Annotated in this window: 53 protein-coding genes and 2 riboswitches (2 of these 55 running past the window's edge); of the genes, 36 read left to right on the top strand and 17 right to left on the bottom strand. The window is 71.0% G+C overall.

Going from position 1 to position 56,757, the window contains the following annotated elements:
* The 4 genes from ACWC2T_RS26140 to ACWC2T_RS26125 all read right to left on the bottom strand — a co-directional run.
* Window positions 1-276, bottom strand: partial view of an ABC transporter transmembrane domain-containing protein gene (locus tag ACWC2T_RS26140; protein WP_450672791.1) — the beginning only. 1,431 nt of this gene lie to the left of the window's left edge; 276 of the gene's 1,707 nt are visible here — the first part of the coding sequence; it begins with the start codon at window positions 274-276; the stop codon falls past the left edge of the window.
* 163 nt (window positions 277-439) lie between these two features.
* Window positions 440-964 carry a hypothetical protein gene (locus ACWC2T_RS26135; protein ID WP_450672790.1) on the bottom strand — a complete coding sequence of 175 codons (525 nt, stop codon included), beginning with the start codon at window positions 962-964 and terminating at the stop codon, window positions 440-442.
* Window positions 965-1,223: 259 nt separating this feature from the next.
* The gene (locus ACWC2T_RS26130) at window positions 1,224-3,095 is read right to left on the bottom strand and encodes an ABC transporter ATP-binding protein (RefSeq protein WP_450672789.1); all 1,872 of its coding nucleotides are present in this window, start codon (window positions 3,093-3,095) and stop codon (window positions 1,224-1,226) included.
* Window positions 3,092-4,894: an ABC transporter ATP-binding protein gene (locus ACWC2T_RS26125; RefSeq protein WP_450672788.1), complete on the bottom strand. Its 1,803-nt coding sequence runs from the start codon at window positions 4,892-4,894 to the stop codon at window positions 3,092-3,094. The genes ACWC2T_RS26130 and ACWC2T_RS26125 overlap by 4 nt, the downstream gene beginning before the upstream one ends.
* 207 nt (window positions 4,895-5,101) lie before the next feature.
* Between ACWC2T_RS26125 and ACWC2T_RS26120 the strand changes: the two genes are divergently transcribed.
* From ACWC2T_RS26120 to ACWC2T_RS26105, 4 genes are read left to right on the top strand one after another with little or no spacing between them, the layout of a single operon-like run.
* Window positions 5,102-6,022: an ATP-binding cassette domain-containing protein gene (locus ACWC2T_RS26120; RefSeq protein WP_450672787.1), complete on the top strand. Its 921-nt coding sequence runs from the start codon at window positions 5,102-5,104 to the stop codon at window positions 6,020-6,022.
* Entirely contained in the window at window positions 6,019-6,753 is a 735-nt protein-coding gene (locus ACWC2T_RS26115; protein ID WP_450672786.1) for an ABC transporter permease, read from the top strand. Before ACWC2T_RS26120 ends, ACWC2T_RS26115 begins: the two co-directional genes overlap by 4 nt.
* A gap of 25 nt (window positions 6,754-6,778) precedes the next feature.
* Window positions 6,779-8,029 (top strand): sensor histidine kinase, encoded by a 1,251-nt coding sequence (locus ACWC2T_RS26110; protein ID WP_450672785.1) that lies wholly within the window; start codon window positions 6,779-6,781, stop codon window positions 8,027-8,029.
* Window positions 8,019-8,663, top strand: coding sequence for a response regulator (locus tag ACWC2T_RS26105; protein WP_450672784.1), 645 nt, complete (start codon window positions 8,019-8,021; stop codon window positions 8,661-8,663). The genes ACWC2T_RS26110 and ACWC2T_RS26105 overlap by 11 nt, the downstream gene beginning before the upstream one ends.
* A gap of 9 nt (window positions 8,664-8,672) precedes the next feature.
* Here ACWC2T_RS26105 and glgX read toward each other — a convergent pair whose 3' ends face one another.
* Window positions 8,673-10,934, bottom strand: a complete 2,262-nt coding sequence (glgX, locus tag ACWC2T_RS26100; protein WP_450672783.1) for a glycogen debranching protein GlgX — start codon at window positions 10,932-10,934, stop codon at window positions 8,673-8,675.
* 290 nt (window positions 10,935-11,224) lie between these two features.
* On the opposite strand from glgX, the gene ACWC2T_RS26095 reads away from it, so the two are divergent.
* The 8 genes from ACWC2T_RS26095 to ACWC2T_RS26060 all read left to right on the top strand — a co-directional run bounded on the left by ACWC2T_RS26095 (window position 11,225) and on the right by ACWC2T_RS26060 (window position 18,910).
* Complete coding sequence (locus ACWC2T_RS26095; RefSeq protein WP_450672782.1) at window positions 11,225-12,448, top strand: L,D-transpeptidase; 1,224 nt, start codon at window positions 11,225-11,227, stop codon at window positions 12,446-12,448.
* A gap of 157 nt (window positions 12,449-12,605) precedes the next feature.
* Complete coding sequence (locus ACWC2T_RS26090) at window positions 12,606-13,832, top strand: L,D-transpeptidase (protein WP_450672781.1); 1,227 nt, start codon at window positions 12,606-12,608, stop codon at window positions 13,830-13,832.
* A 140-nt stretch (window positions 13,833-13,972) separates the two neighbouring features.
* On the top strand, window positions 13,973-14,740 hold the full coding sequence (locus ACWC2T_RS26085; RefSeq protein WP_450672780.1) for an enoyl-CoA hydratase/isomerase family protein: 768 nt from the start codon (window positions 13,973-13,975) through the stop codon (window positions 14,738-14,740).
* A 299-nt stretch (window positions 14,741-15,039) separates the two neighbouring features.
* Complete coding sequence (locus ACWC2T_RS26080) at window positions 15,040-15,543, top strand: ATP-binding protein (RefSeq protein WP_450672779.1); 504 nt, start codon at window positions 15,040-15,042, stop codon at window positions 15,541-15,543.
* Window positions 15,544-15,628: 85 nt separating this feature from the next.
* Window positions 15,629-16,435: a polysaccharide deacetylase family protein gene (locus ACWC2T_RS26075; RefSeq protein WP_450672778.1), complete on the top strand. Its 807-nt coding sequence runs from the start codon at window positions 15,629-15,631 to the stop codon at window positions 16,433-16,435.
* The gene (locus tag ACWC2T_RS26070) at window positions 16,435-17,622 is read left to right on the top strand and encodes a YVTN family beta-propeller repeat protein (RefSeq protein ID WP_450672777.1); all 1,188 of its coding nucleotides are present in this window, start codon (window positions 16,435-16,437) and stop codon (window positions 17,620-17,622) included. The genes ACWC2T_RS26075 and ACWC2T_RS26070 overlap by 1 nt, the downstream gene beginning before the upstream one ends.
* A gap of 212 nt (window positions 17,623-17,834) precedes the next feature.
* Entirely contained in the window at window positions 17,835-18,047 is a 213-nt protein-coding gene (locus ACWC2T_RS26065; RefSeq protein WP_450672797.1) for an EF-hand domain-containing protein, read from the top strand.
* 200 nt (window positions 18,048-18,247) lie between these two features.
* Window positions 18,248-18,910, top strand: coding sequence for an NADPH-dependent F420 reductase (locus tag ACWC2T_RS26060; RefSeq protein ID WP_450672776.1), 663 nt, complete (start codon window positions 18,248-18,250; stop codon window positions 18,908-18,910).
* A gap of 13 nt (window positions 18,911-18,923) precedes the next feature.
* Here ACWC2T_RS26060 and ACWC2T_RS26055 read toward each other — a convergent pair whose 3' ends face one another.
* On the bottom strand, window positions 18,924-19,478 hold the full coding sequence (locus tag ACWC2T_RS26055) for a glycoside hydrolase family 25 protein (protein ID WP_450672775.1): 555 nt from the start codon (window positions 19,476-19,478) through the stop codon (window positions 18,924-18,926).
* Between the two features lie 95 nt (window positions 19,479-19,573).
* Entirely contained in the window at window positions 19,574-20,611 is a 1,038-nt protein-coding gene (locus tag ACWC2T_RS26050; RefSeq protein WP_450672774.1) for a phosphatidylinositol-specific phospholipase C domain-containing protein, read from the bottom strand.
* A 641-nt stretch (window positions 20,612-21,252) separates the two neighbouring features.
* Here ACWC2T_RS26050 and ACWC2T_RS26045 point away from each other — a divergent pair.
* The 3 genes from ACWC2T_RS26045 (at window position 21,253) to ACWC2T_RS26035 (ending at window position 26,416) form a co-directional block, all read left to right on the top strand.
* Complete coding sequence (locus ACWC2T_RS26045; protein WP_450672773.1) at window positions 21,253-21,720, top strand: hypothetical protein; 468 nt, start codon at window positions 21,253-21,255, stop codon at window positions 21,718-21,720.
* A gap of 130 nt (window positions 21,721-21,850) precedes the next feature.
* The gene (locus ACWC2T_RS26040; RefSeq protein ID WP_450672772.1) at window positions 21,851-23,599 is read left to right on the top strand and encodes a S8 family serine peptidase; all 1,749 of its coding nucleotides are present in this window, start codon (window positions 21,851-21,853) and stop codon (window positions 23,597-23,599) included.
* A 351-nt stretch (window positions 23,600-23,950) separates the two neighbouring features.
* Window positions 23,951-26,416 (top strand): N-acetylmuramoyl-L-alanine amidase, encoded by a 2,466-nt coding sequence (locus tag ACWC2T_RS26035; RefSeq protein WP_450672771.1) that lies wholly within the window; start codon window positions 23,951-23,953, stop codon window positions 26,414-26,416.
* 129 nt (window positions 26,417-26,545) lie between these two features.
* Here the strand turns inward: ACWC2T_RS26035 and ACWC2T_RS26030 are convergent, their stop codons facing one another.
* From ACWC2T_RS26030 to gcvT, 5 genes are all read right to left on the bottom strand, one after another.
* Window positions 26,546-27,040 carry a GNAT family N-acetyltransferase gene (locus ACWC2T_RS26030; RefSeq protein WP_450672770.1) on the bottom strand — a complete coding sequence of 165 codons (495 nt, stop codon included), beginning with the start codon at window positions 27,038-27,040 and terminating at the stop codon, window positions 26,546-26,548.
* Between the two features lie 312 nt (window positions 27,041-27,352).
* A complete protein-coding gene (locus tag ACWC2T_RS26025) occupies window positions 27,353-28,720 on the bottom strand; it encodes an L-serine ammonia-lyase (protein WP_450672769.1) in 1,368 nt (455 codons plus the stop codon).
* A 92-nt stretch (window positions 28,721-28,812) separates the two neighbouring features.
* Entirely contained in the window at window positions 28,813-30,081 is a 1,269-nt protein-coding gene (glyA, locus tag ACWC2T_RS26020; RefSeq protein WP_450672768.1) for a serine hydroxymethyltransferase, read from the bottom strand.
* A gap of 14 nt (window positions 30,082-30,095) precedes the next feature.
* On the bottom strand, window positions 30,096-30,473 hold the full coding sequence (gene gcvH / locus ACWC2T_RS26015) for a glycine cleavage system protein GcvH (RefSeq protein WP_450672767.1): 378 nt from the start codon (window positions 30,471-30,473) through the stop codon (window positions 30,096-30,098).
* A 108-nt stretch (window positions 30,474-30,581) separates the two neighbouring features.
* Entirely contained in the window at window positions 30,582-31,709 is a 1,128-nt protein-coding gene (gcvT, locus tag ACWC2T_RS26010) for a glycine cleavage system aminomethyltransferase GcvT (RefSeq protein ID WP_450672766.1), read from the bottom strand.
* 39 nt (window positions 31,710-31,748) lie between these two features.
* Window positions 31,749-31,861, bottom strand: a riboswitch (glycine riboswitch).
* Window positions 31,862-31,959: riboswitch (glycine riboswitch) on the bottom strand. It abuts the riboswitch before it with no gap.
* A 179-nt stretch (window positions 31,960-32,138) separates the two neighbouring features.
* Between gcvT and ACWC2T_RS26005 the strand changes: the two genes are divergently transcribed.
* From ACWC2T_RS26005 to ACWC2T_RS25960, 10 genes are all read left to right on the top strand, one after another.
* On the top strand, window positions 32,139-32,807 hold the full coding sequence (locus ACWC2T_RS26005; RefSeq protein ID WP_450672765.1) for an AAA family ATPase: 669 nt from the start codon (window positions 32,139-32,141) through the stop codon (window positions 32,805-32,807).
* A 42-nt stretch (window positions 32,808-32,849) separates the two neighbouring features.
* The gene (locus tag ACWC2T_RS26000; protein WP_450672764.1) at window positions 32,850-33,641 is read left to right on the top strand and encodes an enhanced serine sensitivity protein SseB; all 792 of its coding nucleotides are present in this window, start codon (window positions 32,850-32,852) and stop codon (window positions 33,639-33,641) included.
* A 164-nt stretch (window positions 33,642-33,805) separates the two neighbouring features.
* Window positions 33,806-34,630: an enhanced serine sensitivity protein SseB C-terminal domain-containing protein gene (locus ACWC2T_RS25995; RefSeq protein ID WP_450672763.1), complete on the top strand. Its 825-nt coding sequence runs from the start codon at window positions 33,806-33,808 to the stop codon at window positions 34,628-34,630.
* A gap of 269 nt (window positions 34,631-34,899) precedes the next feature.
* The gene (locus ACWC2T_RS25990; RefSeq protein WP_450672762.1) at window positions 34,900-35,907 is read left to right on the top strand and encodes an ABC transporter permease; all 1,008 of its coding nucleotides are present in this window, start codon (window positions 34,900-34,902) and stop codon (window positions 35,905-35,907) included.
* Window positions 35,908-35,983: 76 nt separating this feature from the next.
* On the top strand, window positions 35,984-37,771 hold the full coding sequence (locus ACWC2T_RS25985) for an ABC transporter substrate-binding protein (protein WP_450672761.1): 1,788 nt from the start codon (window positions 35,984-35,986) through the stop codon (window positions 37,769-37,771).
* Window positions 37,772-37,881: 110 nt separating this feature from the next.
* Complete coding sequence (locus ACWC2T_RS25980; RefSeq protein WP_450672760.1) at window positions 37,882-38,880, top strand: ABC transporter permease; 999 nt, start codon at window positions 37,882-37,884, stop codon at window positions 38,878-38,880.
* Window positions 38,877-39,974, top strand: a complete 1,098-nt coding sequence (locus ACWC2T_RS25975; RefSeq protein WP_450672759.1) for an ABC transporter ATP-binding protein — start codon at window positions 38,877-38,879, stop codon at window positions 39,972-39,974. Before ACWC2T_RS25980 ends, ACWC2T_RS25975 begins: the two co-directional genes overlap by 4 nt.
* A gap of 23 nt (window positions 39,975-39,997) precedes the next feature.
* Window positions 39,998-41,365 (top strand): ABC transporter ATP-binding protein, encoded by a 1,368-nt coding sequence (locus tag ACWC2T_RS25970; RefSeq protein ID WP_450672758.1) that lies wholly within the window; start codon window positions 39,998-40,000, stop codon window positions 41,363-41,365.
* Between the two features lie 100 nt (window positions 41,366-41,465).
* The gene (locus tag ACWC2T_RS25965; RefSeq protein ID WP_450672757.1) at window positions 41,466-42,857 is read left to right on the top strand and encodes a M1 family metallopeptidase; all 1,392 of its coding nucleotides are present in this window, start codon (window positions 41,466-41,468) and stop codon (window positions 42,855-42,857) included.
* A 46-nt stretch (window positions 42,858-42,903) separates the two neighbouring features.
* Window positions 42,904-43,563: a trimeric intracellular cation channel family protein gene (locus ACWC2T_RS25960; protein WP_450672756.1), complete on the top strand. Its 660-nt coding sequence runs from the start codon at window positions 42,904-42,906 to the stop codon at window positions 43,561-43,563.
* Here ACWC2T_RS25960 and ACWC2T_RS25955 read toward each other — a convergent pair.
* Window positions 43,472-44,725 carry an alpha/beta hydrolase gene (locus ACWC2T_RS25955; RefSeq protein ID WP_450672755.1) on the bottom strand — a complete coding sequence of 418 codons (1,254 nt, stop codon included), beginning with the start codon at window positions 44,723-44,725 and terminating at the stop codon, window positions 43,472-43,474. The two genes, ACWC2T_RS25960 and ACWC2T_RS25955, sit on opposite strands and share 92 nt — an antisense overlap.
* A 187-nt stretch (window positions 44,726-44,912) precedes the next feature.
* Between ACWC2T_RS25955 and ACWC2T_RS25950 the strand changes: the two genes are divergently transcribed.
* A complete protein-coding gene (locus ACWC2T_RS25950) occupies window positions 44,913-45,776 on the top strand; it encodes a thioesterase family protein (protein WP_450672754.1) in 864 nt (287 codons plus the stop codon).
* A 173-nt stretch (window positions 45,777-45,949) separates the two neighbouring features.
* Here ACWC2T_RS25950 and ACWC2T_RS25945 read toward each other — a convergent pair whose 3' ends face one another.
* Window positions 45,950-46,549, bottom strand: coding sequence for a TIGR03086 family metal-binding protein (locus ACWC2T_RS25945; RefSeq protein ID WP_450672753.1), 600 nt, complete (start codon window positions 46,547-46,549; stop codon window positions 45,950-45,952).
* A 127-nt stretch (window positions 46,550-46,676) separates the two neighbouring features.
* Between ACWC2T_RS25945 and ACWC2T_RS25940 the strand changes: the two genes are divergently transcribed.
* A complete protein-coding gene (locus ACWC2T_RS25940; protein WP_450672752.1) occupies window positions 46,677-47,645 on the top strand; it encodes a helix-turn-helix transcriptional regulator in 969 nt (322 codons plus the stop codon).
* A 106-nt stretch (window positions 47,646-47,751) separates the two neighbouring features.
* Window positions 47,752-48,114, top strand: a complete 363-nt coding sequence (locus ACWC2T_RS25935) for a hypothetical protein (protein WP_450672751.1) — start codon at window positions 47,752-47,754, stop codon at window positions 48,112-48,114.
* Window positions 48,115-48,190: 76 nt separating this feature from the next.
* Here the strand turns inward: ACWC2T_RS25935 and ACWC2T_RS25930 are convergent, their stop codons facing one another.
* Window positions 48,191-48,817, bottom strand: a complete 627-nt coding sequence (locus ACWC2T_RS25930; protein WP_450672750.1) for a TetR family transcriptional regulator — start codon at window positions 48,815-48,817, stop codon at window positions 48,191-48,193.
* A 145-nt stretch (window positions 48,818-48,962) separates the two neighbouring features.
* On the opposite strand from ACWC2T_RS25930, the gene ACWC2T_RS25925 reads away from it, so the two are divergent.
* From ACWC2T_RS25925 to mnmA, 4 genes are all read left to right on the top strand, one after another.
* Window positions 48,963-49,130 carry a hypothetical protein gene (locus ACWC2T_RS25925; RefSeq protein WP_450672749.1) on the top strand — a complete coding sequence of 56 codons (168 nt, stop codon included), beginning with the start codon at window positions 48,963-48,965 and terminating at the stop codon, window positions 49,128-49,130.
* A 32-nt stretch (window positions 49,131-49,162) separates the two neighbouring features.
* Complete coding sequence (locus ACWC2T_RS25920) at window positions 49,163-49,441, top strand: DUF4190 domain-containing protein (RefSeq protein ID WP_450672748.1); 279 nt, start codon at window positions 49,163-49,165, stop codon at window positions 49,439-49,441.
* Between the two features lie 391 nt (window positions 49,442-49,832).
* The gene (locus ACWC2T_RS25915) at window positions 49,833-51,002 is read left to right on the top strand and encodes a cysteine desulfurase family protein (protein ID WP_450672747.1); all 1,170 of its coding nucleotides are present in this window, start codon (window positions 49,833-49,835) and stop codon (window positions 51,000-51,002) included.
* A 490-nt stretch (window positions 51,003-51,492) separates the two neighbouring features.
* Window positions 51,493-52,617, top strand: a complete 1,125-nt coding sequence (gene mnmA, locus ACWC2T_RS25910; protein ID WP_450672746.1) for a tRNA 2-thiouridine(34) synthase MnmA — start codon at window positions 51,493-51,495, stop codon at window positions 52,615-52,617.
* Window positions 52,618-52,623: 6 nt separating this feature from the next.
* On the opposite strand, the gene ACWC2T_RS25905 is transcribed toward mnmA, so the two are convergent.
* Complete coding sequence (locus ACWC2T_RS25905) at window positions 52,624-53,406, bottom strand: alpha/beta fold hydrolase (RefSeq protein WP_450672745.1); 783 nt, start codon at window positions 53,404-53,406, stop codon at window positions 52,624-52,626.
* Window positions 53,407-53,443: 37 nt separating this feature from the next.
* Entirely contained in the window at window positions 53,444-53,767 is a 324-nt protein-coding gene (locus ACWC2T_RS25900) for a DUF427 domain-containing protein (protein ID WP_450672744.1), read from the bottom strand.
* A 75-nt stretch (window positions 53,768-53,842) separates the two neighbouring features.
* Between ACWC2T_RS25900 and ACWC2T_RS25895 the strand changes: the two genes are divergently transcribed.
* The 4 genes in view from ACWC2T_RS25895 to ligA are tightly spaced (at most 31 nt apart) and all read left to right on the top strand, a layout consistent with a single transcriptional unit that may run on beyond the window.
* Window positions 53,843-54,382 carry an LOG family protein gene (locus ACWC2T_RS25895; protein WP_450672743.1) on the top strand — a complete coding sequence of 180 codons (540 nt, stop codon included), beginning with the start codon at window positions 53,843-53,845 and terminating at the stop codon, window positions 54,380-54,382.
* 7 nt (window positions 54,383-54,389) lie between these two features.
* Window positions 54,390-55,088: an SDR family oxidoreductase gene (locus ACWC2T_RS25890; RefSeq protein WP_450672742.1), complete on the top strand. Its 699-nt coding sequence runs from the start codon at window positions 54,390-54,392 to the stop codon at window positions 55,086-55,088.
* Window positions 55,089-55,119: 31 nt separating this feature from the next.
* Window positions 55,120-56,127: a methionine synthase gene (locus ACWC2T_RS25885; protein ID WP_450672741.1), complete on the top strand. Its 1,008-nt coding sequence runs from the start codon at window positions 55,120-55,122 to the stop codon at window positions 56,125-56,127.
* Between the two features lie 15 nt (window positions 56,128-56,142).
* On the top strand, window positions 56,143-56,757 hold the start of the coding sequence (gene ligA / locus ACWC2T_RS25880) for an NAD-dependent DNA ligase LigA (RefSeq protein WP_450672740.1). It continues 1,578 nt past the right edge of the window; 615 of the gene's 2,193 nt are visible here — the first part of the coding sequence; the start codon lies at window positions 56,143-56,145; the stop codon falls past the right edge of the window.

Here is a 56,757-nt window from a genome sequence, read left to right as displayed (position 1 = left end):
CGTGCGGTGCCGCATGATGCTCAGCCAGGCGTTCACCGACCCGAGCACGAACATCACCCCGGTCCACGCGGCCAGCACCCCCAGCCGCCCCGGCACCAGCCCCTCGTCCACGGCCCGCGCCATCAGGTACGGCTGCGCGGCCATCAGTACCAGCCACACACTGCCCAGCAGCGCCCCGGCCGCCGACCGCCCCGGCTGACGCAGCACCAGCCACCACAGATAGCGCCAGCCGCCGCGGGTGTCCGGGGTGCCCGGATCCTCGTACGCGTCGATCATCCGTCCCCCGATCGGCTCGAACTCGCCGGAAGCCTCGAAGGTATCCAGGGTGGGGACGGGTGCTCCATCGAATAAAGAGGGCGCTCGGGGCGCCGGCGGGCACGTACGGCGCGAGGGCCGGTCCCTCCCAAGGGAGGCACCGGCCCTCGCGTGGCCTGCGGGCTCAGCTCAGGCCGAGGCTGGACAGGGCGGTCGTCCAGTCGGTGATGAGGGCGTTCTGCGCGTCGGAGAGGCTGACGTCACCGGCGCAGACGGCCTTCTTCAGCTTGTTCTCGACGGTGTCCTTGTCCGCGGAGGTCTCGTTGCCGTAGTGGGGTTCGGGCCAGAGGTTCTCCGCGCTCCTCGGGGCGCCGCCGAGTTCGAGCGGGACGAAGTGGTCCTCCTCGTAGTCCGAGGGGTTGGTGTCGGCGTAGCCGTACTCGACGATCTGCTGTTTCTTCAGCGCGGTGGTGTAGGAGCTGGGCGGCCGTACGGTCGCGGTCCAGCCGGAGACGCAGATGGTGGAGTCGATGGTGTCCTGGGTGACGTCGGGGTTGAGGGCCCCGGGCGTGCAGGCGGGGTCGGGCAGGGGGAGGTAGCCCTGGCTGCAGCTTGCGGCGTGAGCGGAGCCGGTGGTGACGGTGAGGCCCGCCGCGGCGAGGGCGAGGGAGGAGAGGGTGGTCACCAGGGGTCGCGGTATTCGGGACATGTGGGGGTCTCCCGGTGTGGTGCCCGGCAGGGATTCCGGGCGGTCGTGGGCATGACAGCACCGGGATCATCTATGCGGGTAGACCCCTTTGCCCGACCGGGAGTTGGTTTGGTTGAACGTTTATTCACGCGAGGGCGGCGCAAAACAAGGCCTTGACGCGGCCTTGACATCACGCCCGGCAGAGAGGCCCGGAGGTGCGCCGGACGGGGCGTGATGGTCCGTCAACCACGCATCATATCCCGCGTGAACACGCGCTGAACTACGCCAGACTGTCCCGCCACGCCCGGTGCAGACCCGCGAACCGGCCCGTGCCGCCGATCAGTTCCTGCGGGCGGCCGTCCTCGACGATCCGGCCGTGCTCCATCACCAGCACCCGGTCCGCGATCTCCACGGTCGACAGCCGGTGCGCGATCACCACCGCCGTACGGCCCCGCAGCACCGTCGACATCGCCCGCTGCACGGCCCGCTCGCCCGGGATGTCCAGCGAACTGGTCGCCTCGTCCAGGATCAGCACCGCCGGATCGGCGAGCAACGCACGGGCGAACGCCACCAGTTGGCGCTGTCCCGCCGAGATGCGCCCGCCGCGCTTGCGGACGTCGGTGTCGTAGCCGTCGGGCAGGGCGCTGATGAACTCGTGCGCGCCGATCGCCTTCGCCGCCCGCTCGATCTCCTCACGGGTCGCGTCGGGCCGGCCGATGGCGATGTTGTCGGCGACCGTGCCGGAGAACAGGAACGCCTCCTGGGTCACCATGACGACCCCGCGCCGCAGTTCCGGCACGGGCAGCTCACGCAGGTCCACGCCGTCCAGCAGCACGCGGCCGTCGGAGGGGTCGTAGAAGCGGGCGAGCAGTTTGGCGAGCGTGGACTTGCCGGCGCCCGTCGAGCCGACCACGGCGACCGTCTGCCCGGCCGGCAGGGTCAGATCGAAGCGGGGCAGCACCTCGCCGCCGGTGCGGTAGCCGAACCGGACCCCGTCGAAGACGACCTCGCGACCGGGGAAGTCGCCCTTCAGTGGCGGGAGTTCACGCGGGTGTGCCGGCTCCGGCACGGACGGGGTCTGGGCCAGCAGCCCGGCGACCTTCTCCAGGGAGGCGGCGGCCGACTGGTAGGAGTTGAGGAACATCCCCAGCCGGTCGATCGGGTCGTACAGCCGGCGCAGATACAGCACCGCCGCCGCCAGCACACCCAGCTCCAGCGAGCCGGACGCCACCCGGTAGGCGCCCCACAGCACGATCCCCGCGACCGCGGTGTTCGCCACCAGCCGGGAGCCGACCACATAGCGGGCCATCTCCAGCAGCGCGTCCCCGTTCGTCCGCTCGTGCCGCCGGTTGAGCACGGCGAACTCGGCGTCGTTGACCGCCTCCCGGCGGAAGGCGCGCACCGGGCGGATGCCGTTCACCGTCTCCACGAACTTCACGATCACCGCCGCGATCGCCGTCGACCGCGCCCGGTACACCCGTCCCGCCCGCCGCTGGTAGAGCCGGACGAGCAGGTACAGCGGCACGAACGAGGCCACCGCGACCGCGCCGAGGCCGAGGTCCAGCCACAGCAGCATCGCCGAGATGTAGACGAAGGACAGCACGACGGTCGCCAGCTCCTGCAGGCCGTCGTTCAGGAGTTCGCGGAGCGACTCGACGTCGGTGGTGGAGCGGGAGATCAGCCGTCCGGACGTGTAGCGCTCGTGGAAGTCGATGCTCAGCGCCTGCGCGTGCCGGAAGATCCGGCCCCGCAGATCCAGCAGCACGTCCTGGCTGACCCGCACGGAGGCCTCGACGAACGCGAACTGCAGCAGGCCGGAGGCGAGGGCGCACAGCAGATAGCCGGCGCCGACCGCGATCAGCGGACCGTGCCGGTGGTCCCGGAACGCCGGTACGGCGGTGTCGATGGCGTACGCCACCAGCAGCGGGCCCACCTGCACCGCCGCCTGCTGGAGCAGCAGGAGGAGGGCGGTCAGGGCGGCCCTGCCCTTCAGGGGCGCGAGCAGGGAGCGCAGCAGGGCGGCCGTGGCGCCGGGCGGGGCGGGCAGGACGTCCCGGTCGAAGACGTCGCCGTCACTGCCGTCGCTCTTCGGGCGCGGGCCGGGGAGTTCGTCGTCCTCGGCGGTGGGAGTGGAGGCGGTCGTGGTGGTCAACGGGAGTCCTCCGTGTCCCCGGAGTGTGCGGATGCTCCGGACATCAGGTGCGCGTACTCGGCGTTGGTGCGCAGCAGTTCCTGATGGGTGCCGACGGCGGCGATCCGGCCGCCCGAGAGCAGCGCGACCCGGTCGGCGAGCAGCACCGTCGACGGGCGGTGGGCCACGATCAGCGCGGTGGTGTCGGCGAGGACCTGCCGCAGTGCGGCCTCCACGGCGGCCTCCGTGTGCACGTCCAGGGCGGACAGCGGGTCGTCCAGCACCAGGAACTCCGGTCTGCCGACCACCGCGCGGGCCAGCGCGAGGCGCTGGCGCTGGCCGCCGGAGAGGCTGAGGCCCTGCTCGCCGACGCGGGTGTCCGTGCCCTGCGGGAGGGCGTGCGCGAAGTCGGCCTGCGCGACGGCGAGCGCCCGGTCGAGGTCCGCTCTCCCGGCGCCGTCCGGGGCGCCCATCAGGACGTTGTCGCCGACGCTCGTGGAGAACAGCGTGGGTTCCTCGAAGGCCACGGCCACCTTCGCGCGCAGTTCCTCGCGGGGCATGGCGGCGATGTCGACGCCGTTGAGGGTGATGCGGCCCGAGGTGACCTCGTGCAGGCGGGGGACGAGGGCGGTGAGGGTGGTCTTGCCACTGCCGGTGGCGCCGACGAGGGCCATGGACTCGCCGGGGCGGATGTGCAGGTCGATGTGAGTGAGGAGGGGCGGGGAGTCCTCGGGTGCGTCGGGGTAGCGGAACCGGACGTTCTCGAAGCGGAGTCCGGTCGCGGTCGTCGTCGCCCGCCCACGCTCCCGGGGCGCCGTCGGCTCCTCCGGCGCCTCGTCCATCACCTCGAAGTAGCGTTCCGTGGCCGTCGCCGCCTCCTGGCCCATCGCCAGCAGGAAGCCGATCGAGTCCACGGGCCAGCGCAGCGCGAGTGCCGTACTGAGAAAGGCGACCAGCGTGCCCGCCGACAGGCCGCCGTCGGCCACCCGGACCGCGCCCAGCACCAGCGCCGCCCCGATCGCCAGTTCCGGAAGCGTCACGATGACCCCCCAGATCATGGCGAGCAGCCGCGCCTTGCGCAGCTCGGTGCCGCGCAGGGTGACCGCCAGCTCGCTGAACGCCCGTGCCTGGCTGCGGTGGCGGCCGAAGCCCTTGATGATGCGGATGCCGAGCACGCTCTCCTCGACCAGCGTCGTCAGGTCGCCGACCTGGTCCTGCGCGCGCCGCGCCACCAGGGCATAGCGCCGCTCGAAGACCGCGCAGGTCCACATCACGGGGACGGCGGGACCGAGGATGACCAGGCCCAGCACCCAGTCCTGCATCAGCATGATCACCACGCCGACGAGGATCGTGACCCCGTTGACCAGCAGGAACGTCAGCGGGAAGGCGAGAAACTGACGCAGCAGCATCAGGTCCGTCGTGCCGCGCGACAGCAGCTGGCCGGAGGCCCAGCGGTCGTGGAAGGCGACCGGCAGCCGCTGCAGACGGCCGTAGAGACCCGCCCGCATCTCCGCCTCGACGTGCGACAGCGGACGGGCCACCAGCCAGCGCCGTATGCCGAACAGGACCGCCTCGGCGATCCCGAGGAGGAGCAGATACAGCGCCCCGAGCCAGACTCCGGCCGGGTCCCGGTCGGCGACCGGCCCGTCCACGATCCACTTCAGGACGAGCGGGATCACCAGACCGGTGCAGGAGGCGACGATCGCGACGAACGCAGCCGTGAACAGCCGCGCCCGCACGGGGCGGACGTACGGCCACAGGCGCAGCAGCGTGCGGACGGCAAAACGGTCGGTCTCGGTGGTTGCACGTGTCGTGGGCATCACTCGCGAGCGTACGGACCGGCACTGACAACGCCCACCGAGTTTTGGCCGGACTCAAGCCCGCCGTTGGTCCTACGACCTGGGCGTTCGACCCCTCGGACGAGGGTGCCGCACGGGGGTCGTAGGCCCGCATCGACCGATCGGACGATGCCGCCTGGAGCGGGGTGGCCGATGTGCCGGGCCCCGCCCGCCCGGGATTCTTCTGGCATGCCATCCGTCATCGAAGTCACCGATCTGCGCAAGTCGTACGGCGGCCGGGCCGTCGTCGACGGGGTCTCCTTCGCCGTCGAGGAGGGCGAGATCTTCGGGATCCTCGGCCCGAACGGCGCCGGCAAGACCACCACCGTGGAGTGCGTCGAGGGACTGCGCGTGCCCGACGGCGGCCGGGTCCGGGTCACCGGCCTCGATCCGGTCGCCGACCACGACGAGGTCGCCCGGATCCTCGGCGCCCAGCTCCAGCAGAGCGAGCTGCAGCCCAAGCTGACCGTGCGCGAGGTGCTGGAGCTGTACGCCTCCTTCCACCCGGACCCGGCCGACTGGCGGCCGCTCGCCGAACGCCTCGGTCTCGCACCGAAGCTCGGCACCCGGTTCGCCAAGCTGTCCGGCGGTCAGCAGCAGCGGCTGTTCATCGCGCTGGCCCTCGTGGGGAATCCACGGGTCGTCGTGCTGGACGAGCTGACCACGGGCCTCGACCCGCGCGCCCGCCGTGACACCTGGCAGCTGATCGAGGACGTCCGCGCGAGCGGCGTCACCGTGCTGCTCGTCACCCACTTCATGGAGGAGGCGCAGCGGCTGTGCGACCGGATCGCGGTGATCGACCGGGGGCGGGTGGCCGCCCTGGACACCCCGGCCGGGCTCATCCGCCGGTCGGCGGGCGCCACCGTCATCAGCTTCACCCCGTCGGCCCCGCTGGACGACCACGACCTCGCCGGCCTCCCGGCCATCGCCTCCATCGAGCGCAAGGACGGCCGGATCACGCTCTCCGGCACCGACGAGACCGTGAACGCGGTCATCACCCTGCTCGCCCGGCACCGCATCACCGCCCACCAGCTGCGCGTCCTGGACGCCACCCTCGACGACGCGTTCCTGGACCTGACCGAAGGACCGACCAAGGAGGCCGCGGCATGAACACCGCCGTCCTGCGCACCGAGTTCCGGCTGTTCCGCCGCGAACCCGGCGCCGTTTTCTGGATCTTCCTGTTCCCGACGCTGCTCCTGGTCATCCTCGGCTCGATCCCGTCGTTCCGTCGGGCCGACACGTCCCTGGGCGGGCTGCGGCCGGTGGACGCCTACGTGCCCATCGCCGTACTGATCGCCCTGATCATGTCCGGGGTGCAGTCGCTGCCCCAGGTCCTGACCGGCCACCGCGAGCGGGGCATCCTGCGCCGGATGCGGCTCACCCCCGTACGGCCCTCCGCCCTGCTGTCCGCCCAGATGGTCGTGCAGGGCACGGTGGCGCTGGCCTCGGCGCTGCTCGCGCTCGTCGTCGGCCGGCTCGCCTTCGGCGTGACGCTGCCGAAGCAGCCGGCCGGGTATCTGCTGGCGCTGCTGCTCGCGACCGGGGCGGCCCTCGCCCTCGGCTCCGTCGTCTCGGCGCTGTCCCGCACCACGAAGATGGCGAGCGCGATCGGCTCGGCGGTGTTCTTCCCGATGATGTTCTGCGCGGGCGTGTGGCTGCCGGTGCAGGAGATGCCGCACACGCTGGCCCGCGTGGTGCAGCTGACCCCGTTCGGCGCGGCGGCCCGCGCCCTGGGCGAGGCGGCGGCCGGACACTGGCCCGGCTGGACGCACCTGGGCGTGCTCGCCCTGTGGACGGTGCTGCTCACGGCCGGTGCCGCCCGCTGGTTCCGCTGGGAGTGAGCGGGCCGTGCCGGACACTGGTGGCATGACGACCGCCGCGCACCAGCAGCCCCGGGCCTCCTTCGACACATGGGGACCCTGGGCGCTGCTGGCCGCCGGTGTCGTCGCCGCGGCCATCTCCGCCCCTCTGACCGGGATGGACCGGCCCGGGAAGGTCCTCTCCGCCGTCCTCGTGCCGTTGGCTGTCGTGCTGCAGCTGTGCTGGGGGAGGGTGAAGCGGAAGCGGCCGGGCCCGAGCCGCACCGGTGTCTGCCTCTACCTGCTGCGCTGGGCCCTCGGCTTCGTGCTGACCTGGGCCAACCCGTTCTTCGCCTTCTACGCCGTGACCGGCTACTACACCGCGGCCCGGGAGCTGCCCCGCCGGCTGGTGCTGCCCGGTCTCTTCCTGACCGCCGTCACCATGGCCGGCAGCGAGATCGGCGGCTGGCCGCCGCACGGGCCGATCCTGTGGCTCGGCTTCTTCCTGGTCCTGGCCGTCAACATGGTCCTGGTCACCGTGTTCACCCGGTATGCCGCGCAGGAGCAGGACCGCGCCGCCGTCCAGGCCGACACCATCGCCGAACTGGAGCGCACCAACACCGCGTTGCAGCAGGCCCTGGACGAGAACGCCGCGCTGCACGCCCAACTCCTGCTCCAGGCGCGGGAGGCGGGCGTCGCCGACGAGCGCCGCCGGCTCGCCGCCGAGATCCACGACACCATCGCCCAGGGCCTGACCGGGATCATCGCCCAGCTCCAGGTCGTCGCGGGCGCCTCCGACCTGGCCACCGCCCGCACCCACCTGGAACGCGCCTCCGCGCTGGCCCGGCACAGCCTGGGCGAGGCTCGCCGCTCGGTGCACAACCTCGCGCCCGTCGCCCTGGCCGCCGACGGCCTTCCCGAGGCCCTGGAGAAGACGGTCACCGAATGGGGCGAACGCACCGGAGCACGCGCGGAGTTCACGGTCACCGGCACCACCGAGCAGCTGCACGACGAGGTCTCGGCGACCCTGCTGCGCATCGCCCAGGAGGCCCTGTCCAACGCGGCCCGGCACGCGCGCCCCACCCGCGTCGGGGTGACCCTGTCCTTCATGGGCGACGAGGTCACGCTGGACATCCGCGACGACGGCACCGGCTTCGACCCGGCCGCCGTACCGGAGCGCACCCGCAGCGGCGGCTTCGGCCTGGACGGGATGCGGGCCCGTGCCGAGCGCATCGCGGGCTCGCTCACGGTCGAGTCGGAGCCGGGGCACGGCACGGCGGTGTCGGCTCGCGTACCGTTGGTGCGCGATGACCGCTGAGCCTGTGATCTCCCTGCTGATCGTCGACGACCACCCGGTGGTCCGCGACGGCCTGCGCGGCATGTTCGAGTCCGCGCCGGGCTTCCGGGTGCTCGGGGAGGCCGCGGGCGGCGTGGAGGCGGTGGCGCGGGCCGCCGCCCTGGACCCGGACGTGATCCTGATGGACCTGCGGATGCCCGGCGGCTCGGGCGTCGACGCGATCCGCGAGCTGACCCGCCGGGGCGCCCGCGCGAAGGTCCTGGTCCTCACCACCTACGACACCGACACCGACACCCTGCCCGCGATCGAGGCGGGCGCGACCGGTTACCTCCTCAAGGACGCCCCGCGCGACGAGCTGTTCACCGCCGTCCGGGCCGCCGCCGAGGGCCGCACGGTCCTGTCCCCGGCCGTCGCCTCCCGCCTGGTGCACGCGGTCCGCACCCCCCGGCAGCCCGGCGCCGAGCCGCTGTCCGCCCGCGAGCGCGAGGTGCTGGCCCTGGTCGCCAAGGGCACCTCCAACCGCGAGATCGCCCGCGAGCTGTTCATCAGCGAGGCGACCGTGAAGACCCACCTCACCCACCTGTACGCCAAACTCGGTGTCAGCGACCGTGCGGCGGCGGTGGCGGCGGGGTACGACCGGGGGATCCTCGGCTGAGTCACGGGCTCAGACCACGCGCAGCAGCAGCACCGCCCGCTCCGGCACCGTGATCTCCGTCCCCGCCGGATGGACCGTGCCCGGCGGCTCGGCCTGGTCCTCCCGGGAGGTGTCCACGACCACCTCGTACCGGTCCGCCCAGGGCCGGGCCGGCAGTACGAAGACGGTCGGGTCCTCGCCCGCGTGCAGCACCGCGAGGAAGCTGTCGTCCGCGACCGGTGCGCCCCGCTCGTCGCGGCCCGGGATGTCCCGGCCGGAGAGGTACATGCCGAGCGTGGCCGCGGGGGCGTACCAGTCGCCCTCGGTCATCTCCGTGCCCCGCGCGGTGAACCAGGCCAGGTCGCGCAGTCCGTCCGCCGAGTGGGCGCGGCCGGAGAAGAAGGCGCGCCGGCGCAGCACCGGATGCCGGTGGCGCAGCGAGATCAGCCGGGAGGTCAGCTCGAACAGGGGCCGCCAGGCGGGGTCGTCCAGCAGGGACCAGTCCAGCCAGCTGATCGGGTTGTCCTGGCAGTAGGCGTTGTTGTTGCCGCGCTGGGTGCGCCCGAGTTCGTCGCCGGCCACCAGCATGGGCACGCCGGTGGACAGCAGCAGCGTGGTCAGCAGGTTGCGCAGCTGACGGCGGCGCAGGGCGCGTATCCGCTCGTCCTCCGTCTCGCCCTCCGCCCCGCAGTTCCAGGAGCGGTTGTCGTCCGTGCCGTCGCGGTTGTCCTCGCCGTTGGCCTCGTTGTGCTTGCGCTCGTACGACACCAGGTCGCGCAGGGTGAAACCGTCGTGCGCGGTGACGAAGTTGACCGAGGCGTACGGGCGCCGGCCGCCCCAGGCGTACAGGTCGCTGGAGCCGGACAGGCGGTAGCCCATCTCGCGGACGTCGGGCAGGGCGTGCCGCCAGAAGTCCCTTACGGCGTTGCGATAGCGGTCGTTCCACTCGGTCCACAGCGGAGGGAACGCCCCCACCTGGTAGCCGCCGGAGCCGATGTCCCACGGCTCGGCGATCAGCTTCACGCGCCGGAGAACCGGGTCCTGGGCGATGACCGCCAGGAACGGGGAGAGCATGTCGACGTCGTGCATCGAGCGGGCCAGCGCCGCCGCGAGGTCGAAGCGGAAGCCGTCCACGCCCATCTCGGTCACCCAGTAGCGCAGCGAGTCGGTGATCAGGCGCAGCACCTGCGGCTGGACGACGTGCAGGGTGTTGCCGCAGCCGGTGTAGTCGGCGTACCGGCGGGCGTCGTCCTGGAGCCGGTAGTAGCCGCGGTTGTCGATGCCCTTCAGGGACAGGGTCGGGCCCAGCTCGCCCGCTTCCGCCGTGTGGTTGTAGACCACGTCGAGGACGACCTCGATGCCGGCCGCGTGCAGCGCGCGCACCATGCGCTTGAACTCGCCGACCTGCTGGCCCGTCGTACCGGAGGCCGCGTAGGCGGCGTGCGGGGCGAAGTAGCCGATGGAGTTGTAGCCCCAGTAATTCCGCAGGCCCCGGCGCAGCAGATGGTCCTCGTGCGCGAACTGGTGGACGGGGAGCAGCTCGACGGCCGTGACGCCCAGCCGCACCAGGTGCTCGATCGCCGCCGGGTGCGCGAGGCCGGCGTAGGTGCCGCGCAGCTCCTTCGGGACGCCGGGGTGCAGCTTGGTGAATCCGCGTACGTGCAGCTCGTAGATGACCGAGTCGGCCCACGGCGTCTTCGGCCGGCGGTCGTCCTCCCAGTCGTCGTCATCGTCGACGACGACCCCCTTCGGGACGTACGGCGCCGAGTCCCGGTCGTCGCGCACGGTGTCGGCGACCTGCTGCTCGGGCCAGTCCCGGACGTGCCCGTACACCTCCGGCGGCAGTCGGCAGTAGTCGTTTCCCTCGGCTCCGTCCACCGCCCGCGCGTACGGGTCCAGCAGCAGCTTGGCCGGGTTCCAGCGGGCGCCGGTCCACGGGTCCCAGCGGCCGTCCACCCGGTAGCCGTAGCGCTGCCCCGGCATCACGCCCGGCACGAAACCGTGCCAGATCTCGTGCGTCAGCTCGGTCAGCCGGACCTGGGTCTCCCGGCCCCGCTCGTCGAACAGGCACAGCCGGACCGCCTCCGCGCCGCCCGCCCACAGCGCGAAGTTGGTGCCCGCGACCCCGTCCGGGCCGACCCGGAACCGGGCCCCCAGCGGTGTCGGGGCGCCCGGCCACACCACGGGAGCCGGTACCGCGGCGCGCCGGGCGCCGTTCACCACGGCCGGCTGCTGCCCGGTCCCGGCGGCCGGTTCCCCGGCCGGTGCCCGCTGCTCGGCTGCGCTCGTCACCTGTCGGCCCCTCTTTCAGTGGCTCGCCCCCGGGGCGGTGCGACCGGCCGTGCCGAGGAGCCGAGGCTGCCCCGCAGCACCCTCGGCCGCCCGGTACGGCTGCGCCCCGACGGCCGGGGGCGCCCTCTGGACCGGTGCGCTGTCGTCCCTTCCAGCCGATCCGATCCAAGAAGGCGCCCCCTCCGGCGCGGGCGCGGCGGCTCCCCAGCGTGTCGTCCTTCCCTCTGTTCTGCCCAGTGCGTGCGTCGCACTCACGTTTCCCCGGAGCGGGCCCGGTCGTTGAGCCGCGCGTGAGGCACGTACAAGGACGCGCGCGGCGCGCGGGAGCCGCGCTGGCCGCCGTACTGACATGGGCGGCACTGCTGGCAGGGTGCTCCGCCGGGGGCTTCGGACCGCTCGGGCTGGACGGGGCGCCCGGCAGGCCCCCGGCGCCCGAGGACGTCATCCGTGTGACCCCCGGCGACGACAGCAGGGCCGTCCGCCCCGAGCAGCCGCTGCGGGTCCGGGTGCCCGACGGGCGCCTGCGGAAGGTGACCGTCGTCAGGTCGCTGGACGCACAGGACTCCCCGGTGCCCGGGCACATCAGCGCCGACGGCCGTACCTGGCGGCCGGACGGGGACCGGCTGGCGCTCGCCGCCCGGTACACCGTCGACGTGGTGGCGCAGGACGCGGACGGCCGCCGCTCGGCCCGGCACACCACCTTCACCACGCTGGTCCCCGGCCGGCGGTTCATCGGCTACGTCACCCCCGAGAACCGTGCCGTCGTCGGCACCGGCATGATCGTCTCACTCACCTTCAGCCGGAGGATCACCCACCGGGCCGCCGTCGAACGCGCCGTACGGGTCAGCGCGCAGCCCCCCGTCGAGATCCGCCCGCACTGGTTCGGTGGCAGCCGGCTCGACTTCCGTCCCGAGCAGTACTGGAAGCCCGGCACCGAGGTCACCGTCGACCTGAACCTGCGGGACGTCCAAGGAGCCCCCGGTGTCTACGGGTTGCAGGACAAGACCTTCTCCTTCACCGTCGGCCGCAGCCAGGTCTCGCTGGTCGACGCCGCGCGGCACACCATGCAGGTGCGCCGGGACGGGCGGCTGCTCGCCACCGTGCCGATCACCGCGGGCGCCCCGGAGAACCCCACCTACAACGGCAAGATGGTGGTGATGGACATGCGGCGCGTCACCCGCATGAACAGCCGCACGGTCGGCTTCGGCGGCGAGTACGACATCCCCGACGTCCCGCACGCCATGAAGCTCACCGACTCCGGCACCTTCGTGCACGGCAACTACTGGTCGCCGAGCGCGCCGGGGCGGGTCAACGTCAGCCACGGCTGCGTCGGTCTCAGGGACGTCCGGGGCGGCAGTTCGGCCACCCCGGCCGGCTGGTTCTTCGACCGCAGCCTCGTCGGTGACGTCATCGAGGTCGTGGGCAGCCAGGAGAAGACCGTCGCTCCGGACAACGGCCTCGGCGGATGGAACATGACCTGGCAGGAGTGGAAAGCCGGCAGCGCGGTGAAGTAACCAGGTGAGGGGCCCGGTTTCGGGCGGCGGTGCGGGCGGAAGTTGCGACGGAACGGTGACGTTCGCCTGACACCCCGCTCAGAACCAGGCGGTTAATATGCGCGCACCAGTGTGGTGGGGAGCGGGCCTGGGCCAGGCCCGGCGAGGGGAGAACAACTTGAACGTGCGGCCTGTATCGGGGGCGTCGGCGGCGGGGCGACGAGGTCGTAGGGGGCTGGCGCTCATATCCGGCGTCCTGGTGCTCTCGCTCGCGGCGTGCGGCGGGGGCGGCAAGGGGTCGGACGACGCGGGCAAGGGCTCCAGCACCCAGCAGGGCAAGCAGCAGTCCACCGCCGCCGTCGCCATATCGCCGAAGTCCGGTGCCACCGGCGTCGACACCAGCGGCGCGCTCAAGGTGCGTGTGGCCAGGGGCAAGCTGACCGATGTCACCGTCAAGGACGCCAAGGGCCGGGCGGTCCCCGGCTCCATAGCCGGCGGCGGCGCGTCCTGGGCGCCGTCGACCCATCTGGCCGCCGCCACCAGGTACACCGTGCACGCGGTCGCCAAGGACTCCGAGGGCCGCGAGGCCGCCGAGAACTCCTCGTTCACCACCCTCACCCCGAAGAACACCTTCCTCGGCTACTTCACCCCCGAGGACGGCTCCACCGTCGGCGTCGGAATGCCGTTCTCCGTCAACTTCACCCGGGGCATCACCCACTCCGACGCCGTCAAGAAAGCCATCAGGATCCGGACCGAGCCGGCCGTCGACGTCGAGGGTCACTGGTTCGGCAACGACCGCCTGGACTTCCGCCCCGAGAAGTACTGGAAGGAAGGCACCAAGGTCACCGTCGACCTCGATCTGGACGGGGTCGAGGGCCGCGACGGCGTCTACGGCAAGCAGCACAAGACCATCAGGTTCACCATCGGCCGCAACCAGGTCTCCGTCGTGGACGCCAAGAACCACACGATGAAGGTCACCCAGGACGGCAAGGTCATCAAGACCCTCCCGGTCACCACCGGCAAGCCCGGCTACGACACCTGGAACGGGCAGATGGTCATCAGCGAGAAGCTCGCGGTGACCCGGATGAACGGCGAGACGGTCGGCTACGGCGGCGAGTACGACATCAAGGACGTCCCGCACGCCATGCGCCTGACCACCTCCGGCACCTTCCTGCACGGCAACTACTGGGGCGGCGACGCCTTCGGCAACTACAACGCCAGCCACGGCTGCGTCGGCCTGCGCGACGTGCGCGGCGGCTACGACAGCTCCACCCCGGCCGCCTGGATGTTCGACCACTCCATGATCGGCGACGTGGTGATCGTGAAGAACTCCCACGACCGCACGGTGGACCCGGCGAACGGGTTCAACGGGTGGAACATGTCGTGGGCGGACTGGACGAAGTAGGGGCGCTCCGCGCCTCGTAAGGGGCGCGGGGCTGTGCCTGATATGCGGCTCCGCAGCGTGGGCGCGAGCAACCACGACGGCCTGCACCCGACGACGTACCGGTGGTCCCCTCCGCGTGAACGCCCGCTAACCTGCGGAGCATGACCGTCACTCTCGAAGTCGCCGAAGGCGTCGGAACCCTGCGTCTGGACCGGCCGCCGATGAACGCGCTGGACGTCGCCACGCAGGACCGCCTGAAGGAGCTCGCCGAGGAGGCCACGCGCCGCGACGACGTGCGCGCCGTGGTGATCTACGGCGGCGAGCGGGTGTTCGCGGCGGGCGCGGACATCAAGGAGATGCAGAACATGGACCACACCGCGATGGTCCTGCGCGCCCGCGCCCTGCAGGACTCCTTCACGGCCGTGGCCCGCATCCCCAAGCCCGTCGTCGCCGCCATCACCGGCTATGCTCTGGGCGGCGGCTGCGAACTGGCCCTGTGCGCCGACTACCGCATCGCCGCCGAGAACGCCAAGCTCGGCCAGCCCGAGATCCTGCTCGGCCTGATCCCGGGCGCCGGCGGCACCCAGCGGCTGCCCAGGCTGGTGGGGCCGTCCAAGGCCAAGGACCTCATCTTCACGGGCCGTCAGGTCAGGGCCGAGGAGGCCCTCGCGATCGGCCTGGTGGACCGGGTCGTCCCGGCCGCGGAGGTGTACGAGCAGGCGCACGCCTGGGCCGCGAAGCTCGCCCTGGGCCCGGCGATCGCCCTGCGCGCGGCGAAGGAATCCGTCGACACCGGACTGCAGACCGACATCGACACCGGCCTCGCCGTCGAACGGAACTGGTTCGCGGGCCTGTTCGCCACCGAGGACCGCGAGACGGGCATGCGCAGCTTCGTGGAGGACGGCCCCGGCAAGGCCAAGTTCCGCTGAGCGTCGGCGGTGTGAGCATCCCCGTAACTCCCGCAGGGCTCCTTGTAATTGACGCATCGTGACGTCCGGGTCCCTCGATGGGGCGGTTTATGGGAGCCTTAAGGCAACCTTAAGCCTGCGCGGTCGAGGGAGCCTGACGATTGCCCGGAAGTGAGCCGTCTTCGCAGGTCAACCAGACCCTACCGATCGGTTACGTGCCATCGGCATATGCCATTCGATCGGTGGAGAAAGGGGGCGTGCAGGGGGCGCATTCCTTCGGAACGCCCCCCAAGACGGCTCCGGGCCGCCATCATGGGGGCATGGCGGGGCTGGAGGGCATCGAACAGCCGCGGGGACACAGCCGTGCGGCCGCGGCACGCTGGTCGCCCGCGGTCGAGGACGAACAGGCGCTCAAGGCGCTCGAACTGTTCGGCAACCCGACGGAGGCGGAGGTACCGCTGCCGTCCCGCCCGGAGTCCGCGGCAACCGCCCGCCGGCTCGCCCAGGTCGTCGTGCTGCGCACCTGGCGGCTCGGCCCCAGGCTGACCGAGGACGCCGTCTTACTCGTGTCCGAACTCGTCGGCAACGCCGTACGGCACACCGGCGCCCGGGTCTTCGGCCTCCGGATGCGGCGCCGTCCCGGCTGGATCCGGGTGGAGGTCCGCGACCCCTCGCGCGGCCTGCCCTGTCTGATGCCCGTCCAGGACATGGACATCAGCGGCCGCGGGCTCTTCCTCGTCGACAAGCTCTCCGACCGCTGGGGCGTGGACCTGTTGCCGCGGGGCAAGACGACCTGGTTCGAGATGCGGGTGGCCGACAGGTAGCGAGGGCGTGGCGTCGTCCTTACGGCGACCCGAAATCGTCCTTCTTTCGGACCAATCGGAGGTTTTCTTACCTAACGCCCCTTAAATGGTGCGGGTGACCACGACCAACCGACGCGGGGTGCTGCGCGCGGGTGCCGGGCTCGTCGCCGGCGGCGCGCTCGCCGCCGGTTGCGGTGCGGGTCAGACCGCCCCGCCCGACGCATCCCCCTCCGCAGCGTCCCCGTCCACCGCCCCCTCCGGCCACTCCACCGCCGCCGCCAAGTCGGCCCCCGCCCCGCGCGCCTACCCCGGCCTGCCCGCCCAGATCACCCACGGCCCGCGCACCCGCCCCCAGGTCGCCCTCACCTTCCACGGCCAGGGCGACCCCGGCATCGCCCACTCCCTGCTGGGCACCGCCGAGCAACACGGCGCCCGGCTCACCGTGCTCGCCGTCGGCACCTGGCTGGACGAACACCCGGACATCGCCCGCCGGATCCTCGACGGCGGCCACGACCTCGGCAACCACACCCAGCACCACATCGCCGTCAACGCCCTGGCCGAGGCGGACGCCCGCAAGGAGATCACCGACTGCGCGGACCGGCTGAAGCGGCTCACCGGTTCCATCGGCACCTGGTTCCGCCCCTCCCGCTCGCCGACCGCCTCCCCGCTGGTCGCCCGGCTCGCCCGCGCCGCGGGCTACCCGCACGTGCTGTCGTACGACGTCGACTCGCTGGACTACACCCGCCCTGGCGCCGCCGCCGTCACCCGCAAGGTTCTCGCCGAAGCGCGGGGCGGGTCGGTGGTGAGCCTGCACTTCGGGTACCCGGACACGGTCGCCGCCCTGCCCGACCTCCTCCACGAACTCGGCCGCCGTGGACTGCGCGCGGTCACCACCACGGAGCTGCTGAGCTGATGCGAACCACGAAAGCCGCCCGGCTGCTGGCCGCCGGTGCCGCCCTCACCGCCCTGACGCTGCTGTCCGCGTGCAGTTCCGGATCCCAGCACCCCAAGAACGAGGCCCTCGGCAGCAAGGCGCCGGCGCAGCCCGGGGTGCGCCGGGAGCTGGTGAACGTGCTGCCCGGGATGCCGCCCGTCCAGAACCCCAAGGACCTCTACTCCGCCGACCGCCCGAACCAGCTCTCCCCGGTCGTCAGGGACTTCCCGTCCCGGGTCTACGTCCCCAACACCAACTCCGACACCGTCACCGTCATCGACCCCGAGACCTACAAGGTCATCGACACGTTCCCGGTCGGCCACCAGCCCCAGCACGTCGTGCCCTCCTGGGACCTGAAGACCCTCTGGGTCAACAACGACCTCGGCAACAGCCTCACCCCCATCGACCCGAAGACCGGAAAAGCCGGCAAACCGGTCCCCGTGCACGACCCCTACAACCTGTACTTCACCCCCGACGGCAAGTACGCCGTCGTCATGGCCTCCCGGGACCGCCGGCTGGTCTTCCGGGACGCGCACACCATGAAGGTCGTCAAGTCCGTGCCGGTCAGCTGCTACGGCGTCAACCACGCCGACTTCTCCCCGGACGGACGGTACTTCATCGTCTCCTGCGAGTTCAGCGGCGAGATCCTCAAGGTCGACACCGCGCAGATGAAGGTCATCCGGCAGGAGAGGCTGCCGTACGAGGGCGCGATGCCGCAGGACGTCAAGATCTCCCCGGACGGCAAGCTGTTCTACATCGCCGACATGGTGGCCAACGGCCTGTGGATCCTCGACGGCGACAAGTTCACCAAGCCCCGCTTCCTCTACACCGGCAAGGGCGCCCACGGCCTCTACATCAGCCGCGACTCCCGCGTGATGTACATCTCCAACCGGGGCGAGGGCAGCATCTCCCTCTTCGACTTCACCAAGAACAAGCTCACCGAGAAGTGGCACCTGCCCGGCGGCGGCAGCCCCGACATGGGCGGCGTCTCCGCGGACGGCACAGTGCTGTGGCTGTCCGGCCGCTACAACTCCGAGGTGTACGCCATCGACACCCGGACCGGGAAGGAACTGGCCCGCATCAGGGTCGGCAGCGGCCCGCACGGCCTCGCCGTCTACCCGCAGCCGGGCCGCTACTCGCTCGGGCACACCGGCATCTTCCGCTGAACCGGAGCTGATCCGCACCCTGCGCGAACCGGGGCTCGGCCTGGACGACGTGCGCAGGGTGCCGGCGGGGGAGCGGAGATGAACCCGGGCTTGCGGGCCGCGATGCGCCGGAGCCGGGTGGCCGAGGCGCTGAGGGCCTGGCCGGGCCGTTAATCTGACCAGCGACAGTACGCCGGCACGGCATGAGAAACACGACCAAAAGGGGCGGATCGGTGGCGGACATCGAGGAAGCACGCAAGCAGTTCCAGCGGATCGACGCGGACGGTGACGGATTCATCACGGCCGCCGAGTTCAAGACCGCCCTGGCTCAGGAGGGTGACTGGAACGTCACGGAGACGGTCGCCGAGGCCATCATCAAGCAGCGGGACCTCAACGGCGACAAGGTCCTGTCGTTCGACGAGTTCTGGGCCTACCTGAACAAGTGACCGCTTCCTTCCCGGCAGGGAAGGAACGATCACGCGTGCGGAGTTCTCGTCTCCTGGGGAGACGGCTCCGCACGCGGTGCAGGTTCCGCCGTCACCCGATCGCCGTAACGCCGGAATAGCCGCGGACCCGCCGGGGTTGATGCCGAACGACGGAAGATGCACATGCATGCATCACTGGGTCACTATCCGGAAGGCCTGTCATGAAGATCGGCATCATCGGCGCGGGCAACATCGGCGGCAACCTCACCCGGCGGCTCACCGCCCTCGGCCACGACGTCTCCGTGGCCAACTCCCGCGGCCCGGAGACGCTCCGGGAACTGGCCGAGGAGACCGGCGCGAGGGCGGTGCGGGCCGAGGAGGCCGCCAAGGGCGCCGAGGTGGTGGTCGTCACCGTGCCCCTCAAGGCGGTCCCGGACCTGCCCTCCGGCCTGCTGGACGGCGCCGCCGAGGGCGTGGCCGTGATCGACACCGGCAACTACTACCCGCGCGAGCGCGACGGCCGGATCGCGGCCATCGAGGACGAGGGCCTGACCGAGAGCCGCTGGACCGAGCAGCACCTGGGTCACCCGGTGATCAAGGCCTTCAACGGCACCTACGCCCAGGACATCCTGGACCGCCCCCGCCCGGCGGGCGATGCCGAGCGCATCGCCCTCCCGGTCGCCGGCGACGACGAAGCGGCCAAGGCGAAGGTCCGCGCCCTGATCGACGAACTCGGCTTCGACACGGTCGACGCGGGCGGCCTCGACGACTCCTGGCGCCAGCAGCCCGCCACCCCCGTCTACGGCCTCCGCGCAGACGCCGAAGGAGTGAAGAAGGCCCTCACGGCAGCCTCCCCGGAACGCCCGGCGGAGTTCCGGGGCTGATGCCTCCCCGGTCCTAGGGTGTGGCCCACTCCTTCAGTGCCGCCCTGCTCGCGAAGTTGGCCACGTCCATGTCGTGGGGCTCGCTGGCGTACTGGTGGAAGAGCCACTTCGCCTTGATGCGGGGCTTGCCCGCGGTGACGTAGTCGGCGATCCAGAGGCCGTCGCCCGCGTAGGAGGTCGTGTCGATGGTCAGCCAGAAGTCCCTGTTCGTGTAGAGCACGACCCGGTGGTGCGGCCGTAGCTGCTTCAGCTTCCGGAGGAAGGCGTCCTTCTCCGCGTTGCTCGCGTGGGTGCCGTCGCCGGTGGTCTCCCAGTCGACGGCGAGGATGTCGCCCGCCACCGACGGGGCCTTCGTCACGAAGTACTCCGCCTGGGCGGTGAGGTTGCCGGGCCACAGGAAGTGGTAGAAGCCCACGACCAGACCGGCGTCACGGGCCGTCTTCGCCTGGGCGCCGGCGCGGGGGTTGACGTACGAATGGCCCTCCGTCGCCTTGATGAAGGCGAAGGAGAGGCCGTTCGTGTCGTACGAGGACGACTGGTACGCGCTGATGTCGATGCCGCGGAGCATGTGGGGGACTCCTCGAAGTGCCGGTGGGGGAAAGGAGTTGCTGGTTGAGTGATGCCCCACGATGGCACGCCCGATCCGTCCCGCACGGATGAACGTCAGCCGCGGCCGGTCACCGAGCCGAGCACCGCGGCCGACTTCGCCGACCAGTCGGAGGTGATGATGCTCGCGTGGTCCTTGGCCAGCAGCGCCAGCCGGGCGGCGACCTCGGCGTCCGTGGGGTCGGTGGAGGAGATGGCGGGGGAGACACCGGCCGCGTCGGTCATGATCGAGATGTAGTGGTTCGTGGCGTAGAACGACGTGTCGTAGCCGTTGTTGACGTACGTCGCCGCGTCACCGTCGAAGAACACGAACCAGGGGCGGATCGAGGTGTCGGAGGTCCAGCGCGTCGCGCGCGGGTCGCCGTTCGCCGCGCCCAGCACCGCCGGGAAGGCCTCGGCCTGTGCGATGTTCCCCGCCGCGTACAGGTCGCGCAGGTGGTCGCCGTACTCCTGGTCCGTCCAGTAGTGGTCGAAGGGGTTGTTCATCTCCACGGTGCCGGGGATCACCTCGAAGAGGAACTTGCCCCTGAGGGAGTCCCGGGACGGCCAGGCATTGGCCCTGGCGGCCGCGTCCAGCGTGCTGTAGGTGCCGCCCAGCAGGTCGGACGGCTTGTAGACGCTGTTGCCGAGCTTCTGGTCGATCAGCGTGTCGAACTCGTCGGGGCCGAGCCCGACGTTGTTGTTGAACCCGACCTTCATCTCTATCTTGAAGACGATCGGCGGGTGGTCGGGGTGGAGCTGGTTCCAGGCCGCGATGTTGTCCAGGCAGCTGCCGAAGTCCTGGTTGCGGTTCTTGCTGTACAGCTCGCTCGGGGTCTTCGCGGCCTCGCAGTTGTTGTCGTCGCCGAACGGGTTGCTGTGGCTCACCCGCCAGCGCCTGCTCACGCTGTCCGCGTAGATGTCGATCTCCAGCAGCGAGGCACCCGAGTCCAACGCCTGGGCGAAATAGGTGTACTTGGACTTGTCGTACGCGTTGTGCGTCCCGATCGCCGTCGTCTCGGAGAACTTCGGCGCCGCCGCGTGGGCGTTGCCCGGCCCCATCATCAGCAGAGCCGCCGCCCCCGCGAGCGCCGCCAGCCGTCTCACTGTGCCCATCCCTCAACTCCCCTTCGCTGTCACCGAGTTGGCGGCAGCGTAGGAGCAAGCGGTTACTGTGCGGTAGCCCCCGGAGAAGCACCAGCCGCTTTCCGGCCGTCGTGTGATCCGTCATCGGTGGCCCGGCGTCGAGGTCGTCACGCTGTTCGGGGGCACCCGCTTCGGGGCCCGATGATGTGGTCCGCGCCCCCGACGAACGGGCTGGGGCGCCGGACAATGCCGCGCGCCGATCGCGGGCCGGACCGGCGTGACCGCACGGACATGGACGGCTGCGGGCGCCGGCCTGGACACCTTTGCCCACCGTGACCCGAGGACCGCCCCCCGCCTGCGGCGGCCCCCCGGGCCTGGAAGCGCCGCCACCCGGCCGAACGGGGCTTCGGCGTGCCCGCCGGGCTGCACCTGGTGCCGGTGACTGCGAGACGGCCGGCGATCACCGGTCGGAGCAGTTGTCCGCGGCCGGATCCGACCTTGTCCGACCGGTGTCGTCGCCTCCTCCGGCGTCATACCGGTCGGCGGATCCGAGTGGCTCCTCCGATTGCGGTCAGGGACTCGTCAATTTAGCTTCGACACGTCGGTTTTATTCCGATAACGCCAACATCATTCCTTATGTCGGCGTTCCCATGGCATCGAACGGAGCATCCATGTCGGTGATGACCGGTATCCAGCCCCAGCAGCAGCTCGGCCAGCAGATGGGCGCCCAGCAGGGCCAGCTCGCGCAGGTCGTGCAGCAGGCGATCCAGCAGGCGTGTCAGCAGGCGAGCCAGCAGATCGCGCAGCGCATGCAGCAGACGCTGCAGCAGATCCAGCAGGTCCAGCAGCAGCTGCAGCAGCAGGGCATGGCCCACCAGGCGCACCCCTACCTCGCTCTCGCACTGCACCACACGCTCCAGCAGGGCGTGCGCAGCGCGGTGGAGCAGTCCGTGCAGCAGGCGCTGCCGACGGCGATCGTGACCCTGCTCCAGCAGAGCCAGCAGGGTCAGCAGGGCATCCAGGGCCAGCAGCCGTGGGGCGGCGGGTACGGCCAGCAGTCGTTCGGCCAGCAGTTCCCGCAGTACCAGCAGCCCGGCTTCGGCTTCGGCCCGATGGGTCAGCCCTTCGGCATCGGCTGACACGAGGCGGCGCGCGGTGCGGTGTGCCCAGGACTGGTTCCCGGGCACACCGCACCACCGTGGAAGCGCGAGCTGCCCGGCACCGGATCAGGAGCAAGAGGACGACACAGCCGTGGTGAAGGTGGACGTAATGGTCAAGGAAAGGCCCGGGAACAAGCCCCGAAACAACCGCGAGAGCGGCTCGGAGGGCTCGGGGGCCGGTGGGCCGGGACCCGAGGGCAAGGAAGCACAGCCGCGCAGGGCGGGCGGGCCGTCGCCGATCACGGTGCAGTCGCGCCGGGCCCGGTACATGGTCACGCCGCTGCCCCAGCATCTCCTGCCGTCGGGGGTTGCCGAACTGGGCATGGACGCGGTGTGCGAGCAACTGGAGCGCATGCCCGAGGTCACGGTGATCCGCCGGCTCCGGCCGTCGGAGAAGCTGAAGGACGCCGGGCTGTACCCCTCGTGCCCGGAGGTCATGGTCGTCGAGGCGGCCGAGGCCCAGGTGCCGGCGATGCGGTCGCTGCACGTGCACATCGAACCGGATCTGCCGCTGACCGGGACCGGACCCGCGTCCGCGCCCATGGCAGGGATGCTGCCGCTGCGTGACCCGGGGCTGGTCACGCCCCTGGAGGAACCCGTCGAGATCACGCTGCGCGTCTGCGGCCCGGACGGCGAACCGCTGGCCGGTGCGGGGGTGTTCCTGATCGGGGCGACCTGGCCCGCCCAGGGCATCACAGGCCCCGACGGGACAGCCGTCATCACGCTGGCGACGGAGACGGAGCAGTCCGTCCAGTCCCTGTACGTGCGGCCCGTGGGCGGTTACGCGGACCGCTGGATCCACCGCCCCGACCTGTCGGCGACCCAGGAGAACCTCGTCACCCTCACCTCGCTCGCCAAGGTGTACCCGGAACTGGACCAGCGCCAGAGTTACGGCTGGGGCCAGCAGGCGATGCGCGTGGACCGGCTGCCCCCCACCTTCCGCGCCTTCGGCGTCAGGATCGCGGCCATCGGATCGGGCGTCAGCGCCGAACACCCCGATCTGCGGCAACGAGTGCGCTCGGGAGTCGACGTCGTCCGCGGCACGGAGGAGGGCTGGGCCCACGACACGCTGGGCAGCGGCACCCACGCGGCGGGCGTCATCGCCGGGGCGGACACCGGCAAGGGCATCGTCGGCATCGCCGTCGACGCCGAGATCGAGGTCTGTCAGGTCATGCCCGACGGCCACTTCAGCGACCTCATCGCCGCCCTGGACCACTGCATCGAGCGCGAGGTCGACATCGCCCACATCGCCGTGGCGACCCCGTACCCCTCGGCGCTGGTCTCGCGCAAACTCGCCGACGCCGGTGCCGCGGGCATCGCCTGTGTGGCCCCGGCGGGCGACACAGGCGGGCCGGTCGCCTTCCCGGCCTCGCTGCCCACCGTGTTCGCCGTCGGCGCCCTCGGTGTCTTCGGCTCGTTCCCGCAGGACACCTCCCAAGCCACCCACATGGGGCCTCAGTTGAGTCCGGAAGGGCTGTTCGCCGCACCGTTCAGCTGCCACGGGCCCGGGGTCGACGCGGCCGCCCCCGGTGTGGCGGTCCTGTCCTGCGCGCCGGAGGGCGGATACACGGTGATCGACGGCACCGTCACGGCCTCGGCCCACATCGCCGGCCTGGCCGCACTCGTCCTCGCGCACCACGAGGACTTCCACGGCCAGCTGCTGCCGCGCGGACCCGGCAGAGTCCAGCACCTGTTCGAGATCATCGCCACCAGCTGCCGTCCCCTGGCCGCCCCGGGCACACTGGAGGCGGCCCGGGTCGGCCGCGGCCTGCCCGACGCCCTCGTCGCCCTCGGGCTGGCCCCTGGAATGCAGCTCGCCCCGGCCCTGTCGCCGTACGCCGCCTCCATGGCCCAGTAGATCCCTTCCTCCGACACGAGCACACGGACTCCGACAGAGCACACGGATCGGCACCCACCCTCGAGGGCGGGTGCCGATCCGTGTGCTCGTGCCGCCGCCTGCCCCTGATCTGGGAGCGAGCCTCCCTGATCTGGGAGGAGAGAGAACCGCCGGGAAACGAAAGTGACGCGTGGTGCGCTGAATCTCTCGGGGACCGCGTGACGGTTCGGCGGCCGTGGGCCGGCCGGGCCCGGTCATGCGGTTCCCGTACCGACGTGTGGCACGCGATGCCACGTTTCCTCAGGGTGGGGCATGAGAACTGCATACAGGGGCCGGCGGGCGCGCTCGTCCGGAGTGGCACGCTCGTCCGGAGTGAAGAAGCGCGCCTGGGTGGCGTTGGGAGCGGTCGTCGCCGGCGGTGGCCTGGCGGTGGCAGCCGTCGCGGCGGCCGGACAGGGCGGCGGTTCCGGCGCGTCGGCGGCGGGACCGGTCAAGACGCATGTGCACTCGCTGCCCCTGACGGGATCGAGCGCGTCGCTCAAGACGCTGGGGGCCCGGTCCACGGCCCCGTTCAGCATGGTCGGCGTCACCTGGAACGGCGCCCATGCCCCGCTGCACGGCACGGTGGAGGTGCGCACCCGCTCGGCCGCGGACGGTCACTGGACGGCCTGGCTGAAGATGCAGCAGCCCGACGACATCCCCGACCCGGCCGAGCTGAACCGTCCCGGGGTGCGGGGCGGGATGGCACCGATGTGGGCGGGGCCGTCGAACGGCATCCAGGTCCGCGCGGCGGGCGCGCACCGCACGGCCGCGCTGCCCACCGGGCTGCGGGTGGACCTGATCGACCCGGGCAAGGCCGGCCCGGTCACCGGCGGCACGACGGCCTCCGGCATGGCCCCGGCCGGCTACGCCATGGACGCGAGCGCCACCGACACCACCACGGCCACCGACACACCCACGCCGACGGACCCGGCCACCGCGACCGACACCGCAACGGCCACCGGCACCGCCACCCCGACCGACACGGCGCCGGCGACGGACCCGGCCACCCCCACGGCCACGGACTCCACCCCCACCGCGCCGGCCACCGGCACCTCGCCCTCCGCCTCCGTGTCCGCCTCGGACTCCACCTCGGGCTCCGCCTCGCCGAGCGCCTCGCCGACGTCCTGGCCGAGTCAGCTGCCGACCATGGACCAGGCGTACCCCGCCTGCCCGGCCTCCTCGGCGAGCCCCTCCGCGTCGGCGTCGCCGGTCCCGCCGGACCCGATGCCGGCCGCGACCACCTCGACGGTGGCGCCGCCGACCGTGGTCACCCGGGCCGGCTGGGGCGCGGACGAGTGTGCCCGGGAGTCCGGTTACCCGTCGTACGGCTCGGCGGTGAAGGTGATGTTCGTCCACCACACGGACACCACGAACAACTACTCCTGCTCCGACTCCCCGGCGATCGTGCGGGGCATCTACGCCGAGCACCTCAACCAGGGCTGGCGCGACCTCGGTTACAACTTCCTGGTCGACAAGTGCGGCACCGTCTTCGAGGGCCGCTTCGGCGGAATGGCGCTGCCGGTCGTCGGCGCCCAGACGTACGGCTTCAACACCAACAGCATGGGCGTGGCCGCCATCGGCACGTACACCGACCTCAGCGGCGGCGACTCCACCGCCAGCACCTTCCCCGGCGCCACGCCGAGCCAGGCCATGCTCGCCTCCATCGCCCGCATCGCGGCCTGGAAGTTCGGCATGACCGGGGTGAACCCCGGCACCGGCACCGACTCCCTGCCCGAGGGCGCCTCCGACAGCTACGGCTTCAAGCTGGGCAACAGCTACAGCTTCAGCGTGATCTCCGGGCACCGCAACGGCTTCGCCACCGACTGCCCCGGCAACCAGCTCTACAACGCCCTGAGCACGATCCGTTCCTACGCGGCCGGCCCGGTCGGCGCCGTCACCGTCACCGGAATGTCCGGCGGAGCCACCAAGTCCGGCACGAACTACTACACCAAGGGCGCGGCCACGGTGAGCTGGACGACCGCCACACCGTCCGCCGTGATCTCCGGCTTCGACGTGCTGGTCGACGGCAAGGCCGTGGCGCACGCCTCCGGCACCGCCCGTTCCGCCGCGATCTCGGTCACGGCCGGCAGCCACACGGTCCAGGTCCGCGCCACCCACGTCCGCGGCTCGACCACCCTGTCCGGCCCGGCCACCCTGGTCGGCGACACCACCGCGCCCACCTTCCCGTCCGCCCCGGCCGTGAAGACAGGCACCGGCACGGTGAGCTCCACCGCGGTCCCGGTCACCGTGACCTGGACGGCAGCCGACAACGCGGCGCTCGCCAACGTCATGGCGACCGCGCCGTCCTCGGCCACCTTCGGCCCGACCACGACCTCCTGGAACACCACCGCCAAGCCCGGCGCCTCGGACCTGTTCGCGCTGAAGGCGTACGACGTGGCCGGCAACAGCTTCGGTGCCTCCGTGTACCGGACGCCGTCGATCATCCAGGAGACCTCCACCACCCGCACCGGGACCTGGACCCACAAGAGCGGCACCAGCTACCTCGGCGGCTACTCCTACAGTTCCTCCTCCGCCGGGGCATCGATCAGCTGGACCTTCACCGGCCGCTCGGTGGCCTGGATCGTCTCCCGGGCCGCCACCTCCGGCCAGGCGTACATCTACGTCGACGGGACCAAGGTCAGCACGGTGGACCTCAAGTCCTCCACCACCCTCTACCGCCAGGCCGTCTGGACGAAGACCTGGTCAAGCTCCGCCAAGCACACCCTGAAGATCGTCGTCGTCGGCACCTCAGGGCGCCCCACCATCACCACCGACGGAATCGCCACCATCGGCTGACCAGCCAGCCGCCCCGCCGTTCCCGCCCGGGGTCGCAGCACCGGGCGGGAGCGGCGACACGACCGCGACACCGAGCCCGCCTCATCCGTAGTGCCGCATGCCGTCCCGGCCCACGAGCAAGACCGAGGTCTATGGCTGGAGGTCGCGCTGGTACCAGGTACCTGACTTGCCGCCGAGATCGGCCGGGGTGGCAGGGCCGACCGGGACGAACCCGGCCTTGGTCAGGACTTTCCGGGACGCGGCGTTGTCGTGGGAGGTGGCCGCCCGCAGGGTGCGCAGGCCGTGCGTCGCTGTCGCCGTCCGGCACAGCTCCCGGACGGTCGCGGTCGCCACGCCGCGACCGGCGACCCGCTCCGCGACCCGGTAGCCGAGTCTGGCAGTGCCGTCCTCCAAGTCGTACAGGTTGAACCTGCCGAGTACCGAGCCGTCCTCGGCGACGAGCACGTAGAAGGCGCAGACGCCGGCCTCCTGCTCGGCCAGCGAGGCGTTGTACCGGTCGGTGAACTGGTCGAAGAAGTCGTCGCCGCGGTCGGAGACCGAGGCCGCGAAGTAGGCGCGGTTCGCCAACTCGAAGGTCAGGACCGCCGGGGCGTGGCAGAGGTGCAGCCGCGTCAGCTCGGGCATGGCCCGACTCTACCCAGATCGTGCGCTGAGGCCACGTGGGTTTCCGCCAGTGGCAGACAGCTCCAATCAATCCCCCGAAGCACCGTGCCCCACGACTCACGCATCCGGCCCCGTCGGCCGGCCGTATCGCGCTCGGCTGTCGGTGGCATGAGCCGGAGGAGCGTTGCAGGGGCGCGGTGGCGGCACCGGCAGCATCGGGGAGCGCGGGGCAGCAGAGCACGGCAGCCACGGCACCCGGCTTCCCCGCATCCGCGGAGGTCGACACCCGCAACCCGGTTCATGACGGTCGACGGCGCCACCCGCCGGCAGGCCCTAACACTCGATGATGTTCACCGCGAGCCCGCCCCGCGCCGTCTCCTTGTACTTCACGGACATGTCGGCGCCGGTGTCCTTCATGGTCTTGATGACCTTGTCCAGGGACACCTTGTGGGAGCCGTCGCCGCGCATGGCCATCTTGGCCGCGGTGACCGCCTTGACCGCGGCCATGCCGTTGCGCTCGATGCACGGGATCTGGACCAGGCCGCCGACCGGGTCGCAGGTCAGGCCGAGGTTGTGCTCCATGCCGATCTCGGCCGCGTTCTCCACCTGCTCGGGGGAGCCGCCGAGGACCTCGGCCAGCGCGCCCGCGGCCATGGAGCAGGCGGAGCCGACCTCGCCCTGGCAGCCGACCTCGGCGCCGGAGATGGAGGCGTTCTCCTTGAAGAGCATGCCGATCGCGCCGGCGGCCAGCAGGAAGCGGACCACGCCGTCCTCGTCGGCGCCCGGCACGAAGTTGATGTAGTAGTGCAGGACGGCCGGGATGATGCCCGCCGCGCCGTTCGTGGGGGCGGTCACCACGCGACCGCCGGCCGCGTTCTCCTCGTTCACCGCCATCGCGTAGAGCGTGATCCACTCCATCGCGTGCGCCAGCGGGTCGCCCTCGGCGCGCAGCTGGCGGGCGGAGACGGCCGCGCGGCGGCGCACCTTCAGGCCGCCGGGCAGGATGCCCTCGCGGGACATGCCGCGCCGGACGCACTCGCGCATCACCTGCCAGATCTCCAGCAGGCCCGCGCGGATCTCCTCCTCCGTGCGCCAGGCCCGCTCGTTCTCCAGCATCAGCGAGGAGATCGACAGGCCGGTTTCGCTGGTGAGGCGGAGCAGCTCGTCGCCCGTGCGGAAGGGGTACTTCAGGACCGTGTCGTCCAGCTTGATCCGGTCCGCGCCGACCGCCTCCTCGTCCACGACGAAGCCGCCGCCGACCGAGTAGTAGGTCTTGGAGAGCAGTTCCGCACCCGTCGCGTCGTACGCCCATATCGTCATGCCGTTGGCGTGGTACGGCAGCGTCTTGCGGCGGTGCAGGACCAGGTCGTCGTCGAAGGAGAACGGGATCTCGTGCTCGCCGAGGAGCGAGATGCGCTTCGCCGTCCTGATCCGCTCCACCCGCTCGTCCGCCGTCTCCACGTCCACCGTGCGCGGCGAGGCGCCCTCCAGGCCGAGCAGGACCGCCTTGGGGGTGCCGTGGCCGTGCCCGGTCGCGCCGAGCGAGCCGTAGAGCTCGCAGCGCACCGAGGCGACGGAGGCCAGCAGGCCCTCGTTGCGCAGGCGGCGGGCGAACATCCGTGCCGCGCGCATCGGGCCGACCGTGTGGGAGCTGGACGGGCCGATGCCGATCGAGAACAGGTCGAAGACCGAGATGGCCACGGTCACTCCTCAAGACAGCAGGAACGCAGAAAGGACTGGGGGTGGTGGGGCACTCCGGCCGAGTGCCCCACCGGGGACTTGCTTGTCCGGGCCTACTTGTTCAGACCCGGGTACAGCGGGTGCTTGTCGGCGAGCGCCTTCACGCGCGCCTTGAGCGCCTCCGCGTCGTACGACGGCTTCAGCGCCTCCGCGATCACGTCCGCGACCTCGGCGAAGTCCTCGGCCGTGAAGCCGCGGGTGGCGAGGGCGGGCGTACCGATGCGCAGGCCCGAGGTGACCATCGGCGGGCGGGGGTCGTTCGGGACCGCGTTGCGGTTGACCGTGATACCGACCTCGTGGAGGCGGTCCTCGGCCTGCTGCCCGTCCAGCTCCGACTCGCGCAGGTCGACGAGGATCAGGTGCACGTCCGTGCCGCCGGACAGGACGTTCACGCCGGCCGCACGCGCGTCCGCCGCCGTCAGGCGCTCGGCGAGGATGCGCGCACCCTCCACGGTACGACGCTGGCGCTCCTTGAACTCCTCGCTCGCGGCGACCTTGAAGGAGACGGCCTTGGCCGCGATCACGTGCTCCAGGGGACCGCCCTGGAAGCCCGGGAAGACGGCGGAGTTCAGCTTCTTCGCGAAGTCCTTGCCGCGCGCGAGGATGATGCCGCCGCGCGGACCGCCCAGCGTCTTGTGCGTGGTGGAGGTGACCACATCGGCGTACGGCACCGGGTTGGCGTGCAGACCGGCCGCGACCAGGCCCGCGAAGTGCGCCATGTCGACCCACAGGTACGCCTCGACCTCGTCGGCGATCCGGCGGAAGGCGGCGAAGTCCAGCTCGCGCGGGTACGCCGACCAGCCCGCGATGATCACCTTCGGGCGGTGCTCCTTGGCCAGCCGCTCGACCTCGGCCATGTCGACCAGGCCGGTGGCGGCGTCCACGTGGTAGGCGACCACGTTGAACTGCTTGCCGGAGAAGTTCAGGCGCATGCCGTGGGTCAGGTGGCCGCCGTGCGCGAGGTCCAGGCCGAGGATGGTGTCCCCGGGCTGGGCGAGGGCGAACAGCGCCGCCTGGTTGGCGGAGGCGCCGGAGTGGGGCTGGACGTTGGCGTATTCGGCGCCGAACAGCTCCTTGATCCGGTCGATGGCGATCTGCTCGGCGACGTCGACGTGCTCGCAGCCGCCGTAGTAGCGGCGGCCCGGGTAGCCCTCGGCGTACTTGTTGGTGAGGACGGAGCCCTGCGCCTCCATCACCGCGAGCGGCGCGAAGTTCTCGGAGGCGATCATCTCGAGCGTGGACTGCTGCCGGTTCAGCTCGGCGTCGACCGCCGCGGCGATCTCCGGGTCCAGCTCGTGCAGGGAGGTGTTCAGGACGGTCATACGGCTACGACTCCTCAGCCGGCGTTCTGGGCGGTGTACTCGTCGGCGGAGAGCAGGTCGGCCGGCTCCTCCGCGACGCGCACCTTGAACAGCCAGCCGCCCTCGAAGGGCTCGGAGTTCACCAGCGACGGGTCGTTGACGACGTCCTCGTTGATCTCGGTGACCTCACCGGTGACCGGCGAGTACAGGTCGGAGACCGACTTGGTCGACTCCAGCTCGCCGCAGGTCTCGCCCGCGGTCACCGTGGAGCCGACCTCGGGGAGCTGGGCGTAGACGACATCGCCGAGCGCGTTGGCCGCGAACTCGGTGATACCGACCGTCGACACGCCGTCCTCGGCGGGCGACAGCCACTCGTGCTCCTTGCTGTAGCGCAGCTGCTGGGGGTTGCTCATGGCCTGAATTCTCCTGTACGCGCGGGAGTGCTGATGAAGGGGGACTGCTGAGACCGCTGGTGAGCGGCGGAAGCGTGCGCGGGGTCACACGGTGACCGCGCCCAGTGTCTACTTCTGGCGCTTGTAGAACGGCAGCGCCACGACCTCGTACGGCTCGTGGCTGCCTCGGATGTCCACGCCGACGCCCTCGGTGCCCGGCGCCGCGTGCGCCGCGTCGACGTACGCCATGGCGATCGGCTTGCCCAGGGTGGGGGAGGGGGCGCCGGAGGTGACCTCGCCGATCACCTCGCCGCCGGCGACGACGGCGTACCCGGCGCGCGGCACCCGTCGGCCCTCGGCGACCAGGCCGACGAGGACGCGCGGGGGGTTCTCCTGAGCCCTGGCGGCGGCCTGCTTCAGCGCCTCCCGCCCGACGAAGTCGCCCTCCTTCTCGAACTTCACCACCCGGCCGAGCCCGGCGTCGAAGGGGGTGAGGGAGGTGGTCAGCTCGTGCCCGTACAGCGGCATGCCCGCCTCCAGGCGCAGGGTGTCCCGGCAGGACAGGCCGCACGGGACCAGGCCGACGCCCTCGCCGGCCTTGGTCAGCGCCTGCCACAGCTCGACCGCGTGCTCCGGCTTCACGAACAGCTCGAAGCCGTCCTCGCCGGTGTACCCGGTGCGCGCGATCAGGGCCGGGACGCCGGCGACCGTGCCGGGCAGTCCGGCGTAGTACTTCAGGCCGTCCAGGTCGGCGTCGGTGAGGGACTTCAGGATGCCGGGGGACTCGGGGCCCTGGACGGCGATCAGCGCGTACGCGTCCCGGTCGTCGCGCACCTGGGCGTCGAAGCCGGCGGCGCGCTCGGTGAGGGCGTCCAGCACCACCTGGGCGTTGGAGGCGTTGGCGACCACCATGTACTCGGTCTCGGCGAGCCGGTAGACGATCAGGTCGTCCAGGATGCCGCCGTCGGCCTGGCAGATCATGGTGTAGCGGGCGCGGCCCACGCCGACGGAGGCGATGTTGCCGACCAGCGCGTAGTTCAGGAAGGCGGCGGCCCCGGCACCGGTGACGGTGATCTCGCCCATGTGGGAGAGGTCGAAGAGACCCGCTTTCGTCCGCACGGCGAGGTGCTCGTCGCGCTCGGAGCCGTAGCGCAGCGGCATGTCCCAGCCGGCGAAGTCGGTCATCGTCGCACCGAGCGAGCGATGCAGGGCATCGAGCGCGGTGTGGCGCAGCTCAGTGGGTTCGGTACTGCTCATCGGTCGGTCGTCTCCCAAGGAATGACAGGCGAGGAACGTTCCTCCCCATCTGTCATCGGAACCTGAGAGGTTCGCCGGGACCGCCACGGGGGCGATCACGGCTTGCACCTTGGGTGGAGCCACTGTCGCAGCGGCCCGCTTTTCAGATGTGCCTCGCCCGCGCGGTAACGGGGCCTGAGAGATTCAAGGGAGGGACTTGCTCCTTCGGCGTCCCAGCGAAGGCTGCTGGGAACTCTCCCGCGCGGATTCAAGCGGCCGGTATGCAGTTGGCGGCCACATCATTGCACGCCGCGCCCCCGCCCGTCAGGGGCCGCAGCTGTAACCGTGCTGTGGCAGGACGCGTACGAAACCGCCGGGCACCGCGCATTACCTTCCCTTTACATCCGGCGGGCATGAATATTGCCAAGCCCGAGGGGGAGGACGATCACGGTGAACAGGACCCCGGTGTACGCCACCGTCACCACCGCCATCGCGGTGCCGAGGCAGCGCCAGGCCGCGCCCCAGGTCGTCCGCGACCTGCGCGAGCGCGCCGGCCGCGGCCCCCGCGCCCTGGCCTTCGGCCCCCGCGACCTGGTCGTGATCACCGGCCTGCCCGGCAGCGGCAAGTCCACCCTGATGCACCGCGCGGTCACCGGCCCCCGCATCGACTCCCAGGACACCCGCGACCGCTTCGCGGCCCGCCTGCCGGGCTTCCTCCCCTACGCCCTCTACCGCCCCCTGGTCCGCCTCGCCCACTACGCCGGCCTGCGCCGCGCCCTGCGCACCGGCGAGGGCGTCGTGGTGCACGACTGCGGCACCCAGCCCTGGGTGCGCGCCTGGCTCGCCCGCGAGGCGCGTCGCCGCGGCGGCACCCTCCATCTGCTCCTGCTCGACGTCCCTCCCGAGGCCGCCCGAGCGGGCCAGCGCGAGCGCGGCCGGGGCGTGTCCGCCTACGCCTTCCGCCGCCACCGCCGTACGGCCGCCCGGCTGCTCGCCGCGGCCGAGCGCGGCGAGCTGCCCGCGGGCTGCGGCGCCGCCGTGCTGCTGGACCGGCCGGCGGCGGACGCCCTGCAGCGGATCACCTTCACGACGGGAGGCACTGTCACCGCCACCCGCTAGCCTTCATGCTCACAGCAGTGGTTCCCAGCAGGCGGTAGGCAGATGGACTTCCCGGCGGACATTCCCGCGGACTTCCCGGCACAGGCGCACCCCCAGCCCCACGGCGGCTGGCCCGGCAACGAGCTGGAGGAGGTGCTCTCGGCCTCCCTCGGCATACCCGCCGCGGCCGGCCGGATCATCGAGGTGCTGGGCCGGAGCCTGCTCTGGATCCCGCTGCCCAACGGCGGCGGCCCGGACAGCGGCCCGCTCGACCTGCCCACGCTGGAGATCGAGGGCCAGGTCTACGTGCCGGTGTTCAGCTCCGAGGAGCAGCTGCGCCAGGCGACGGGCTCCCACATGTCGTACACCATCGCCCCCGCCGTGGAGTTCGCCCGCGGCCTGCCCCCGCAGGTCGGCATCGCGGTGAACCCCGACGCGCTGGTCGGCATCCCGCTCCCGCCCGCGGCGGTGGCCGAGCTGTGCCGGGCCGGCCGCACCCCGCTGGACGGCCCGAACACCGGCGCCCGGGTCCGCCTCTTCGAGCCCGACTGGCAGGACGACCCGGTCGACTTCCTCTCCGCCGCCTCCGCGGAGTTCGCCGAGACCGGCGTGGTCCTCACCGCCCGGCGCTGCCTGGCCGCCATCGAGACGGACGACCCGGTCATGTTCGTGGGCGTGGAGCTCTCCCGGTGGGAGGGCGACCTGCGCACCCTGCCCCTCCAGGCCCTGGGCAGAGCCCTCGGCAGGGTCCAGGTCAAGTGGCCGGTCAACCTGGTCCTCATGGACGTCACGGACGACCCGGTGTCCGAATGGCTGAAGGCGAACGTCCGTCCCTTCTATCAGTACGGCCACTGAGGCGCCCCGAAGGGATGCGGGGCCGTGTCCGATACGCGGCTGAGCCGCGGGGGCGCGACCAGCCGCACACGCCCCGCACTCGGCGCGCGTACCCAAGGCGGCAACCCCGTGGGCGCTTAAGCTGTCCCCAAACACGGGGCACAGAAAAGAGAAGGGCACGACAGGTGAGCGCGAGCCACAGCGGCAGCGTCGGCGTGGAACACACGCTGCGCCAGGTCACCCCCGGCCGCTACGACGCCTACGAGGCCCTGCTCCGCGCCCTCGCCACCCCCTCCTCCGGCCAGATCTGGATGCTCCTGTGGCACGGCCAGGCCGGCTCCCCGGACGCCCAGTACGGGAACATGGAGGTCGACGGCTTCCAGTACGCCCCCTGCGTCACCTCCGCCCAGGAGCTCTCGGCCAGCGGCTGGAACCGGTCGTACGAGGTCGTCGACGGGCTCGACGTGGCCCGCACCCTCTATCCCGACCACTACGGCCTCTGGCTCAACCCGCACGCGCCCGGCGGCGGCGTCGGCATCCCCTGGCTGGACCTGCGCCGCATCGCCACGGGCCTGGACCGCCAGCCCGCGGGCCCCCTCCGGCTGACCGAGCCAGGGATCGAGATCCCGCAGTTCTACGCCCTCCTCGCGCAGAACGCCCACCGCACCCCGGCCCTGCGCTCCCTGCGCCGCGCCTGGGTGCAGCCCGCGCTCGGCGCGCCGTACCTCGCCATCGGCCTGGACGTGTACGACACCTCCCCGGCCGCGGTCGACTCGGTGCGCGCGATGATGCAGCAGTCCGTCGGCGCCGTACCCGAGGGCCTGCCGGTGTCGACGGTCGCGATGACCGACGACTACGACCCGGTCGTGATGTGGATGCGGGCCAACGCCCGCCCGTTCTACGACCGCGAGGCGCACGCGGGCGCGCCCCAGCCGCAACTCCAGGCCTCCCCCGGGGCCCAGGCCCCGGCCGCCGGCTACGGCCATCCACCGGTGCACGGCGGCTACTGACCTGGGCGGATCGCCCGTAAAGCACCCCGCCGCACCCGTATGTCCGGCCCGATCCCGTCCGTTCGCCGAAACTTCCTGTCCGCATAACAGGAAACGCCTGCTTGCATCACGGTTACGCATCCATTCCCTGTCAAGGCTGGCGGCTGATCGCCGGAGCGTTGAAGACTCCCCCTTCAAGGGGTTCGCCCCTGTGTACGACGGACTGTTTGATGCCGCTACCAGCGGCAAGTGCGGGCCGGCTACCGCCGGTTGAGAGGGGTCCCAGCCTAATGACGGCACCATTGCACGAGCCGACCGCGGAAGCGGCCCCGGGTGCGGCCGAGGAAGCGGCGGTCGCGGCCACCGACGCGAAGGCCGTTCAGGGCCGGTCCCTGGGACGGATCGCCTGGGAACGCCTCAAGCGGGACAAACTCGCCCTCACGGGCGGCATAGTCGTGCTTCTCCTCGTCGTGATCGCGCTGCTCGCGCCGGTGATCACGAGCCTCCTCGGCCAGGACCCGGACGTCTACCACCAGGACCTGATCGACCCGCTGTTCAGCACGCCCAAGGGCTCCATGGGCGGCATCAGCGGCGACCACCTGCTCGGTGTCGAGCCGGTCAACGGCCGCGACATCTTCGCCCGCATCCTCTACGGTGCCCAGATCTCGCTGCTCGTCGGCTTCCTGTCGGCCGTGGTCGCCGTCATCCTGGGCACCGTCCTCGGCATCCTGGCCGGCTTCTTCGGCGGCTGGGTGGACTCCCTCATCAGCCGGATCATGGACGGCCTGCTCGCCTTCCCGCAGCTGCTGTTCATCATCGCGCTGGTCTCCGTCATGCCCAACCAGATGCTGGGGCTCACCGGCACGGGCGTGCGCGTGTTCGTGATGATCCTGGTCATCGGCTTCTTCGGATGGCCCTACATCGGCCGTGTCGTGCGCGGTCAGACGCTCTCGCTTCGCGAACGCGAGTACGTCGAGGCGGCCCGCTCGCTCGGCGCCGGGCAGTTCTACATCCTCTTCAAGGAACTGCTGCCCAACCTCGTCGCTCCGATCATCGTGTACACGACGATGATGATTCCCACGAACATCCTCACCGAGGCGGCACTCAGCTTCCTGGGCGTGGGCGTCAAGCCGCCCACGGCCTCCTGGGGGCAGATGCTCTCGAACGCGATCGACTACTACGACTCGGACCCCATGTACATGGTGATCCCGGGCGTGGCGATCTTCATCACGGTTCTTGCCTTCAACCTCTTCGGCGACGGCGTGCGGGACGCGCTCGACCCGAAGGGTTCCCGCTGAGGCCGAAGTGCCGTACCCCAAGCGTCCCGTGAGCTCTCCCACGGGGTCTCTCATCAATTCCGGAGGATCCGAGATCGTGACTACCCAACGCACCTCAGGGCGGCGCAAGCAGGCCCTTGCCGCTGCCGCAGTGGTCGCCGGCCTGCTGACCACGGCGGCGTGCGGCGGTGGCAACGGCGGCGGCTCGAAGGACGGCGCGGCCGGCTTCGACGCGGCGAACAACAAGGTGGCCCAGGCCGACCAGGTCAAGAAGGGCGGCACGCTGAAGTTCGTGAGCACGCAGGACGCCGACTCGTGGGACACCACGCGCGGCTACTACGGCTTCATGTGGGACTTCTCCCGCTACTACAGCCGTCAGCTGCTCACCTACAAGACCGCGCCGGGTGCCGAGGGTGCCCAGCTCACCCCGGACCTCGCCACCGACATGGGCAAGGTCTCGGACGGCGGCAAGACCTACACCTTCACGCTGCGCGACGGCATCACCTGGGAGGACGGCAAGCCGATCACCTCCCAGGACATCAAGTACGGCATCGAGCGCTCCTGGGCGCAGGACGTCCTCTCCGGCGGTCCGGTCTACCTGCAGCAGATGCTGGACCCGAAGAACACCTACAAGGGTCCCTACAAGGACACCTCGAAGGACCACCTGGGCCTGAAGGCGGTCGACACGCCGGACGCCAAGACGATCGTCTTCCACCTGCCGGCGGCCAACTCGGACTTCCTGCAGGTGCTGGCGATGACCGTGTCCTCCCCGGTCCGCCAGGACATGGACACCAAGTCCAAGTACGGCCTGCACCCGTTCTCCTCGGGCCCGTACAAGTTCCAGTCCTACACCCCGGGCAAGAACCTCGTCCTGGTCCGCAACACCAACTGGAAGGCCTCCTCGGACCCGGTCCGCAAGGCCTACCCGGACCAGATCACGCTGGACATCTCGACCAACCAGGCCGACTCCGACCAGCGCCTGATCAACGGCGACTACGACGTGGACGCGAGCCAGACCGGCCTCGGCCCGCAGGGCCGCCAGATCGCCCTGAAGCAGCACAAGGCCAACCTGGACAACCCGGTCTCCGGCTTCATCCGCTACGCGGTCTTCCCGCAGAGCGTCAAGCCGTTCGACAACATCCACTGCCGCAAGGCCGTGATCTACGCGGCCGACCACGTGTCGCTGCAGACCGCCCGTGGTGGCCCCATCGCCGGTGGTGACATCGGCACCAACATGCTCCCGCCGTCGGTCGCCGGTGGCGAGGGCCAGAAGTACGACCCGTACCAGATCTCCGGTGCCAACAAGAACGGCAACGTGAACCTGGCCAAGCAGGAGCTCAAGGCCTGCGGTCAGCCGAACGGCTTCTCCACCACCATCGCCGTCCGCAACAACAAGACGCAGGAAGTGGCCACGGCCGAGTCCCTGCAGGCCGCGCTGAAGAAGGTCGGCATCAACGCCGACATCTACCAGTACGACGGCTCGCAGAGCCCGGGCATCATCGGCTCGCCCTCGAACGTGGCGAAGAAGAAGCTCGGCATCATCATCATGGGCTGGGGTCCGGACTTCCCGACCGTCCAGGGCTACGGCATCCCGCTGTGGAGCAGCAACTACATCCTGCAGAGCGGTAACAACAACTACGCCCTGATCAAGGACAAGACGATCGACGGCCTGTTCGACCAGTACACCACCACGCTGGACGAGTCGAAGAAGACCCAGATCGCCACCGAGATCAACCACAAGGTCATGGAGGGCGCGTACTACCTGCCCTTCACCTTCGAGCGGCTGCTCAACATCCGCTCCTCGCGTCTGGCCAACGTGTACACGACGAACGCGTTCAGCGGTTACTACGACTTCGTCAACCTCGGCCTGAAGTCCACGAAGTAAACCCGGCACACCCGCCGTACGGCACGAAAGGCAGGTGAAGGCCGGCGCGGCGAGCCGCGGGCCCACCGGACGACCTCCGGGGGCCCGCGGTCCGCGGCGGGCCGTTAGCTGTGCTCGCTTACCTCATCAGGCGGCTGTTCGCCGCCGCAGTGATGCTGGTGGTCATCATCCTGGTGGTCTTCAGCATCTTCTTCCTCGTCCCCAAGTGGGCGGGCGTGGACATCGCCACGAGCTTCGTGGGCAAGCAGGCAGACCCGCACGCCGTGGCGGCGGTGCGCGAGAAGCTGGGTCTGAGCGACCCGATCTACTCGCAGGTCTGGCACTTCTTCAAGGGCATCTTCGTGGGCCGCACCTACGCGGCCGGCGGCGATGTCACCCACTGTGCCGCGCCGTGCTTCGGCTACTCCTTCCGCAGCGAGCAGGCCGTCTGGCCGGTGCTGACCTCGCGCTTCCCGGTGACCCTGGGACTGGCGCTCGGTGCCGCCGTGCTGTGGCTCGTCTTCGGTGTCGCCGCGGGTGTGCTCTCCGCCCTCAAGCGGGGCAGCCTCTGGGACCGCGGCGCGATGGTCGTCGCCCTCAGCGGTGTCTCCCTGCCGATCTACTTCACCGGCCTGCTCTCGCTGGCGATCTTCAGCTACGGACTGAACTGGATCAACGGTCAGTACGTCTCGATCAGCGACAGCTTCTCCGGCTGGCTCGGCGGCATGATCCTGCCCTGGATCACGCTGGCCTTCCTCTACGCGGCGATGTACGCCCGGATCACCCGCGCCACCATGCTGGAGATCCTCGGCGAGGACTACATCCGCACCGCCCGCGCCAAGGGCCTCACGGAGCCGGTCGTCATCGGCAAGCACGCCATGCGCTCCACGATGACCCCGATCCTGACCATGCTCGGCATGGACCTCGGCGCCCTCATCGGCGGCGCGATCCTCACCGAGACCACGTTCAGCATTCCCGGCCTCGGCCAGGCCGTGCTGACCGCCATCAAGAACCAGGACCTGCCCATCATCCTGGGCGTGACCCTGATCACCTCCCTCGCGGTGCTCATCGCCAACCTCGCGGTGGACATCCTGTACGCCGTGATCGACCCCCGAGTGAGGCTCGCATGACCGAACTCAGCAAGACCGGAGCGGCCGTGGGCGAGCCCACGGACTCCTCGCCCGCGCCGTCCTCCTTCCTGGAAGTGCGCGACCTGAAGGTGCACTTCCCGACCGACGACGGCCTCGTGAAGTCCGTCGACGGGCTCAGCTTCCAGCTGGAGAAGGGCAAGACCCTCGGCATCGTGGGCGAGTCGGGCTCCGGCAAGTCCGTGACCTCGCTCGGCATCATGGGTCTGCACACCGCCGGCCAGTACGGCAAGCGCAAGGCGCAGATATCCGGCGAGATCTGGCTGAACGGCACCGAGCTGCTGTCCGCCGACCCCGACCACGTGCGCAAGCTGCGCGGCCGCGAGATGGCGATGATCTTCCAGGATCCGCTGTCGGCGCTGCACCCGTACTACACGATCGGCGCGCAGATCGTGGAGGCCTACCGGATCCACCACGACGTCGACAAGAAGACCGCCCGCAGGCGGGCGATCGAGATGCTCGACCGCGTGGGCATCCCGCAGCCGGACAAGCGGGTGGACAACTACCCGCACGAGTTCTCCGGCGGTATGCGCCAGCGCGCCATGATCGCCATGTCGCTGGTGAACAACCCCGAACTGCTGATCGCGGACGAGCCGACCACCGCGCTCGACGTGACGGTCCAGGCACAGATCCTTGACCTGATCCGCGACCTGCAGAAGGAGTTCGGCTCCGCGGTCATCATCATCACCCACGACCTGGGCGTGGTCGCCGAACTGGCCGACGACATCCTGGTGATGTACGGCGGCCGCTGCGTCGAGCGCGGCCCGGCGGAGAAGGTGTTCTACGAGCCCCGCCACCCCTACACCTGGGGTCTGCTCGGCTCGATGCCGCGTCTGGACCGCGAGCAGCAGGAGCGCCTGATCCCGGTCAAGGGCTCCCCGCCCTCGCTGATCAACATCCCGTCCGGCTGCGCCTTCAACCCACGCTGCCCGTACGCCGACATCCCGAAGGACAACCTGACCCGCACGGTCCGCCCCGAGCTGTCCGAGGTCGGCGACAAGCACTGGGCCGCCTGCCACATGTCGCAGGAGCAGCGGGAACGGATCTGGACCGAAGAGATTGCGCCGAAGCTGTGAGTGAGAACGCAGAGGACAAGGCAGTGAGCATCCCTGCACAGAGCGACGGCACGGAAGACAGGTCCGCCGGTACGGCCACGCTCAGCAAGGACGCCGCCCCCGGCGAGACCCTGCTGAAGGTCACCGGGCTGCAGAAGCACTTCCCCATCAAGAAGGGCCTGTTCCAGCGGCAGGTCGGTGCGGTGCGCGCGGTCGACGGGCTCGACTTCGAGGTCCGCTCCGGTGAAACCCTCGGTGTCGTGGGCGAGTCGGGCTGCGGCAAGTCGACGATGGGCCGGCTGATCACCCGGCTGCTCGAACCGACCGCAGGCACCATCGAGTTCGAGGGCAAGGACATCACGCACCTCGGCGTGGGCGGCATGCGACCCATGCGCCGCGACGTGCAGATGATCTTCCAGGACCCGTACTCGTCGCTGAACCCACGCCACACCATCGGCACGATCGTCGGGGCCCCCTTCCGGCTCCAGGGCGTCGAGCCGGAGGGCGGCATCAAGAAGGAAGTGCAGCGGCTGCTGTCGGTGGTCGGTCTCAACCCCGAGCACTACAACCGCTATCCGCACGAGTTCTCCGGCGGTCAGCGCCAGCGCATCGGCATCGCCCGCGCGCTCGCCCTGAAGCCGAAGCTGGTCGTCGCGGACGAGCCGGTCTCCGCATTGGACGTGTCGATCCAGGCGCAGGTCGTGAACCTCATGGACGACCTCCAGGAGGAACTCGGCCTGACGTACGTGATCATCGCGCACGACCTCTCGGTGGTCCGGCACGTCTCGGACCGCATTGCGGTGATGTACCTCGGCAAGATCGTCGAGCTGGCGGACCGGGACTCGCTGTACAAGGCGCCGATGCACCCGTACACCAAGGCGCTGATGTCGGCGGTGCCGATCCCGGACCCGAAGCGGAAGAACGCCAAGAGCGAGCGGATCCTGCTCAAGGGTGACGTGCCCTCGCCGATCTCCCCGCCGAGCGGCTGCCGCTTCCACACCCGGTGCTGGAAGGCCACGGAGATCTGCCGGTCCACCGAGCCGCAGCTGCTGGAGCTGAAGCCCGGTCAGCGGGTGGCCTGCCACCACCCGGAGAACTTCGAGGACCAGGCCCCGCAGGACACGGTTCTGCTCTCCGCGGCCAAGGAGGCGGCCGAACTGGTCGCCGACGAGGTCCTCGCCGAGTCGGCGGAGACGTCGGCGGCGGTGGCGGCGGAACTCGCCGAGGAAAGCACCGAGGAGTCCGCAGCGGGGTCCGCCGAGGAGACGGCCGAGCCGGTCGCCGAGGAGGCCGCTGCGGAGTCCGCCGAGGGGGCCGCGCAGGAGTCCACCGAGGAGACCGACGAGGCGTCCGAGGCCTCCGAGTCGTCAGAGTCCTCCGAGACCGAGTCCCAGGAGTCAACCGACAAGTAGCGCATGACAACTGGGCAAAGTCATGTACATGCCCGAGCGGGAGAGCGCAGAGTCGTCCGTGTCCGACCACTGATCGGTACACGCTCGAAAGGGACGACTGATGGCACTCTCCCGTTCGGCACGTCTGGGGACTGTCGCGACCGCGGCGGTCTCCTTCCTCGTCATCGCCGCCGCGCCCGCCCCCACCCCCGGGGCCCCCGGCATCGGCGACCCCTACTTCCCGCAGCTCGGCAACGGCGGCTTCGACGCCCTCCACTACGACCTCGACGTCGCCTACACTCCCGACACCGGCCGCCTGGACGGCCGTACGACCCTCACCGCGCGCGCCACCCAGAACCTCTCCTCCTTCGACCTGGACCTGCAGCAGCTGGACGTCAGCCGCGTCGAGGTCGACGGCAGACGCGCCCAGTTCACGCGCACCGGCGACGAACTCGTCATCACCCCGCGCCACAGCCTCGCCCGGGGCCGCACCTTCCGGGTCACCGTCACCTACGGCGGCACACCCCAGCCCCTCGGCGGGCCCATCGTGTTCGGTTCCAAGTACGGCTGGATGAAGACGGCCGACGGGGTCTTCGTCGCCTGCGAGCCCAACGCCGCCTCCACCTGGTTCCCCTCCAGCGACCACCCCGCCGACAAGGCCACCTACGACATCCGGATCAAGGCACCCGAGGGCCTGACCGCCGTCTCCAACGGCCGGCTGGTGTCGACGTACGACAAGGGCGGCTCGACGTACACCCACTGGCGCGAGTCGAGGCCGATGGCGACCTATCTGGCGACCGCCACCATCGGGAAGTTCGACGTGCGCACCGGGCGCACGCCCGGCGGCATTCCGATCTACGTCGCGATCGACCCGGTGCTGAAGAACCGCAACAGCGTCGACGTGTACGCCGTCACCGCCGCCGCCACCGACTACTGGTCGAAGGTCTTCGGGCCGTACCCGTTCGAGGAGACCGGCGCGATCGTGGACGACATGCCCGAGGCCGGGTTCTCGCTGGAGGTGCAGAGCAAGCCCGCCTACTCGGCCGTGCGCAACGAGACGACCATCGTGCACGAGCTGGCCCACCAGTGGTTCGGTGACTCGGTGAGCGTGGCGCAGTGGAAGGACATCTGGCTCAACGAGGGCTTCGCCACCTACGCCCAGTGGCTGTGGGCCGAGCACCAGGGCACCCGCTCCGCCCACGACTCCTTCCTCGCCGCCTACAACGCCCTCCCGGCCGATTCACCCTTCTGGAAGATCAAGGTCGCCGACCCGCAGCGCGACACCATGTTCGCCTCCGCCGTCTACCAGCGCGGCGCGATGACGCTCCAGATGCTCCGGGAGCGGATCGGCGACCGGGCCTTCTTCAGGCTGCTGCCCGCCTGGACCGGGCTCCACCGGTACGGCAACGCGGACACCGCCGACTTCATCCGCCTCGCCGAGCGCGTCAGCGGGCGACAACTGGGCGACCTGTTCGACACCTGGCTGTTCACCACAGGGAAACCCGCCCTGTGACCTGGCTTTGCAAGGCGCACAGCCCGCATCAGGTGACAATGTAGGGGTGCAGCTCCAGCAGATCTTCAGTCCCTCCGTCCAGCACACGCTCGATGACATCGGCATCTTCGTGTTCGCGATCTCCGGCGCGCTGCTGGCCGTCCGGAAGAACTTCGACGTCTTCGGCATCGCCGTTCTCGCCGAGGCGACCGCGCTGGGCGGAGGACTGTTCCGTGACCTGGTCATCGGAGCCGTACCCCCGGCAGCCTTCACCGACCTCGGCTACTTCCTGACCCCGCTGCTCGCCGCGCTCGTCGTCTTCTTCCTGCACCCGCACGTGGAACGCATCCAGTCGGCGGTGCTGGTCTTCGACGCGGCGGGCCTCGGCCTGTTCTGCGTCAGCGGTACGACGAAAGCGTACAGCTACGGCCTCAACCTGACCGCGTCGGCGACACTCGGGCTCGCCACCGCCGTCGGCGGCGGTGTGCTGCGGGACGTGCTCGCCAACGAGGTGCCCTCACTGCTGCGCTGGGACCGCGATCTGTACGCGGTCCCAGCGATCGTGGGTTCCACCATGGTGGTGCTGTGCCTGCGCTATGACGCCCTGACCCCCCTCACCAGTGGGCTCGCGGCCGTCACCGCTTTTGTGCTGCGCCTGCTCGCGATGCGGTTCCACTGGCGAGCTCCGCGCGCGTGGAACCGCCGGTCGACGGTGACCGAGGACTGAGCGGGCTGGCCGTGTGCGTGCGGGTGTGTCCGGCGGTGCCGCCGTGCCCCATCTCCATGGTCAGCCATTCGAACACCGTCGGTACCTGCGGCCGCCACAGCGCCATCGAGTGCCCGCCCATGCTGCGCGGCAGGAACACCACGCGCACGTACGTCGGCGGCTTTGCGATCTGCTCCAGCGCCACACCGGCCTGGTAGCCGTCACCGTTCTCGCCGGAGATGTACAGCGCGACCCTCGGCGGGGTGCGGTAGCCCTTGAGGATGTAGTAGGGGTTGTTGGCCCGCCGCAGCTCGATGCTCCCGGCGGCCAGCGAGTTGCGCTCGCCGATCGGGTCGTTGTAGCCGGACAGGCTGATGGCGGCCCGGTAGCGGTCGGGGTGCGCCACGGCGAGCTTGGCCGCACAGTGGGCGCCGGCCGAGTAGCCCGCCGCGGCCCAGCCGTCGGGCGCGGACTCGGCGCGGAAGTTGTCCGTGATCATCTTCGGCACGTCGATGCTCAGCCAGCTGTCCGCGTTCACGGTGCCGGGGATGTTGGCACACCCGGTGTCGACCTTGGCGATCAGGTTCGTCCGCGGGGACACCAGGATGAACGGGGCGACCTGGCCGCTCTTCATGAGCGGCTCCAACTGCTCGTGCACCTTCATGGAGCCGAACCAGGCCTTCGCCGAGCCCGGGTATCCCGACAGGAGCTCGACGACCGGGAACTTCTTGTTCCGGTAGGCCGGATCGTTGTACTGCGGCGGCAGCCAGACGTAGACCTCGGCGTTGACGCCCGAAACCCGGCCCTTGAGCTGGGTGACCTTGACGCCGCCGGCCGCGTGCATGCCGGGGCCGTCGGCCTGGGTGAACTTCTGCTGCACCTTGGGCAGCTTCTTGTACGCGATGCCGCCGGTGCCGTCGGCTCCGAGGTTCGCGGCCTGCTGGACGTGGTTGCCCGTGCCGAGCAGGTCGGCCCAGTTGTCGTACAGGTTGTTGGCGTTGTTGACCAGCACGAAGACGAGCGTGATGGCGGTGACCTGGGCGAACAGCAGCATCAGCACCCGGGCCGCGGCACGCAGGGGCCTGGGCCCGCGCACTCGCGACCACAGCACGAGCGGCAGTATCAGTGCAACCACGGCCAGCACGATGGTCGTGTAGAGGAACGGAGTCCCGGTGAGGCTCATGTCCCCATAGAGGGGAATCCCGGCTCCGGGGTTGTGGACGTGTCCGGACACTTACCGAAGAATTGCCGGAACCTCACCCGGGAGGGGGACAGGACAGCTCCCGCCCGTCGCCGGGACGGGTGTCGTTCATGAGCTGGACACATCACCAAAGCTACCGCTTAGTAGTTTCCTGTTGTACCGTTCAGCCATGCCAGAAGCAGCTTCCGCCCCCTCCCCGTCGCGGGCCGTGATCGGCGACAGCGAGTTCGACCGCGACACCGCGGTCGTCCGGCGCGAGCCCGGTGTATACGACATCGACCTCTCGGCCGGCTGGACCATCATCAACGCCGTCAACGGCGGCTATCTGCTGGCCGTGCTGGGCCGGGCCCTCGCGGACACGCTTGCGCACCCCGACCCCTTCACCATCTCGGCGCACTACCTCACCGCCTCCCACCCCGGCCCGGCGGTCATCCGCACGGACACCGTCCGCACCGGCCGCACCCTCTCCACCGGCCAGGCCTCCCTCTACCAGTACGACCACGACGGCAACGAGGTCGAACGCATCCGCGTCCTCGCCTCCTACGGCGACCTCACCACCCTCCCCGACGACGTCCGCACGACGGCCACCCCGCCCCCCATCCCGCCCCTGGACCATTGCTTCGGCCCGGCCGACGGCCCGACCCCGGTCGAGGGCAGCTCCGCCATCGCCGACCGCCTGATGCTCAAGCTGGACCCGTCGACCCTCGGCTGGGCCCTCGGCGCGCCCTCGGGCAAGGGAGAGATGCGGGCCTGGTTCGGCCTTGCCGACGGCCGCGAGCCCGACCCGCTGTCGCTGTTGCTGACGGTGGATGCCCTGCCGCCCACGGCCTTCGAACTCGGCCTCAAGGGCTGGGTGCCGACCGTCGAACTCACCGTCCACGTCCGCCGCCGCCCGGCACCCGGCCCGCTCCGGGTGTCGATCACCACCCGCAACCTCGCCGGCGGCTTCCTGGAGGAGGACGCCGAGGTCTGGGACACGGAGGACCACCTGGTCGCCCAGTCCCGCCAACTGGCACGGGTGAGGCTCGGCTGACCCGGGTCTCCGCCGGTTCAGCTGGGCCGTGCTCGGGCGGGTGAGGTGTTCGTCGGGCAACTGGGCTGGGCTCGGGGCCCGGATGCGGCTCGGCCGCGGGGCGCGACCAGCCGCGGCGCACCCGCCACCCGCACCCGGAACGCGGCCACAGGTTCGACGGCGCGTTGCCGCGCTCAGGCCCGGCCGAGCGGGGAACGGCCCAGCCAGGCCGCCAGTTCCGCGTGGACGTCGGCGCCCTCGGGGGCCGCGCGGCGGGTGTCGAAGGGGGTCTCGGCGTCCCGCGGCCGGGAGTCCGGCAGGACCGCGCGGGCGGTGGCGAGGGCGAACTCGGCGAGTTCCGGGTCGAGTTCGAGCGGGTGGCCGAGCGCCTCGGCGAGGTCCCAGGTGTGGGTCACGATCTCCATGACATAGCCCGAGAGCGCCGCATGACCCGGCACCTCGCCCCACGGCACCCGCACCGGGGACGTCATCCGCTCGTCGCTCGCCCAGGCCTTCAGCACCCGGGCGCGCACCTCGTCGTAGGCCTGCGCCCACTCCTCGTCGGCGACCCCGTCGGCCACGGGCCGCACCGCGAGCCCGTCGCCGCCCTCGCCGACCACCGCGATCCGCCGGGTCCCGCCGACGATGTGGCTCAGCAGGCTCCGTACGTCGAACTCGGAACAGGGGGTCGGGGCGGTGAGGTGTTCGGGGCGTACGGTCTTGATCAGTGCCGCCGCCTGCTCGGTGGCGCGGGCGTAGACGGGGCGCGGGTCGGTGAAGCCGGTGGTGGTCATGGTGTGCCTCTCTCTACGTCTTCCGTCGGTGTGTCTTCCGTCGGTCGGTATGACCAGGATCGCGGGATAACCTGACATCCGCCGTCAACATTTGCGGGGAACCCGCCGCGGGCGCGATCCTGGCCGCGTGAAGTCCGACCGCCTGCTGTCGATCCTGCTGCTCCTGCAGACCCGGGGCCGCGTCCCCGCGCACGAACTCGCCGACCGGCTGGAGGTGTCGGTCCGCACCATCTACCGGGACATCGAGGCACTGTCGGCCTCCGGCGTGCCCGTGTACGCCGAGCGCGGCCGGCACGGCGGCATCGAACTCCTCGCCGGCTTCCGCACCGACGTCACCGGACTGACCGCCGACGAGTCCCGCGCCCTGTTCATCCTGGCCGCCCAGGGCGCCCACGCCGCGCTCGGCCTCGACGCGGCCCTCGGCTCGGCCCTGCGCAAGGTGATGGCCGCGCTGCCGGCGCCGCACCGGCCCGCCGCCGAGGTGACCAGCCGCCGCATCCTGGTGGACGCCACCCGTTGGAGGAGCGGCCCCCAGCAGGCCGTCGACCTCGAGGTGCTCCAGGACGCGGTCTTCGCCGACCGGCGCCTGAAGCTGCGCTACCGGCACAGCGGCGAGCGGGAGCCACGGACGTACACCGTGGACCCGTACGGCCTGGTCGCCAAGGCCGGGGTCTGGTACCTGGTCGCCGACCGGCGCGGGGCGCCGCGGCTGTTCCGCGCCGACCGGATCCATTCGGCCCGCGCGCTGGACGAGCCGGTACGGCGCCGCGCCGGGGTCGAACTCTCCGACGCCTGGGAGGCATTGCGGCGCCAAGTGGAGGAGCGGCCGGGCGACGGGGTCGACGTCACGGTCCGGGTACGGCGCGAACGGCTCGACATGTTCCAGCGCATGATGGCGGCGCAGCTCACCGAACTCCCCGACGGCGACGGCGAGAGCGACTGGGTCACCGCCCGGCTGACCTACCCGGTGCTGCGCGCGGTCCGCCAACTCCTCGCGTTCTCCGACCAGGTGGAGCTGCTGGACCCGCCCGAGGCCCGCGCGGAACTGCTGGCGGGGGCCCGCTCTGTCACGGCCCTGTACCAGGAGGGCCCCTGAGCCGGGATTGACAGCCGACGGACAGGATGCCCTCAAGTATCGCCAAGGCACCGTTGGTTGAGTGCGGCCCCTCAGGACATTCTCATCCTCACCGGAGCTGACTCTCATGAAGCGTGCCCGTCTCGTCCCCGCCGTCGCCCTGCTGGCACTGTCCCCGCTGTTGCTGACCGCGTGCGGCTCGGGCGACTCGTCCTCTTCTTCCTCCTCCGGCGGCAACTCCGGTCGGCAGCAGGCCTGTCAGGCGCCGTCCGGCATGCCCACGGGCGGCACCGGCCGCCGGCCGAGCGGAATGCCGTCCGGTGCGCCTTCGGGGGCGCCGTCGGGCGCGTCCACCGTGAAGCCGACCGGCACACCCAGCGGTACACCCTCGGGCATGCCGAGCGGTGCGCCCGGCGGCCAGGGCGGGCCCGGCGGCGGCCAGGGCGGCGGCTGTGGCGCTCCGGGCGGCGGCCAGGCCCAGCAGGGCTGACCGACGGAACGAGGGTCGTACTACGACGGGGCGGTGCGCGCCGGGCGTGGCGCCCCCTTCCGCATGCGCGGGCGGCTCAGTCCAGCCAGTGGCGGCGGCCGATGCTGATGAGCCGCATCTGCCGGACGGCGAGCTGGGCGACGCGCTCCCGCTCCTCGGCGGGGGCGTCCAGGGCCTCCAGGAACAGGGAGGCGGTGACGAGCATCTGGTCGACGTAGAGGTGCGCGAGCATCAGCAGGTCGTCGTCGCTCCAGCCGGCGGCCCCCGGATCCTTGGCCAGCTCGGACTTCACCTCCTCGGCGAACCGGGCGAGCTGGTCGCGGATGGCCTCGCGCACCGGCTGCACGCCGCCGTGCCGCTCACGGGCGATGAAACGGACGTGTGCGGGGTACGCGTCCACGTGCCGGGCGATCAACTCGATGGCGCGCGAGATGCGTTCCGCGCTGTCGCCCGTCGTGGACACCGTCGTCCGCACCATCGGGTGCAGGCTGCCCAGCGCCTCGTCGACCAGCGCCACACCGAGGTCGGCGGTCGAGCGGAAGTGACGGTAGAACGCGGTCGGGGCGACGCCGACGGCCCGGGTGACCTCGCGCAGGCCCAGGCTGCTCAGGCTCTGTTCCTCCAGCAGCGCGAGCGCCGCGTCGAGGAACGCCTGCCGGGTCTTCTGCTTCTGCGCCTGCCGGATGCCGAGGGTGTGACTCATGTCATCCAGTTAACAACTGTTCTCTGGAATTGGGAAGCCGGGAGGCGCGCTAACATAGAAGTCAGTGAACAACTGTTACTACAACTGTTCACCGAAACTTCACACCGGCCCGATACGAGGTATCTCGGAGGGGGGATCTCATCCCATGCTGTTCCTCGTCGCCGCGCTCATGCTGCTCGGTGTCGTGCTGGGCACCGTCGCCCACGCGCCGCTGACCGTCACCGCCGCTGTCGCCGCCGTCATCGCCGTCTGGCTCGCCGTCTTCGCGATCCGCGAGCGCCTCGGCCGCCGGCGCCGTACGCAGGCCAACTGACCGTCCGCCACGACTTCCAGGAGCTGAGCACCATGCAACTCACCGCACCGGTCACGAGCGCCGACGACACCCGCCCGGCCGCGCGCGACGCCGACGGCATGGCCGTGGCGTCGTTCATCCTCGGCCTTCTCGGCCTGCTCGTCCTCAACATCTTCCTCGGCCCGATCGCCATCGTCCTGGCCGCCGTCTCCCTCTGGCGCGGCACCACCCGCCGCGGCCGGGCCCTGCTGGGCCTGACCCTGGGAGTGGCCGACCTGGCCGTCCTGGCGATCGCGATGCAGGTCTCCCACACGCTGTCGTGGAGCCTGTGACCCGACGAACCACCACCTGACCGGCCCGCACAGCCCCGAGGACGACGGGGCGCCGGCCGGGCCGAGACCGGGGCGAGCGCCACCGCCGTGGACGGCCGACCCGCCCCCGCCGTTCCCGCCGCGGGCACCGGAACTGCTGCCGCCGCCTCCCTCATCCCGTCGTCTCGCGGTCGCCGCCGTTACCGCTGTCACCGCGCCGTGGGCAGTCGTTCCGCAGGGCGATGGGGGTCCCTCCCGCTCGAGCGAAGCCGAGAGTGGGGGGAGGGTGGGCACGGCCGACAGGTCGGGTACCTCGCCACCAAGCCCGGGTGCAGCCGAGGCAAGGCGCCGCCCGCCCACAGCGACCTCGCGGCCGAGGCAAGCTGCGAAGGGGCCGTAGAATCAGGGCACCATGGCTTACCTCGACCACGCCGCGACAACCCCGATGCTCCCGGAGGCGGCAGAGGCCCTGACCGCCCGGTTGAGCATCACGGGCAACGCCTCCTCCCTCCACGCATCCGGCCGGCAGGCCCGCCGCACGGTCGAGGAATCCCGCGAAACCCTCGCCGAAGCGCTCGGCGCCCGCCCCAGCGAGGTCGTCTTCACCTCGGGCGGCACCGAGGCCGACAATCTCGCGGTGAAGGGCCTGTACTGGTCCCGCCGCGCCGCCGACCCGGCCCGCACCCGCGTCCTGGCCAGCCCCGTGGAGCACCACGCCGTCCTGGACGCCGTCCACTGGCTCGGCGAGCGCGAGGGCGCGACGGTCGAGTATCTCCCCGTCGACTCCTACGGCCGAGTCCACCCCGACGCCCTGCGTGAGGCCATCGCCCGCAACCCCGACGACGTCGCCCTGGTCACCGTGATGTGGGCCAACAACGAGATCGGCACCATCCTGCCGGTCCGCGAACTCGCCGAGGTGGCGGCCGAGTTCGGCATCCCGATGCACGCCGACGCGGTCCAGGCCGTCGGCCAGGTCCCGGTCGACTTCGCCGCCTCCGGCCTCGCCGCGATGACCGTCTCGGGTCACAAGATCGGCGGCCCGTACGGCATCGGCGCGCTGCTGCTGGGCCGTGACCAGACTCCCGTGCCCGTCCTGCACGGCGGCGGCCAGGAGCGGCACGTCCGCTCCGGCACCCTCGACGTCCCCGCCATCGCCTCCTTCGCCGTCGCCGGCCGGCTCGCCACCGAGCGGCGGGAGTGGTTCGCCCGGGAGATCGGCGCCCTGCGCGACCAGTTGATCGCGGCCGTCAAGAGCGCCGTCCCGGATGCGATCCTCGGCGGTGACCCGGCGCCCGAGGGTCGGCTGCCGGCCAACGCGCACTTCACCTTCCCCGGCTGCGAGGGCGACTCCCTGCTGCTTCTGCTGGACGCCCAGGGCATCGAGTGCTCCACCGGTTCCGCCTGCACCGCGGGCGTCGCCCAGCCCAGCCACGTTCTGCTCGCCACCGGCACCGACCCGGACCTGGCCCGCGGCACCCTGCGCTTCTCCCTCGGCCACACCTCCACGGAGGCGGACATCGAAGCGGTCGCCAAGGCGATCGGCCCGGCGGTGGAGCGCGCTCGGGCGGCGGGTCTCAGCTGAGACAAGAGGCGACCTACGAGGCGGGTTCCCTTCGCCGGCATTGTCCGGATCAGGTCATGGGGGTCGCCTTCCGGTTCGGTCCAGTCCTTGCAACCGGGCCTTCAGGCCTCTCAGCCCGAGCGTCGATGTCGGCACCAGCGGAAACGGTGTTCCTCTCTTCCAAGGAGAACAGGTATCTCTCGCTGAAGTCGGCTACTCCGCTTGGGCTCCCTCACTCGTCTCGTAGGTCTGAGACCAGGATAGAACGGCTCTTACCGGACAAAAAAGGGCTCAGGCCTTGATTTTTTCATCTATCGCTCCACGTGCCCGATGATGTGCTCTCGGTCGACGGGTATGCCGTACCGCCCGCATAATCGCCGCCGACGAGCAGGGCCCGCCGCCCCAGCCGCCGGTCCCCGTCGCTCGCCGCCGTCCCCCATGTCGCCCCCATGTGATCGTCAACGGATATCCGGCGCCCCCGGTTCCCGCGGCCCCGTACCCTGGAAGGGCTATGACTGAGACCCCGCAGCGTCCCCTCCGCGTCCTCGCCGCCATGTCCGGTGGAGTCGACTCCGCCGTCGCCGCCGCGCGCGCCGCGGAAGCCGGCCACGACGTCACCGGCGTCCACCTCGCGCTCTCCGCGAACCCGCAGTCGTTCCGGACCGGCGCGCGGGGCTGTTGCACCATCGAGGACTCGCGTGACGCCCGCCGCGCGGCCGACGTCATCGGCATCCCCTTCTACGTCTGGGACCTCGCCGACCGCTTCCGCGAGGACGTCGTCGAGGACTTCATCGCCGAGTACGAGGCCGGCCGCACCCCCAACCCGTGTCTGCGCTGCAACGAGAAGATCAAGTTCGCCGCGCTGCTCGACAAGGCGCTGGCACTCGGCTTCGACGCGGTCTGCACCGGTCACTACGCCAAGGTGATCGTGAACGAGGACGGCTCCCGCGAACTGCACCGCGCCTCCGACATGGCGAAGGACCAGTCGTACGTCCTCGGTGTGCTGGACGACAGGCAGCTCGCCCACGCGATGTTCCCGCTCGGTGACACCGTCACCACCAAGGAGGAGATCCGCGCCGAGGCCGAGCGCCGGGGTCTCGCGGTCGCCAAGAAGCCCGACTCGCACGACATCTGCTTCATCGCCGACGGCGACACCCAGGGCTTCCTGGCCCGGCGGCTCGGCAAGGCGGAGGGCGACATCGTCGACGAGTCCGGCACCAGGCTGGGCACGCACGAGGGCGCGTACGGCTTCACCATCGGCCAGCGCAAGGGCCTCAGGATCGGCACGCCGGCCCCCGACGGCAAGCCCCGCTACGTCCTCGACATCTCCCCGGTCACCAACACGGTCACCGTCGGCCCCGCCGCCGCCCTGGACGTCACCGCCCTCACCGCGATCAAGCCCCGCTGGTGCGGCACCGCCCCCACCGGCCCCGGCACCTACACCGCCCAGCTGCGCGCACACGGCGGCGAGACCGAGGTCACCGCGGAGCCGGTCGACGGCGAGCTGCGCGTGCGCTTCACCGAACCGGTCCGCGGCGTCGCCCCCGGCCAGGCGATCGTCCTGTACGACGGCACGCGCGTGGTCGGCTCGGCGACGATCGCCTCGACCACGCGCGCGACGGCCGCGGCGGTGTAGGAACGCCTAGCCGGCCACGAACTCCGCCAGCACCGGCCCCAGCACCTCCGGCTCCACCATGTGGGTCTGCCCCGGAAGCACCCGGTAGGTGCCCTGGGGCACCGCGTCCGCGACGGCCTGGTTCGCCCTGTGCATCCACTCCGGGCTCGCCCCGCCCGCGACCGCCAGCACCGGCACGGAGATCGCGGCGAGCCGGTCCCGGGGGAGCAGGCCGTCGCCCATGACCGTGTCGTCGTACGCCAGACTCGGCGCGACGGCTTCCATGCCGGCCCACATCGGCGACTGGCGGGCGCCCCGGATCATCTCCTCGGCCAGGCCCGTCAGCCGCAGGAACAGCTCCACCGCGTCCCCGCGCCGGCCCTCCGAGAGCGCCTTGTTCAGCTGCTCCTTGTACGTGGCCTCCCGCTCGGCGCCGCCCGGCAGATAGTCCGCGTACGGCACCTCGTACACGGCGGCCCGGCCGGCCGGCAGCCCGCTCGCCACCGCCTGAAGCACCAGCGCGCCGCCCGAGGACACCCCGAACAGCGCCGCCTCGCCCCCCACGGCGTCGATCAGCGCGGCGAGGTCCTCGACCTCGCGCTCGACCGCGTAGGGCTTGGTGTCACCACTCTCGCCGCGGCCCCGGCGGTCGTAGACGACGGCCGTGCAGCGGTCCGCGAGTCGCTGCGCCAGGGGCGCCACGGTGCCACCGGTGGACATCGCGCCGCTCACCAGGATCACCGTCGGCCCCTGACCGGTCACTTGGTACGCGAGCGGGGTGCCGTCCCGCGAAGTCGTCTTCTTGTCCATGTCGGTGCAGACTGCCGTACCGGCACGGACTCATCGCTCACGACACGTCGACGTCGTAGAAGCAGAAGTGATCCTTGATCTCGGCCACCCCCGGCTTGGGGTCCGGGTACGCCCACACCAGGTCCGGCGCGTCCGGCAGCGACCAGTAGGACGCGGTGCCCTTGAAGGGGCACACGGTGTGCGTCTCGGAGGGGGTCAGCAGATCGAGGCGTACGTCCTCGGCGGGGATGTAGTACCGCTCCGGACAGCCCGTCTCGCGCAGCACCAGCGGGCGGTCGGTCTCCGCGAGCACCTGGTCGCCGTGCACCACGCGCACATGCTGCTCGCTCTTGTCGATGGTGATCGTGTGTCCTTCGGTCATACAGGGACAGCACCGGCGGGCCCGCACTTCTTCCCGCCCGATACGGTCCCTGCGGCGGGCCGTACGGTAGGGGCCATGAACATCTGCGTCTTCCTGTCCGCCGCCGACCTGGACGAGCGGTACACGCGCCCCGCGCGCGAGTTCGCCGAACTCCTCGGCAAGGGCGGCCACACGCTCGTCTGGGGCGGTTCCGACGTCGGTCTGATGAAGGTCGTCGCGGACGGGGTGCACGAGGCGGGCGGCAGGCTGCTGGGCGTGTCCGTGGAGTTCCTCGCGGGCAAGGCGCGTCCGGGTGCCGACGAGATGGTGATCGCCGTCGACCTCGCCGAACGCAAGAAGCTGCTGCTCGAGAAGGCCGACGCCGTGGTGATCATGGTGGGCGGCACCGGCACGCTGGACGAGGCCACCGAGATCCTGGAGCTGAAGAAGCACGGCCGCACCGACAAGCCGGTCGTCCTGCTGAACACCGCGGGCTTCTACGACGGCCTCAAGCAGCAGTTCCGCCGCATGGACGAGGAGGGCTTCCTGCCCCGGCCGCTGTCCGAGCTGGTGTTCTTCGCCGAGGAGCCGGTCGGCGCGCTGGCCTACCTGGAAGAGCAGCTCGGCGTCCACTGATGCGAGCATGGCGGGCATGGCTACTCATGTGATCACCGGGGCCGGTTCCGGCATCGGCGCGGCCGTCGCCCGCCGTCTGCACGCGCGCGGGGACGAACTGTGGCTGCACGCGCGCGACGCGGGCCGCGCGAAGGAACTGGCGGCCGGGTTCCCCGGCGTCCGCACCCTGGTCGGCGACCTCGCGGACCCGGACAAGCTGTCCTGGGCGTTCTCCCACCAGACCCTCCCGGACCGGGTGGACTCCCTCCTGCACATCGCAGGTGTCGTGGACCTGGGCGAGGTCGGCGACCTGACTCCGAAGTCCTGGCGCCACCAGCTGAACGTCAACCTGATCGCCCCTGCCGAGCTGACCCGGCACTTCCTGCCCCAGCTGCGTGCGGCCCGCGGCCATGTGATCTTCGTCAACTCCGGCGCCGGCCTGAGCGCCCACGCCGGCTGGTCCGCGTACGCCGCCTCCAAGCACGGCCTGAAGGCTCTCGCCGACTCCCTGCGCCACGAGGAGCACGCGAACGGCGTCCGGGTCACCTCGGTCTACCCCGGCCGCACGGCCAGCCCCATGCAGGCCAAGGTCCACCAGCAGGAGGGCAAGGAGTACGACGCCTCGCAGTGGATCGACCCCGAGTCGGTCGCCACGACGATCCTGATGGCCCTGGACCTGCCCCTCGACGCGGAGGTCAACGACCTGACGGTGCGCCCGGGGCGCTGACCGCGGCCGAGGGGTTCCGTAGGCTTCCCTGGTGAGCGAAAACAGCCAGTTCAGGTTCGCCGGGGCCACCGGTGTCGGGTCCATGCCCGGTGACGACGCCCGCGAGGCCGCCAAGACCGTCACCGGCAGCTTCGAGGACTTCCCCTTCCTGCCCGAACTGCCCGCGCGCGGTCCCGGCGCCGACATGGTCGGCCGTACCGCCGGGATGCTCGTCGAGCTGTACGCGCGCGTGGAGCCCAGCGGCTGGCGCATCGGGGACCGGCCGGGCCGGGACACCAAGCGGGCGCGGTCCTGGCTGAGGGAGGACCTGGACGCCCTGGAGGAGTTCACCCAGGGCTACGAGGGGGATCTGAAGGTGCAGGCGGTCGGGCCGTGGACGCTGGCCGCCGCGCTCGAGCTGAAGAACGGCGAGGCCGCACTCTCCGACCCGGGCGCCTGCCGTGACCTCGCCGCCTCCCTCGCCGAGGGCCTGCGCCTGCACCTCGCCGAGGTCCGGCGGCGCGTCCCCGGCGCCCGGCTCGTGCTCCAGCTCGACGAGCCCTCCCTCACCGCCGTCCTGCGCGGACAGGTCCGCACCGCCAGCGGCTACCGTACGCACCGGGCCGTGGACCGGCAGCTCGTGGAAGCCACCCTGCGGGAGGTCGTCGGGGCGCGCGGCGAGGGTCCCGTGATCGTCCACTCCTGCGCCCCCGACGTGCCGTTCGCCCTGCTGCGGCGGGCCGGCGCGGCCGGTGTCTCCTTCGACTTCGCGCTGCTCACCGAACGTGACGACGACGCGATCGGTGAGGCCGTCGAGGCCGGCACACGCCTGTTCACCGGTGTCGTGCCGGGCACGGACGGCCCATTGTCAGACCCGGCCGGTAGCGTCATGGGTGTCAGGACGCTGTGGCGCAGGCTGGGGCTGCATCCGGGGCTGCTCGCGGAGGCGGTCACCATCACCCCGGCGTGCGGTCTGGCGGGCGCTTCCCCCGCCTACGCACGCCAGGCGCTCGCCCACTGCGTCCGGGCGGCGAGATCCCTCGCGGACAACCCAGAGTAACGGGAGGACAACACGGTGGCCGGCGACAAGCAGCAGGCGGAGACGGCAGTGCCCGCCGAGGCACGTGACAAGCACGCGCAGCTCGCTGAGCAGATCGAGGAGCACCGCTTCCGGTACTACGTGAAGGACGCTCCCGTCATCAGCGACGCCGAGTTCGACAAGCTCCTGAAGACTCTGGAGGCCCTGGAGGAGCAGTATCCGGAGCTGCGCACCCCGGACTCGCCGACCCAGAAGGTCGCGGGGTCGTACGCGACGGAGTTCACCGCGGTCGAGCACCGCCAGCGCATGCTGTCCCTCGACAACACCTTCAACGACGACGAGCTGGCCGCCTGGGCCGAGCGCATCGCGCGCGAACTGGGGGACCAGGACTACCACTTCCTGTGCGAGCTGAAGGTGGACGGCCTCGCGGTCAACCTCACCTACGAGAACGGCCGCCTCACGCGCGCGGCGACGCGCGGCGACGGCCGCACCGGCGAGGACATCACGCCCAACGTGCGGACGATCGCGGAGATCCCGGACCGCCTGGGGGGCGACCAGGTGCCCGACCTGGTGGAGATCCGCGGCGAGGTCTACTTCCCGATGGAGAAGTTCCTCGAGCTGAACGAACGCCTGGTCGCCGCCGGTGACAAG

It is taken from the genome of Streptomyces sp. NPDC001393, assembly GCF_053597455.1.
The sequence above is the reverse complement of the archived record's forward strand: the minus strand, read 5'-3'. Positions and strand labels throughout refer to the sequence as shown.

Coding starts and splice junctions, on each gene's coding strand:
- ACWC2T_RS26135 (WP_450672790.1), bottom strand. CDS start 964: ATGTCCCGAATACCGCGACCCCTGGTGACCACCCTCTCCTCCCTCGCC.
- ACWC2T_RS26125 (WP_450672788.1), bottom strand. CDS start 4,894: ATGCCCACGACACGTGCAACCACCGAGACCGACCGTTTTGCCGTCCGC.
- ACWC2T_RS26120 (WP_450672787.1), top strand. CDS start 5,102: ATGCCATCCGTCATCGAAGTCACCGATCTGCGCAAGTCGTACGGCGGC.
- ACWC2T_RS26115 (WP_450672786.1), top strand. CDS start 6,019: ATGAACACCGCCGTCCTGCGCACCGAGTTCCGGCTGTTCCGCCGCGAA.
- ACWC2T_RS26110 (WP_450672785.1), top strand. CDS start 6,779: ATGACGACCGCCGCGCACCAGCAGCCCCGGGCCTCCTTCGACACATGG.
- ACWC2T_RS26105 (WP_450672784.1), top strand. CDS start 8,019: ATGACCGCTGAGCCTGTGATCTCCCTGCTGATCGTCGACGACCACCCG.
- ACWC2T_RS26085 (WP_450672780.1), top strand. CDS start 13,973: ATGACCGTCACTCTCGAAGTCGCCGAAGGCGTCGGAACCCTGCGTCTG.
- ACWC2T_RS26080 (WP_450672779.1), top strand. CDS start 15,040: ATGGCGGGGCTGGAGGGCATCGAACAGCCGCGGGGACACAGCCGTGCG.
- ACWC2T_RS26075 (WP_450672778.1), top strand. CDS start 15,629: ATGGTGCGGGTGACCACGACCAACCGACGCGGGGTGCTGCGCGCGGGT.
- ACWC2T_RS26070 (WP_450672777.1), top strand. CDS start 16,435: ATGCGAACCACGAAAGCCGCCCGGCTGCTGGCCGCCGGTGCCGCCCTC.
- ACWC2T_RS26060 (WP_450672776.1), top strand. CDS start 18,248: ATGAAGATCGGCATCATCGGCGCGGGCAACATCGGCGGCAACCTCACC.
- ACWC2T_RS26055 (WP_450672775.1), bottom strand. CDS start 19,478: ATGCTCCGCGGCATCGACATCAGCGCGTACCAGTCGTCCTCGTACGAC.
- ACWC2T_RS26050 (WP_450672774.1), bottom strand. CDS start 20,611: ATGGGCACAGTGAGACGGCTGGCGGCGCTCGCGGGGGCGGCGGCTCTG.
- ACWC2T_RS26045 (WP_450672773.1), top strand. CDS start 21,253: ATGTCGGTGATGACCGGTATCCAGCCCCAGCAGCAGCTCGGCCAGCAG.
- ACWC2T_RS26040 (WP_450672772.1), top strand. CDS start 21,851: ATGGTCAAGGAAAGGCCCGGGAACAAGCCCCGAAACAACCGCGAGAGC.
- ACWC2T_RS26030 (WP_450672770.1), bottom strand. CDS start 27,040: ATGCCCGAGCTGACGCGGCTGCACCTCTGCCACGCCCCGGCGGTCCTG.
- glyA (WP_450672768.1), bottom strand. CDS start 30,081: ATGACCGTCCTGAACACCTCCCTGCACGAGCTGGACCCGGAGATCGCC.
- gcvH (WP_450672767.1), bottom strand. CDS start 30,473: ATGAGCAACCCCCAGCAGCTGCGCTACAGCAAGGAGCACGAGTGGCTG.
- gcvT (WP_450672766.1), bottom strand. CDS start 31,709: ATGAGCAGTACCGAACCCACTGAGCTGCGCCACACCGCGCTCGATGCC.
- ACWC2T_RS26000 (WP_450672764.1), top strand. CDS start 32,850: ATGGACTTCCCGGCGGACATTCCCGCGGACTTCCCGGCACAGGCGCAC.
- ACWC2T_RS25990 (WP_450672762.1), top strand. CDS start 34,900: ATGACGGCACCATTGCACGAGCCGACCGCGGAAGCGGCCCCGGGTGCG.
- ACWC2T_RS25975 (WP_450672759.1), top strand. CDS start 38,877: ATGACCGAACTCAGCAAGACCGGAGCGGCCGTGGGCGAGCCCACGGAC.
- ACWC2T_RS25965 (WP_450672757.1), top strand. CDS start 41,466: ATGGCACTCTCCCGTTCGGCACGTCTGGGGACTGTCGCGACCGCGGCG.
- ACWC2T_RS25955 (WP_450672755.1), bottom strand. CDS start 44,725: ATGAGCCTCACCGGGACTCCGTTCCTCTACACGACCATCGTGCTGGCC.
- ACWC2T_RS25950 (WP_450672754.1), top strand. CDS start 44,913: ATGCCAGAAGCAGCTTCCGCCCCCTCCCCGTCGCGGGCCGTGATCGGC.
- ACWC2T_RS25945 (WP_450672753.1), bottom strand. CDS start 46,549: ATGACCACCACCGGCTTCACCGACCCGCGCCCCGTCTACGCCCGCGCC.
- ACWC2T_RS25935 (WP_450672751.1), top strand. CDS start 47,752: ATGAAGCGTGCCCGTCTCGTCCCCGCCGTCGCCCTGCTGGCACTGTCC.
- ACWC2T_RS25930 (WP_450672750.1), bottom strand. CDS start 48,817: ATGAGTCACACCCTCGGCATCCGGCAGGCGCAGAAGCAGAAGACCCGG.
- ACWC2T_RS25925 (WP_450672749.1), top strand. CDS start 48,963: ATGCTGTTCCTCGTCGCCGCGCTCATGCTGCTCGGTGTCGTGCTGGGC.
- ACWC2T_RS25920 (WP_450672748.1), top strand. CDS start 49,163: ATGCAACTCACCGCACCGGTCACGAGCGCCGACGACACCCGCCCGGCC.
- ACWC2T_RS25915 (WP_450672747.1), top strand. CDS start 49,833: ATGGCTTACCTCGACCACGCCGCGACAACCCCGATGCTCCCGGAGGCG.
- mnmA (WP_450672746.1), top strand. CDS start 51,493: ATGACTGAGACCCCGCAGCGTCCCCTCCGCGTCCTCGCCGCCATGTCC.
- ACWC2T_RS25905 (WP_450672745.1), bottom strand. CDS start 53,406: ATGGACAAGAAGACGACTTCGCGGGACGGCACCCCGCTCGCGTACCAA.
- ACWC2T_RS25900 (WP_450672744.1), bottom strand. CDS start 53,767: ATGACCGAAGGACACACGATCACCATCGACAAGAGCGAGCAGCATGTG.
- ACWC2T_RS25895 (WP_450672743.1), top strand. CDS start 53,843: ATGAACATCTGCGTCTTCCTGTCCGCCGCCGACCTGGACGAGCGGTAC.
- ACWC2T_RS25890 (WP_450672742.1), top strand. CDS start 54,390: ATGGCGGGCATGGCTACTCATGTGATCACCGGGGCCGGTTCCGGCATC.